The 57671-nt window shown below is 47.2% G+C and carries 59 protein-coding genes (1 of these 59 running past the window's edge); 2 read left to right on the top strand and 57 right to left on the bottom strand.

Going from position 1 to position 57671, the window contains the following annotated elements; translation table 11 throughout:
• The 39 genes from fliF to ACNFN4_RS15545 all read right to left on the bottom strand — a co-directional run.
• Positions 1-747: the start of a flagellar basal-body MS-ring/collar protein FliF gene (fliF, locus tag ACNFN4_RS15735; RefSeq protein WP_012117551.1), read on the bottom strand. The gene continues 864 nt to the left of window position 1, outside the view; only the first 747 of its 1611 coding nucleotides appear in the window; the start codon lies at positions 745-747; its stop codon lies off the left edge, out of view.
• Between the two features lie 42 nt (positions 748-789).
• The gene (gene fliE, locus ACNFN4_RS15730; protein WP_007409777.1) at positions 790-1110 is read right to left on the bottom strand and encodes a flagellar hook-basal body complex protein FliE; all 321 of its coding nucleotides are present in this window, start codon (positions 1108-1110) and stop codon (positions 790-792) included.
• A 10-nt stretch (positions 1111-1120) separates the two neighbouring features.
• Positions 1121-1573 (bottom strand): flagellar basal body rod protein FlgC, encoded by a 453-nt coding sequence (flgC, locus tag ACNFN4_RS15725; protein ID WP_020955818.1) that lies wholly within the window; start codon positions 1571-1573, stop codon positions 1121-1123.
• The gene (gene flgB, locus ACNFN4_RS15720) at positions 1573-1962 is read right to left on the bottom strand and encodes a flagellar basal body rod protein FlgB (RefSeq protein WP_003154260.1); all 390 of its coding nucleotides are present in this window, start codon (positions 1960-1962) and stop codon (positions 1573-1575) included. Before flgB ends, flgC begins: the two co-directional genes overlap by 1 nt.
• Positions 1963-2315: 353 nt before the next feature.
• Positions 2316-3095, bottom strand: a complete 780-nt coding sequence (codY, locus tag ACNFN4_RS15715) for a GTP-sensing pleiotropic transcriptional regulator CodY (protein WP_003154263.1) — start codon at positions 3093-3095, stop codon at positions 2316-2318.
• 37 nt (positions 3096-3132) lie between these two features.
• Positions 3133-4536: an HslU--HslV peptidase ATPase subunit gene (hslU, locus tag ACNFN4_RS15710; RefSeq protein ID WP_007611413.1), complete on the bottom strand. Its 1404-nt coding sequence runs from the start codon at positions 4534-4536 to the stop codon at positions 3133-3135.
• Positions 4537-4552: 16 nt separating this feature from the next.
• Complete coding sequence (gene hslV, locus ACNFN4_RS15705; RefSeq protein ID WP_014417767.1) at positions 4553-5098, bottom strand: ATP-dependent protease subunit HslV; 546 nt, start codon at positions 5096-5098, stop codon at positions 4553-4555.
• Positions 5099-5113: 15 nt separating this feature from the next.
• Positions 5114-6031 carry a tyrosine recombinase XerC gene (gene xerC / locus ACNFN4_RS15700; RefSeq protein ID WP_007409774.1) on the bottom strand — a complete coding sequence of 306 codons (918 nt, stop codon included), beginning with the start codon at positions 6029-6031 and terminating at the stop codon, positions 5114-5116.
• 69 nt (positions 6032-6100) lie between these two features.
• Entirely contained in the window at positions 6101-7408 is a 1308-nt protein-coding gene (gene trmFO, locus ACNFN4_RS15695) for an FADH(2)-oxidizing methylenetetrahydrofolate--tRNA-(uracil(54)-C(5))-methyltransferase TrmFO (protein ID WP_012117550.1), read from the bottom strand.
• A 64-nt stretch (positions 7409-7472) separates the two neighbouring features.
• Positions 7473-9548: a type I DNA topoisomerase gene (gene topA / locus ACNFN4_RS15690; protein WP_014417765.1), complete on the bottom strand. Its 2076-nt coding sequence runs from the start codon at positions 9546-9548 to the stop codon at positions 7473-7475.
• Positions 9549-9729: 181 nt separating this feature from the next.
• The gene (dprA, locus tag ACNFN4_RS15685) at positions 9730-10629 is read right to left on the bottom strand and encodes a DNA-processing protein DprA (RefSeq protein WP_014417764.1); all 900 of its coding nucleotides are present in this window, start codon (positions 10627-10629) and stop codon (positions 9730-9732) included.
• Positions 10630-10693: 64 nt separating this feature from the next.
• Positions 10694-11596: a succinate--CoA ligase subunit alpha gene (gene sucD / locus ACNFN4_RS15680; protein ID WP_014417763.1), complete on the bottom strand. Its 903-nt coding sequence runs from the start codon at positions 11594-11596 to the stop codon at positions 10694-10696.
• Positions 11597-11624: 28 nt separating this feature from the next.
• Positions 11625-12782 (bottom strand): ADP-forming succinate--CoA ligase subunit beta, encoded by a 1158-nt coding sequence (sucC, locus tag ACNFN4_RS15675; protein WP_003154283.1) that lies wholly within the window; start codon positions 12780-12782, stop codon positions 11625-11627.
• 174 nt (positions 12783-12956) lie between these two features.
• Positions 12957-13238: a FlhB-like flagellar biosynthesis protein gene (locus ACNFN4_RS15670; protein ID WP_014417762.1), complete on the bottom strand. Its 282-nt coding sequence runs from the start codon at positions 13236-13238 to the stop codon at positions 12957-12959.
• Positions 13235-14938 (bottom strand): glycosyl transferase, encoded by a 1704-nt coding sequence (locus tag ACNFN4_RS15665; RefSeq protein WP_448200293.1) that lies wholly within the window; start codon positions 14936-14938, stop codon positions 13235-13237. The genes ACNFN4_RS15670 and ACNFN4_RS15665 overlap by 4 nt, the downstream gene beginning before the upstream one ends.
• A 16-nt stretch (positions 14939-14954) precedes the next feature.
• On the bottom strand, positions 14955-15722 hold the full coding sequence (locus ACNFN4_RS15660) for a ribonuclease HII (RefSeq protein WP_007611398.1): 768 nt from the start codon (positions 15720-15722) through the stop codon (positions 14955-14957).
• Positions 15723-15794: 72 nt separating this feature from the next.
• Complete coding sequence (gene ylqF, locus ACNFN4_RS15655) at positions 15795-16643, bottom strand: ribosome biogenesis GTPase YlqF (protein ID WP_007611396.1); 849 nt, start codon at positions 16641-16643, stop codon at positions 15795-15797.
• A 142-nt stretch (positions 16644-16785) separates the two neighbouring features.
• Positions 16786-17133, bottom strand: coding sequence for a 50S ribosomal protein L19 (rplS, locus tag ACNFN4_RS15650; protein WP_003154288.1), 348 nt, complete (start codon positions 17131-17133; stop codon positions 16786-16788).
• A gap of 140 nt (positions 17134-17273) precedes the next feature.
• Positions 17274-18005 carry a tRNA (guanosine(37)-N1)-methyltransferase TrmD gene (gene trmD, locus ACNFN4_RS15645; protein WP_022553353.1) on the bottom strand — a complete coding sequence of 244 codons (732 nt, stop codon included), beginning with the start codon at positions 18003-18005 and terminating at the stop codon, positions 17274-17276.
• Entirely contained in the window at positions 18002-18526 is a 525-nt protein-coding gene (rimM, locus tag ACNFN4_RS15640; protein WP_003154290.1) for a ribosome maturation factor RimM, read from the bottom strand. Before rimM ends, trmD begins: the two co-directional genes overlap by 4 nt.
• A gap of 4 nt (positions 18527-18530) precedes the next feature.
• Entirely contained in the window at positions 18531-18917 is a 387-nt protein-coding gene (locus ACNFN4_RS15635) for a YlqD family protein (RefSeq protein WP_003154291.1), read from the bottom strand.
• 89 nt (positions 18918-19006) lie between these two features.
• The gene (locus ACNFN4_RS15630; protein ID WP_007611392.1) at positions 19007-19252 is read right to left on the bottom strand and encodes a KH domain-containing protein; all 246 of its coding nucleotides are present in this window, start codon (positions 19250-19252) and stop codon (positions 19007-19009) included.
• Positions 19252-19524 (bottom strand): 30S ribosomal protein S16, encoded by a 273-nt coding sequence (rpsP, locus tag ACNFN4_RS15625; protein ID WP_003154296.1) that lies wholly within the window; start codon positions 19522-19524, stop codon positions 19252-19254. Before rpsP ends, ACNFN4_RS15630 begins: the two co-directional genes overlap by 1 nt.
• Before the next feature lie 105 nt (positions 19525-19629).
• The gene (gene ffh, locus ACNFN4_RS15620) at positions 19630-20970 is read right to left on the bottom strand and encodes a signal recognition particle protein (protein WP_007409763.1); all 1341 of its coding nucleotides are present in this window, start codon (positions 20968-20970) and stop codon (positions 19630-19632) included.
• Between the two features lie 13 nt (positions 20971-20983).
• Entirely contained in the window at positions 20984-21316 is a 333-nt protein-coding gene (locus tag ACNFN4_RS15615) for a putative DNA-binding protein (RefSeq protein ID WP_003154299.1), read from the bottom strand.
• A 121-nt stretch (positions 21317-21437) separates the two neighbouring features.
• Positions 21438-22208, bottom strand: coding sequence for a phosphotransferase family protein (locus tag ACNFN4_RS15610; protein ID WP_072176998.1), 771 nt, complete (start codon positions 22206-22208; stop codon positions 21438-21440).
• An 83-nt stretch (positions 22209-22291) separates the two neighbouring features.
• Positions 22292-23281, bottom strand: a complete 990-nt coding sequence (ftsY, locus tag ACNFN4_RS15605; protein ID WP_003154301.1) for a signal recognition particle-docking protein FtsY — start codon at positions 23279-23281, stop codon at positions 22292-22294.
• Between the two features lie 19 nt (positions 23282-23300).
• Positions 23301-26861, bottom strand: coding sequence for a chromosome segregation protein SMC (gene smc, locus ACNFN4_RS15600; RefSeq protein ID WP_448200292.1), 3561 nt, complete (start codon positions 26859-26861; stop codon positions 23301-23303).
• Positions 26862-26962: 101 nt separating this feature from the next.
• Positions 26963-27712 carry a ribonuclease III gene (rncS, locus tag ACNFN4_RS15595; RefSeq protein WP_014417754.1) on the bottom strand — a complete coding sequence of 250 codons (750 nt, stop codon included), beginning with the start codon at positions 27710-27712 and terminating at the stop codon, positions 26963-26965.
• 138 nt (positions 27713-27850) lie between these two features.
• On the bottom strand, positions 27851-28084 hold the full coding sequence (acpP, locus tag ACNFN4_RS15590; RefSeq protein WP_003154310.1) for an acyl carrier protein: 234 nt from the start codon (positions 28082-28084) through the stop codon (positions 27851-27853).
• Between the two features lie 84 nt (positions 28085-28168).
• Positions 28169-28909, bottom strand: coding sequence for a 3-oxoacyl-[acyl-carrier-protein] reductase (gene fabG / locus ACNFN4_RS15585; RefSeq protein WP_003154312.1), 741 nt, complete (start codon positions 28907-28909; stop codon positions 28169-28171).
• Complete coding sequence (gene fabD / locus ACNFN4_RS15580) at positions 28902-29855, bottom strand: ACP S-malonyltransferase (protein WP_007409759.1); 954 nt, start codon at positions 29853-29855, stop codon at positions 28902-28904. Before fabD ends, fabG begins: the two co-directional genes overlap by 8 nt.
• Positions 29856-29873: 18 nt before the next feature.
• Positions 29874-30872 (bottom strand): phosphate acyltransferase PlsX, encoded by a 999-nt coding sequence (gene plsX / locus ACNFN4_RS15575; RefSeq protein WP_007409758.1) that lies wholly within the window; start codon positions 30870-30872, stop codon positions 29874-29876.
• Between the two features lie 13 nt (positions 30873-30885).
• On the bottom strand, positions 30886-31452 hold the full coding sequence (gene fapR / locus ACNFN4_RS15570) for a transcription factor FapR (RefSeq protein WP_003154320.1): 567 nt from the start codon (positions 31450-31452) through the stop codon (positions 30886-30888).
• Between the two features lie 106 nt (positions 31453-31558).
• On the bottom strand, positions 31559-33607 hold the full coding sequence (gene recG, locus ACNFN4_RS15565; RefSeq protein WP_014417753.1) for an ATP-dependent DNA helicase RecG: 2049 nt from the start codon (positions 33605-33607) through the stop codon (positions 31559-31561).
• Positions 33585-34487, bottom strand: a complete 903-nt coding sequence (gene sdaAA / locus ACNFN4_RS15560; protein ID WP_003154324.1) for an L-serine ammonia-lyase, iron-sulfur-dependent, subunit alpha — start codon at positions 34485-34487, stop codon at positions 33585-33587. The genes recG and sdaAA overlap by 23 nt, the downstream gene beginning before the upstream one ends.
• Positions 34488-34507: 20 nt before the next feature.
• Positions 34508-35170, bottom strand: coding sequence for an L-serine ammonia-lyase, iron-sulfur-dependent subunit beta (gene sdaAB / locus ACNFN4_RS15555; protein ID WP_014417752.1), 663 nt, complete (start codon positions 35168-35170; stop codon positions 34508-34510).
• Between the two features lie 142 nt (positions 35171-35312).
• Positions 35313-36980 carry a DAK2 domain-containing protein gene (locus ACNFN4_RS15550; RefSeq protein ID WP_014417751.1) on the bottom strand — a complete coding sequence of 556 codons (1668 nt, stop codon included), beginning with the start codon at positions 36978-36980 and terminating at the stop codon, positions 35313-35315.
• Between the two features lie 15 nt (positions 36981-36995).
• Positions 36996-37358, bottom strand: a complete 363-nt coding sequence (locus tag ACNFN4_RS15545) for an Asp23/Gls24 family envelope stress response protein (RefSeq protein ID WP_003154327.1) — start codon at positions 37356-37358, stop codon at positions 36996-36998.
• A gap of 258 nt (positions 37359-37616) precedes the next feature.
• Between ACNFN4_RS15545 and rpmB the strand changes: the two genes are divergently transcribed.
• Entirely contained in the window at positions 37617-37805 is a 189-nt protein-coding gene (gene rpmB, locus ACNFN4_RS15540) for a 50S ribosomal protein L28 (protein ID WP_003154328.1), read from the top strand.
• A gap of 77 nt (positions 37806-37882) precedes the next feature.
• On the opposite strand, the gene spoVM is transcribed toward rpmB, so the two are convergent.
• The 17 genes from spoVM to ACNFN4_RS15455 form a co-directional block, all read right to left on the bottom strand.
• Positions 37883-37963: a stage V sporulation protein SpoVM gene (gene spoVM / locus ACNFN4_RS15535; RefSeq protein WP_003154329.1), complete on the bottom strand. Its 81-nt coding sequence runs from the start codon at positions 37961-37963 to the stop codon at positions 37883-37885.
• A gap of 85 nt (positions 37964-38048) precedes the next feature.
• Positions 38049-38693, bottom strand: coding sequence for a thiamine diphosphokinase (locus ACNFN4_RS15530; RefSeq protein ID WP_014417750.1), 645 nt, complete (start codon positions 38691-38693; stop codon positions 38049-38051).
• A gap of 68 nt (positions 38694-38761) precedes the next feature.
• Complete coding sequence (gene rpe, locus ACNFN4_RS15525) at positions 38762-39412, bottom strand: ribulose-phosphate 3-epimerase (RefSeq protein ID WP_014417749.1); 651 nt, start codon at positions 39410-39412, stop codon at positions 38762-38764.
• A gap of 1 nt (position 39413) precedes the next feature.
• Positions 39414-40304 (bottom strand): ribosome small subunit-dependent GTPase A, encoded by an 891-nt coding sequence (gene rsgA, locus ACNFN4_RS15520; protein ID WP_014417748.1) that lies wholly within the window; start codon positions 40302-40304, stop codon positions 39414-39416.
• 14 nt (positions 40305-40318) lie between these two features.
• On the bottom strand, positions 40319-42262 hold the full coding sequence (gene pknB / locus ACNFN4_RS15515; protein ID WP_038461444.1) for a Stk1 family PASTA domain-containing Ser/Thr kinase: 1944 nt from the start codon (positions 42260-42262) through the stop codon (positions 40319-40321).
• Entirely contained in the window at positions 42256-43017 is a 762-nt protein-coding gene (locus ACNFN4_RS15510) for a Stp1/IreP family PP2C-type Ser/Thr phosphatase (RefSeq protein WP_448200291.1), read from the bottom strand. Before ACNFN4_RS15510 ends, pknB begins: the two co-directional genes overlap by 7 nt.
• A 5-nt stretch (positions 43018-43022) precedes the next feature.
• Positions 43023-44114 (bottom strand): 23S rRNA (adenine(2503)-C(2))-methyltransferase RlmN, encoded by a 1092-nt coding sequence (rlmN, locus tag ACNFN4_RS15505; protein WP_053573429.1) that lies wholly within the window; start codon positions 44112-44114, stop codon positions 43023-43025.
• Between the two features lie 3 nt (positions 44115-44117).
• Positions 44118-45461, bottom strand: coding sequence for a 16S rRNA (cytosine(967)-C(5))-methyltransferase RsmB (rsmB, locus tag ACNFN4_RS15500; RefSeq protein WP_448200290.1), 1344 nt, complete (start codon positions 45459-45461; stop codon positions 44118-44120).
• Positions 45448-46401, bottom strand: coding sequence for a methionyl-tRNA formyltransferase (gene fmt / locus ACNFN4_RS15495; RefSeq protein ID WP_182072704.1), 954 nt, complete (start codon positions 46399-46401; stop codon positions 45448-45450). Before fmt ends, rsmB begins: the two co-directional genes overlap by 14 nt.
• A gap of 4 nt (positions 46402-46405) precedes the next feature.
• Complete coding sequence (gene def / locus ACNFN4_RS15490; protein WP_029325903.1) at positions 46406-46888, bottom strand: peptide deformylase; 483 nt, start codon at positions 46886-46888, stop codon at positions 46406-46408.
• Between the two features lie 24 nt (positions 46889-46912).
• On the bottom strand, positions 46913-49324 hold the full coding sequence (priA, locus tag ACNFN4_RS15485) for a primosomal protein N' (protein ID WP_039063083.1): 2412 nt from the start codon (positions 49322-49324) through the stop codon (positions 46913-46915).
• A complete protein-coding gene (coaBC, locus tag ACNFN4_RS15480) occupies positions 49321-50541 on the bottom strand; it encodes a bifunctional phosphopantothenoylcysteine decarboxylase/phosphopantothenate--cysteine ligase CoaBC (protein WP_021493703.1) in 1221 nt (406 codons plus the stop codon). Before coaBC ends, priA begins: the two co-directional genes overlap by 4 nt.
• Positions 50542-50631: 90 nt before the next feature.
• On the bottom strand, positions 50632-50835 hold the full coding sequence (rpoZ, locus tag ACNFN4_RS15475; protein ID WP_003154346.1) for a DNA-directed RNA polymerase subunit omega: 204 nt from the start codon (positions 50833-50835) through the stop codon (positions 50632-50634).
• A 3-nt stretch (positions 50836-50838) separates the two neighbouring features.
• Positions 50839-51453 (bottom strand): guanylate kinase, encoded by a 615-nt coding sequence (gene gmk / locus ACNFN4_RS15470; RefSeq protein WP_003154347.1) that lies wholly within the window; start codon positions 51451-51453, stop codon positions 50839-50841.
• 7 nt (positions 51454-51460) lie between these two features.
• The gene (remA, locus tag ACNFN4_RS15465) at positions 51461-51730 is read right to left on the bottom strand and encodes an extracellular matrix/biofilm regulator RemA (RefSeq protein WP_003154355.1); all 270 of its coding nucleotides are present in this window, start codon (positions 51728-51730) and stop codon (positions 51461-51463) included.
• Between the two features lie 76 nt (positions 51731-51806).
• Entirely contained in the window at positions 51807-52682 is an 876-nt protein-coding gene (locus ACNFN4_RS15460) for a YicC/YloC family endoribonuclease (RefSeq protein ID WP_014417740.1), read from the bottom strand.
• An 81-nt stretch (positions 52683-52763) separates the two neighbouring features.
• Positions 52764-55436 (bottom strand): calcium-translocating P-type ATPase, SERCA-type, encoded by a 2673-nt coding sequence (locus ACNFN4_RS15455; RefSeq protein ID WP_022553363.1) that lies wholly within the window; start codon positions 55434-55436, stop codon positions 52764-52766.
• A 119-nt stretch (positions 55437-55555) separates the two neighbouring features.
• On the opposite strand from ACNFN4_RS15455, the gene ACNFN4_RS15450 reads away from it, so the two are divergent.
• Positions 55556-57262, top strand: a complete 1707-nt coding sequence (locus ACNFN4_RS15450; RefSeq protein ID WP_014417738.1) for an Rqc2 family fibronectin-binding protein — start codon at positions 55556-55558, stop codon at positions 57260-57262.
• An 81-nt stretch (positions 57263-57343) separates the two neighbouring features.
• Here the strand turns inward: ACNFN4_RS15450 and ACNFN4_RS15445 are convergent, their stop codons facing one another.
• Positions 57344-57592, bottom strand: coding sequence for a hypothetical protein (locus ACNFN4_RS15445; protein ID WP_014417737.1), 249 nt, complete (start codon positions 57590-57592; stop codon positions 57344-57346).
• Positions 57593-57671: the final 79 nt, after the last annotated feature.

The raw sequence follows: 57671 nt of genomic DNA, 5'->3' as shown, positions 1-57671 counted from the left end.
AATGTCCTTTTCGACCTGCGACTTAATACCTTGCTGAGAAGCATAACTGTCAGAAACGGACCCTGCACCGCTGTCACTTTTGTCATAATATGTAGAATTTTGATCCATTATGACGATATTATCTTCTTTTAAGTTCGGAACACTTTTAGAAACGAGATGGTACAGCCCGTTTATCTGGTTTTGATCAAGCGAGTAGCCCGGTTTCATCTGCAAAACGATTGAAGCGGACGCTGCCGGCTGATCTTCACCGACGAACACGGCTTCTTTCGGCATGTTGATCATGACCTTCGAGCTTTTAATACCGTCCATTTCATTTATCAGGTTTGACAATTCGGTCTGAGTCGCCTCAACCTTTAAAACGTCAAACTCATTATCTGTCAGGCCGAAGCCCGCATTTTGTCCGAAAAACGAATAATCAATTGATCCCGTTTTCGGCAGGCCTTCCGCGGCAAGCTGGACTTTAAGCGAATCCACTTGGCTCTCAGGAACCTTAATGACCGTGCCGCCGTCAGCAAGTTCAGAAGACACCTTTTTCGTATCGAGCTCTTCTTTAATCTTCCCCGCTTCTTCCGCGGACAAATCTTTATAAAGAGGCACCATCTTTTCAGACGAAGTAAAAATAATAACGACGATGAGTAAAATAATGAATGCGGCCAAGCCGCTTACCATGAGTATCTTCTGTGTTTTTGATCTGTTGTTCCAAAACGCTGCCGTTTTGGTTTTCATTTGCATTAGAGTACGATTCATGTTAACCCCCGGTCATTCCAGTCATTCTCTTCAATCTGACCACTACATCTGCATTCTCATGATTTCCTGATAGGCTTCCACGGCTTTATTGCGGAATTCGGTAGCGGCCGTCAGAGAAATATTTGCTTTTTGGGCAGCGATCATGACCTCGTCAAGGTTTACATCCTTTCCTGCAGCCAGTTCGTTCGTTATTTGGTCAGATTTCACTTGTGACTCATTTAACGAATCAATAGAGTTTTTTAAAAGCTCCGAAAAGCTTGTTTGGTTTGAAGAATCAGTTTTTTGAGTTTGGTTTAATTGATTCGTTACGTTTTGAGTGTTTTGGGTTTGTTGAAGCTGAAAAGGAGTAATAGCGTTAACCACTTACATCACCTTACTTTCCGATTTCTAACGCCTTCAAAAGCATGCCTTTGGAGGCGTTTAATGCAGTTACGTTTGCTTCATATGATCTCGAGCTGCTGACAAGATCCACCATTTCCTTTAATGGATCTACATTTGGTTTTTGTACATATCCGTCTTTATTCGCATCAGGATTCTCCGGATCATAAACGAGATTAAAAGCGGACGGGTCTTCCGTAACACCAGATACCTTTACGCCACTTCCCGCGCTTCCTGTTCCGTTCATCTTGGAATGTAAAAGGGACGAAAATGATTCGCCTCCGGATTGGAGAGATACCAGCTTTCTTCTGTAAGGCATCCATTCGCCATTTACCTGCTTCGCTCTCGTTGTATCCATATTGGCCAGGTTGGACGATACGACGTCCATCCGGACACGCTGTGCAGTTAAAGCGGAACCCGAAATATTTAAGCTTTGAAAGCCACTCATTATTTTCCTCCTGTCAAGACGGTTTTCAGAGAATTGAATTTGCCGCTCATTCTTTCAACCAAAGCCTGATAATTAATTTGGTTTTCGGCTAAATCTGTCATTTCTTTGTCGATATCGACATTGTTTCCGTTTTGCTGGTACGATGTATCACTGCTGGACACGATAGAATAATCGTCCCCCGAACCCGTAAAGTCAACGTGCCGATAGTCGGTTTTTACAGCCTCAAGATTGGATGTTTCCTGATCTAACAAATTTCGGAAAGAGACTTTTTTTGCCTTATAGTTCGGTGTATCTATATTGGCGATATTATTAGTTAAGACTTTTTGCTTAATGTCCGCTCTCCCCAAGGCATTCTCAAGATTTTGTATAGTTCCAGAAAATAAGTCCAAATCCACTTACCTCCATTTCAGATATTTTTCTCCTAAAAATCCTTGTCGAGAATTGTAAAACCATATGCTTATTGTAAGAAATAACAGGCTTAAAGTCTATGAAGTTAGGCTAAAAAAAAGTGCTCAATTATATCTATTTTGCATGTAGGTATTAAGTCCTAGAATATTTGTACTACAAGGATTTGTTTAATATAAGACTGAAAATAGCAGAATTTCTGTTTCTTCCTCCTTTTTTCACACAGCAAGATGGATTATCTCAGATCAGATTCCAATAAGCAACTTTAAACTGCAACTTTTCACCTATTGTCCATAAAAAAAGCAGAACCCCCATTTTTAGGGATCCTGCTTTTGTCTTAATGAGATTTAAGGTTTTCCAATTCAATAAGGAATTTGTTGTTCAGAACTTTAATGTACGTCCCCTTCATTCCCAGTGATCTGGATTCAATGACGCCTGCGCTTTCCAGCTTTCTCAGCGCGTTAACGATTACTGAACGCGTAATGCCGACACGGTCCGCAATCTTACTTGCCACAAGCAAGCCTTCGTTTCCGTCAAGCTCTTCAAAGATATGCTCAATCGCTTCAAGTTCACTGTAAGACAGAGAACTGATCGCCATTTGAACAACCGCTTTGCTTCGCGCCTCTTCTTCGATTTCTTCCGCTTTTTCTCTTAAAATCTCCATTCCTACAACGGTTGCTCCGTATTCAGCAAGAATGAGATCATCATCTTCAAATTGATCCTGCAGACGGGACAGAATGAGCGTGCCCAGTCTCTCTCCTCCGCCGATGATCGGCACGATCGTTGTTAAGCCCGCTTGGAACAGGTCTCTGTTTTCTACAGGAAACGCCGTGTATTCGCTGTTGATATCAAGGTTTGAAGACGTCTCCGGAACATTGAACAGATTTCTCGTGTACTCTTCCGGGAACTGGCGGTCTTCAAGCATTTTTTTCATGCGGTCATTTTCAATCTGCTGATTAATAGAGTAGCCCAAAAGCTTTCCTCTGCGGCTGACGACGAAAATATTAGAATCAATGACGTCACGAAGCGTTTCAGCCATTTCTTTAAAGTTTACGGGTTTGCCTGCGGCAGCCTGCAGCATGCTGTTAATAATTCGTGTTTTTTGTAGTAAAGCCATGATAAATAATCCTCCTAGAATTCCTCTTATTAAATTTTCACAATATAAATTGACTTAGATCTTTGTTGTTTGCAATCGTTCCGAGCTTTTCTTCAACGTATTGCGGCGTGATGGCTACTTTTTCCATCGTCACGTCCGGCGCTTCAAACGACAGGTCTTCCAAGAGACGTTCCAATATCGTGTGAAGCCTTCTCGCTCCGATGTTGTCCGTATCCTGATTCACATGATAAGCCACTTCGGCGATCTTACGAATAGCTTCGTCAGAAAATTCAAGAGATATACCTTCTGTCTGCAATAAAGCCTGATATTGTTTTAACAGCGCGTTATCGGGTTCGACGAGAATCTTCACAAAATCATCTACCGTCAGCTTGCTCAATTCTACACGAATCGGAAAGCGGCCCTGCAGCTCCGGAATCAGATCAGACGGTTTGGCCATATGGAATGCCCCGGCTGCGATAAACAGCACGTGATCTGTTTTGACGGAGCCGTATTTCGTGACGACGGTAGATCCTTCGACAATCGGAAGGATATCTCTTTGAACGCCTTCTCTCGATACATCTGCTGAGGAAGAAGCCCCTCCGTTTTTTGCGATTTTATCTATTTCGTCAATAAAGATAATGCCGCCCTCTTCAGCTCTTAACACGGCCTCTTGGCCGACTTCATCCATATCGATTAATTTGCCTGCCTCTTCATTGGTCAGAACCTTCCTTGCTTCTCTGACCGTCATTTTGCGGCGTTTTTTCTTTTTTGGCACCAGATTGCTCAGCGCATCCTGCATATTCATGCCCATCTGCTCCATCCCGGAGCCTTGCAGCATGTCAAACATCGACGGCTGCTGCTCTTCCACCTCTACGGAGACGTAATGGTCTTCGAGCTCTCCCAATGCGAGCTGATGCGCCATGCGTTTTCTTTTTTCTTCAAGGCTTGCTTCTTCCTGCTGGTCGGCTTCATCATCATTTGCCGCCTGGCTTCCTCCGAAAAGCATTTCAAACGGATTTTTCACACCCGCTTGTTTTTTCTTTCCCGGAACGAGAAGCCGCACTATACGTTTGTTTGCATTTTCTTCAGCCTGTTCTTTCACTTCGCTGATTTTTTCTTCTTTAATGAGCCGCACGGATGTCTCAACGAGGTCTCTGACCATTGATTCGACATCTCTGCCTACATAGCCGACTTCTGTAAATTTTGTCGCTTCAATTTTTATAAATGGCGCACCGGTAAGCTTGGCGATCCGTCTGGCGATCTCTGTTTTCCCCACCCCGGTCGGGCCCATCATCAGGATGTTTTTGGGAACGATCTCGTCTCTCAGTTTTTCATCAAGAAGACTTCTGCGATAGCGGTTTCTTAATGCCACGGCGACAGCTTTTTTCGCATCCTGCTGTCCTACAATGTATTGATCCAACCGGTCTACGATTTGTCTCGGTGTTAACGGTTTGTTTTCCATGCGCCTCAAGTCCTTTCTATTCAAGTTCTTCCAAAATGATCTGATCGTTTGTGTACACACAAATCTCGCCCGCGATTTTCAAAGCGGCTTTTGCAATATCTTTGGCGGACAGATTCTCTCCGGCATAGGTTTTCAGCGCTCTTCCTGCTGACAGGGCGTAGTTTCCGCCGGAGCCGATGGCCAAAATGCCGTCATCCGGCTCAATCACTTCACCTGTTCCCGATACGAGAAGCAAGGTATCCTGGTTCATGACAATCAGCATGGCTTCCAGCTTGCGCAGCACTTTATCGCTGCGCCATTCTTTCGCAAGCTCAACCGACGCACGTTTTAAATTGCCGTTGTATTCTTCAAGCTTCGCCTCAAACATTTCAAAAAGTGTGAAAGCGTCTGCAACAGATCCCGCAAATCCGGCCAGAACCTTTCCGTTAAACAGCTTTCTCACTTTTCTCGCGGTATGTTTCATGACTACAGCCTGACCGAATGTGACCTGGCCGTCTCCTGACATAGCGCTTTTCCCGTTATGCCGGACGGCAAAAATCGTTGTCGCATGAAAAGATGACATGAGAAGGGCCTCCTTTTAATTTTCTTTAAAAGCTCTCGGGTGGTGGGACATATATGTGTTTCTCAGCATTTCCTTCGATACATGCGTGTATATCTGCGTAGAAGACAGATTGGAATGGCCCAAAAGCTCCTGGACGCTTCTTAAATCAGCCCCTTCATTCAGCAGATGAGTCGCAAACGTGTGCCGAAGCATATGCGGGTGTATATGTAAAGTGCCGGATGCTTTTTTTACAAGCCCGCTTAAAATATACCGGATTCCTCTGGCGGTCAGCGGGCCGCCTCTTTGATTGACAAACAGCACATCATGAGGCTCTTTTGCTTTTTCAAGCAGGCACTGCCTTCCGCTGTTGATATACAGCTCCAGCGCATCACGGGCATATGAGCCGAACGGGATATAGCGCTGCTTCTTGCCTTTCCCGTGAACGAGCACCGTATCCATGAACAGGTCAAGATCGCCGACAGTAAGCGTACAGCACTCACTGACCCTCATTCCGGTCGCATAAAGAAGCTCAAGCAGGGCCTGATCGCGCATCCCTGACGGCTGACTTCTGTCTGAAACAGCGAATAGTTCCTCAAGTTCTTTTTCATAAAGAAACTTCGGAATCCGTTTCTCTTGTTTCGGCAGATGAACAAGCTGAAACGGATTCTCTTCAACAAGCTTTTCCCTCATTAAAAATTTATAGAAGCTTCTCAAAGCTGAAATTTTCTTGCTGATTGTTTTTCTTGACAGGCCTTTTTCATAAGCCTCTGTCAAAAATATTCTCACATCATGATATGCAGCTTCTTTCATTCCATTTATATTTTGAGCATGCAGAAACATCCCAAATTCTTCAATCGAATTAACATAATTCACAATAGTATATTGTGAATAATTTTTTTCAATTTGTAAATATTCAACGAATAACTTTAAAAAAAAGTTAACATTCTCAGTCATTATGAAGACCTCCCTCTCCGAAGGGCTTTTAAATGGTATCATATAATGCATCGAAGTTGCAATGAAAAGCTATATCGTTTTCGAAATAGTTTGAATAGTCTCAATTGCGCGTTTAGCGTATTCTTCATTTCGTTCTTTTTTGTTTTTAATTTTTACAGGCAATTCTTTTAAGAGGCCGAAGTTTGCATTCATCGGCTGGAAGTTCTTCTGATTTGTCGTCGTAATGTAGTGAGCCATGCTTCCGATCGCCGTCTCCTGCGGGAATGTCACAAGATCCTGACCGAGCACAAGTTTGGCGGCATTGATTCCCGCTACAAGACCTGAAGCGGCAGATTCAACATAACCCTCTACGCCGGTCATTTGGCCCGCGAAAAACAGATCGTTACGCTGTTTAAATTGATATGTCGGGTTCAAAAGGCTCGGCGAGTTGATAAATGTGTTTCTGTGCATGACGCCGTATCTGACGATATCAACATTTTCAAGGCCGGGGATCAGTTTAAGCACTTCTTTTTGGTCTCCCCATTTTAAATGTGTCTGAAAACCTACAATATTATAAAGCGTTCCCGCCGCATCATCCTGTCTGAGCTGAACGACTGCATAAGGGCGCTTGCCAGTTTTCGGATCTTCCAGTCCGACCGGTTTCATCGGTCCGAACAGCATCGTTTTCTTGCCTCTTTTCGCCATGACTTCAATCGGCATGCAGCCTTCAAAGAAGATTTCTTTCTCGAATTCTTTTAAAGGTACCGTCTCAGCCGTCGTCAATGCTTCATAGAAACGGTCGAACTCTTCCTCTGTCATCGGGCAGTTTAAGTACGCCGCTTCTCCCTTGTCATAACGGGATTTTAAGTACACTTTCTCCATATCAAGGCTGTCTTTTTCGACAATCGGCGCCGCCGCGTCATAAAAATACAGATACTCTTCTCCCGTGAGCTCTTTCAGCTGCTGTGAAAGCGATTCTGACGTAAGCGGTCCGGTCGCGATAACCGTCGGGCCTTCCGGAATCTCTGTTACTTCCTCAGTAAGAACCGTTACGTTCGGATGGTTTTTCACGAGATCCGTCACGCTTTGCGCAAATTCATGACGGTCAACGGCAAGCGCTCCCCCTGCCGGAACCGAGCATTTATCAGCAGATTGAATGATTGCCGAGTCAAGCGCCCGCATTTCTTCTTTTAATACGCCTACCGCATTGGCGAGTGTATTTGAACGGAGGGAGTTGCTGCATACCAGTTCGGCGAATTTATCAGTATGATGGGCTGCCGTCTGCCTGACGGGCCGCATTTCATATAGTTTCACTTGAATTCCTCGTTTTGCAAGCTGCCATGCCGCTTCACTTCCGGCAAGGCCTGCTCCGATTACATTAACTGTTTGCTGGTTCATTTCTTTTCATCTCCTGTTGTTTGTCCCTTCCACACAAAGAAGGTGAGCAAGGCTCTGCTCACCGCTACTTCTGTGGTTCTTCCTTATAATCGCATTCGACGCATTGGACTTGTATGCCTTTTTTAAGCTTTTTCTCTACGAGCATATTTTCACATTTCGGGCATTTTCGTTCAATCGGTTTGTCCCAAGATACGAAGTCGCATTCAGGATAACGGTCACAGCCGTAAAAGACGCGTTTCTTTTTTGATTTTCGTTCGACAATGTTTCCTTCATGGCACTTAGGACATTTTACGCCGATTTGTTTGACAATCGGTTTTGTATTCCGGCAGTCAGGGAAGTTGGAGCACGCCATAAATTTGCCGTATCGGCCCATTTTATAAACCATCCGGGAGCCGCATAATTCACAATCTTCATCGGCGTATTCAGGTTCGATTTCCACTTCTTTCATTTCGGCTTCCGCTTTTTTCACGCGTTTTTCGAAGTCGGTGTAGAAGCTGTCAATGATTTGAACCCATTCTGTCTGGCCATCTTCAACATGGTCAAGGTCTCTTTCCATTTTAGCCGTGAATTCAACGTTGATGATTTCCGGGAAAAACTCCATGATAAGATCCAGCACGATCTGCCCAAGCTCAGTCGGCACAAACCGTTTATTGTCTAATCCCACGTAACCGCGGCGCTGGATGGTGTCAAGAGTCGGCGCATATGTCGAAGGACGGCCGATCCCCAGTTCTTCAAGTGTTTTAACCAGGCGCGCCTCTGTATAACGCGGAGGCGGCTGAGTAAAGTGCTGCTCAGGCTCAATATCTTTCGATAAAACCGTGTCTCCCTCTTTAAGGTCCGGAAGCATGCGGTCTTTTTCTTCCAGCTGATCGTCTTTACCCTCTACATAGACTTTCATGAAGCCGGCGAATTTGACTTTACTTCCGTTTGCCCGGAATGTCAATCCGTTATTGCTGAGATCGACGCTCATCGTATCTAGGACTGCAGGCGCCATCTGGCTTGCAACAAAGCGCTCCCAAATCAGCTTGTATAATCTGAGCTGGTCTCTTCCAAGCACCGCTTTTAAGTCGGCAGGTTTTCTGAGCACCGAAGTCGGGCGGATCGCTTCGTGGGCATCTTGAGCATTTTCATTTTTCTTTGCCGGTTTCCGTTTTCCCGCTAAGTACTCTTTTCCGTACGCCTGATCAATAAAAGCTGACGCTTCTTCAACGGCTGTATTGGAAATCCGCGTTGAGTCCGTTCTCATATACGTGATGAGCCCGACTGTCCCTTCTTTGCCGAGATCAATTCCTTCATATAATTGCTGAGCGATCATCATCGTTTTCTTCGCTCTGAAATTCAGCTTCCTGGCAGCCTCCTGCTGCAGAGTGGACGTTGTAAACGGCAGAGCGGGATTTCGTTTGCGCTCTTTTTTCGTAACCTTGTCAACTGTATACTTATTCCCTTTCAGCTGAGCAAGGACGGCTTTTACGTCTTCTTCACTTTTTAAAGGAAGCTTTTTGCCGCTTTTCCCGAAAAATCCGGCTTCAAACGTCTCTTTTCCCTTTAAAAATGAGCCGGTAATCGTCCAGTACTCTTCAGGTTTAAAGTCGTTGATTTCCTTTTCCCGGTCGATGATCAGCCGGAGTGCAACGGATTGCACACGGCCCGCACTGAGGCCTTTTTTTACTTTTTTCCAAAGAATCGGGCTGATTTTGTATCCGACGAGTCTGTCTAGTATGCGGCGCGCCTGCTGCGCATCGACAAGATCCATATTAATCATGCGCGGATGTTTAAATGATTCTTTAATGGCGTCTTTCGTTATTTCATTAAAGACGACCCGGCAGTCCGAGCTGAGATCCAGATCAAGGCTGTGTGCGAGATGCCATGCAATCGCTTCCCCTTCTCTGTCGGGGTCGGCCGCGAGATAGACTTTTTTTGCTTTCTTTGCCGCTGTTTTTAATTCTTTTAAAACAGGGCCTTTTCCGCGGATCGTAATATATTTCGGTTCAAAGTTCTGTTCGATGTCAACTCCCATTTGACTTTTCGGAAGATCCCGGACATGTCCCATTGAAGCTTTGACTTTATATTTCTTCCCTAAATAACGTTCAATCGTTTTCGCCTTTGCCGGCGATTCCACGATGACTAGATAATCAGACATTTTCATCCCCCTCAAGAGGTGTTCTCTCTCTTTTCAAGTATCAATTCATTTTAGAGCTGCCTTTTTATGGCTTTCAACATTTCATTCTTTATGATGAACGTCATTTTATACATGAAAATAATGTGCAACTTTAAATCCTCACTATTATTAAATATTACAATACCGTTTGTCAAACGATATTTCAAAAGGGTTCCGTATACTGAACGCATCGGGCGGTCAGCTCTCCGTCAATATCCTCTGCGCATAATACAGCTTTCGCCCCTTCTTGAATGAGTTTTATAGGTCCTCCGGAATATGGATTAAATATGGAACCCGGAACGGCAAATACCTCTCTGCCTTGATCGAGAGCCTGGTAAGCTGTGATTAATGAACCGCTTTTTTCTTTTCCCTGCACGACCACAATTCCTTCACTTAGTCCGCTGATTATGCGGTTTCTCATCGGAAAGTGCCATTTTTTCGGCTTTGTTTCAGGAGGATGTTCTGAGAGTAGGAGATGGTGTTCAGCCATGTATTCTGCTAACAGGAGATTTTCCCGGGGATAGATATGATGGAATCCGCCGGCTATCACGCCGATCGTAAGCCCTTTTGCCCTGATGCTCGCCTTATGAGACAACCCGTCTATACCGGATGCAAGCCCGCTTACAATGACCCAGCCTTTTTTTGAGAGTTCGGCGGAAAGATGCCCAGCCGCTTTTATTCCGTCTTCCGTCGGTTTCCGCGTTCCTACAATCCCGATTTTTCTGCCTTTTTCAAGAAGCAGCGTGTTCCCTTTTGCATACAAGACAGCCGGCGGATCATAAATCGCTTTAAGCCATGTTGGATAGCGGCTTGATGAAATCGGAATGACAGTAATGCCTTTGCGGCGGTAATCGGACAGAACTTCATCAAGTTCCGGTTCCTTGCGCTCTATTTCCCGAAAAATTGCTTCCGGGGCTGTTTTCCCTTCTGATAAAACAGTTAATGGATGCGGATCCGGTAAAAAAGACAGAGAGTGGTCAGCTTTCCACCATTTTAATAGAAGAGACGGGGAAATGATTTGATTAATACTGCAGACCATTAAACAGCGCGATGCTTGATCCAAATCTGGCAACCTCCTCTTTTTTCAGCAAAAACAGGAACAGCCGTTACGGCTGCCCCTGCTTCGATCAGTGCGTTTTGCACGTTTCAAATAAGCCTTTTTCTTTTAACACCTTAATCAGCGTTTCACCCATTACAGAAGGGGTTTCCGCGACTTCAATTCCGCAGGCGTTCATCGTTTTGACTTTTTCTTCTGCCGTGCCTTTTCCTCCGGAGATGATGGCGCCCGCGTGGCCCATGCGTTTTCCCGGAGGCGCGGTTTTACCGCCGATAAAGCCGACAACAGGCTTCGTCATGTTCGCTTTCACCCACTCAGCCGCTTCTTCTTCAGCTGTGCCGCCGATTTCTCCGATCATGATGACGGCATGTGTTTCAGGATCTTCATTGAACGCTTTTAACACGTCAATAAAGTTCGTGCCGTTGACCGGATCGCCGCCGATCCCTACAGCGGTAGATTGGCCTACGCCGGCTTCTGAAAGCTGATGGACGGCCTCGTATGTCAATGTTCCTGAACGGGATACAACGCCTACATGGCCCCTTTTATGAATGTATCCCGGCATAATGCCGATCTTGCATTCTTCAGGTGTAATAACACCCGGGCAGTTCGGCCCTATTAATCTCGTTTTCTTGCCTTCCATAAAGCGCTTCACCTTCACCATGTCCAAAACCGGAATGTGCTCAGTGATACAAATGACAAGATCAATTTCCGCGTCAACCGCTTCCATAATTGCGTCCGCCGCAAACGGAGCCGGCACGTAAATAACTGACGCATCAGCGCCCGTTGTATGAACCGCTTCTGCGACCGTATTGAATACCGGTACGCCTTCCGCTTCCGTTCCGCCTTTTCCAGGTGTTACACCGCCAACGATATTCGTGCCGTATTCCAGCATCTGCTTTGTATGAAATAAAGCGGTAGAACCTGTAATCCCCTGTACAATAACTCTTGTATCTTTATTGATAAAAACACTCATTATCTGGTCCCCTGCCTTTCATTCTTTCCTAAACTAAGGATACGATTTTCTGTGCGCCGTCTGCCATTGATTCCGCAGATGTGATGTTTAAGCCTGATTCATTCAGGATTTTCTTTCCTAAATCTACGTTTGTCCCTTCAAGGCGCACGACCAGCGGCAATGTCAATCCGACTTGTCTCGTCGCTTCAACAACGCCCTCGGCGATGACATCACACTTCATGATGCCTCCGAAAATATTAACGAAAATTCCTTTTACGTTTTGATCGGAAAGAATGATTTTAAAAGCTTCCGTAACTTTTTCTGCGGTTGCGCCGCCCCCGACATCAAGGAAGTTTGCAGGTTCTCCGCCGTAGTGTTTAATGATATCCATTGTAGACATTGCAAGACCCGCGCCGTTTACCATACAGCCGATATTTCCATCAAGGGAAATGTAGCTTAAATCGTATTTTGACGCTTCGATTTCTTTCGGATCTTCTTCATCTAAATCTCTGTATTCCATAATGTCTTTTTGTCTGTATAACGCATTGCTGTCGAAGTTCAGCTTAGCATCCAGCGCCATGACGTTTCCGTCCCCCGTAACGACGAGAGGGTTGATCTCGGCGATGGAGCAGTCCTTCTCAACAAATGCTTTGTATAAACCGAGCATAAATTTAGCGGCTTTGCCGACAAGCTCTTTCGGGATGTTAATTGCGAATGCAATTTCCCTTGCCTGATAGCCCTGAAGGCCGACAGCCGGATCAATTACCGCTTTTTTAATTTTTTCAGGTGTTTTTTCCGCTACTTCTTCAATCTCCGTTCCGCCTTCTTCAGACGCCATTAAAACGATTCTTGAAGTAGCGCGGTCAAGTACAAGCCCGACATAGTATTCCTTTTTAATATCGCAGCCTTCTTCAATAAGTAAGCGTTTTATTACTTGTCCGTCCGGACCCGTTTGATGTGTGACGAGCGTCTTGCCTAACAGTTCTTCGGCATACTCTTTCACTTCATCTTTTGTTTTTGCAATCTTTACCCCACCAGCTTTGCCGCGGCCGCCAGCATGGATTTGCGCCTTTACGACATAAACCGAGCTTGACAGGCTCTCTGCTTTTTCAACTGCTTCCTCTGCTGTAAAAGCCACTTTACCTTCAGGAACAGACACCCCGTATTTTCTGAGGACTTCTTTTCCCTGGTACTCATGGATATTCATTTCCCATCCTCCTAACTTATGTAGCAAAACTAAAAATAGACTGCGCTTTCATTCTATATAATACTGGAAGAATTGTCTAGGGTTCAAAACAAAATCTTTATATCCTTCCAAACATTCTAACTTTTATTTTATTGAAAATATAAATTTAAACGGAGTCCGGGAAATGAATGGTCCTTATTTTTCGTTTTTCAGGGTTTCGTCCAGTCTGTAAACAAATGAAAAAATTTCGGCAACGGTTTCATAAAGCGCCTCCGGTATCTGATCGTCAACCGTCAAATGGCGCATTAATTCGACAAGGGTTCTGTCTTCCTGAATGGGGACCCCAGCCTTCTCAGCTTCTTTTATAATATTTTCCGCCACGTGCCCTCTGCCTGTTGCGACAACCTTTGGAACTTGGTCTTTCTGCCGGTCGTAATGCAGGGCGACAGCTCTTCTTAACGGCGTTTGCTCTTTCATATTTTCACATCCACTTTTCTTCCCCCGTCTTTTTCTATAAACTCTTCCACAAGAGCGCTCTGGTCTTTCGGGCGCCGTTTTTTAGCCGTGACGCCTGACAGGCTGAAGCCCGTTTCTTTTACGGCTTCTTTTAAAGCCGGTACGAGAGGGTCGATGGCCGCCTGAAGCTCAAAATCAGTCTCAACCGTAATGGTCATTACATTTTGCTGAATCATGCAGTCCACAACGGTTTCTTGCAGTGTTTCAAGATGCAGCAAAAACAGGAGCCTGCAATGTGACGGATCGAGTTTTCCGTCCGGCTTCTTCCGTCCTTTAAAAAGAACTGTGATGTCATTCTCATACGCGGACGCACCCAGCGGAAATGACAGCACCATCTGCGTAAAAGAAGGGTTATGCTGCTCAATAAACAGCTGGCCGTTTAATTTATGAATAAGCGGTTCCGCCTCTTGTTTAACGGATTGGGGCGCTTCTTGAAGCGTCCGGACGGCTTGGAGGGCTGTTTTCAGCGCTTGTTTCTCCGGCTGCGGAGACAAGCCTTTTTCAAGCGCTGTAATGAATGATAATTCATCACGCGTGCCCAGTCCTTTTTTGATTTTCTGCAAAAGGCTTAATACATCATGTTTTTCCGCATATTTCAATTCGGTGAGCTGAACGGCTTTTTCGAAAACAGCCGCCTCCTGTTCTGTCAGATGTGCGTTTTGAAGAACAGGTGCTGTTTTAAATGTTTTTTCTTGAGAAATGAAAGCCTTAATGATCTCCGCCGTTACTTTTACGGGACGGTTTTCAGTTTTTTCTGCCGATGTCATTAGTTTCTCTATAATCTGTTTTGCCGTTTTTTCAGGAAGTTCCGGATCTGTCCGTGCACTCGGAGGAGAAGGTTGGCTTGAGACTGCCTTTCCGTTTTCACGAGTCTCTCGGACAAATGGTGACTGTTTTGATTCCGTCCGTTCTCCTTCATCCATCAGCCCGGTTTCTGAGGTCGGCATGCGTGCAGCCTCGGCAAGCTTCTTCAAGAGACGTTCTGCATGAAGATCCGTTTCCGCGTTTAACACGTCAGAAACCGCCTCTTTGAGCACAGACAGCTCTTTTGCCGATTGCGGAGCCTGATTGATTGCCTGAAGCAGTCCTGAGAGGAGGCGCCGGGTCGGAACCGGATATTTAACGGCATGAATGGCTGACAAGACTTCCGGATGTGCGGGCAGTTCCCGTTTCAGCGCAAATACGATTGTTTCCGCCGCTTTTTTCAATTCGGCGGCCGGAAGCGATTCAGCCCAGCGGATGCAAGCTTTGAGGCTGTTTTCCGTCATCGGCAGCTTCTGCTGCATAAATGTTTCGGCAATCTGCAGAGACACAGGGCCCGGTTTGACAGAAAGAGCGTTTAACAGTCTTCCCGCCGCTTCCTGAACGGTTTTCGGGCTTCCTTCGAATTGGTCAATGACATGAAGCCGGCCCGTTTTTTCCGCCGGCTGTTTGTCATAAGAAAACCAGTAATACCCCTGCGGACGAAGGGCGGTTTCAAGTTTTCCCTTCATCGTCCGGCCGCCGATTTGGATAAGGGCGCTTTGATCGTCCAGCAAACGGAGAACCTTCCCTAACAGCAGCCTTTGAGCGCCGCTGTCTTTACCGCCGTCTTGCCGGTCCGGAGGGATTTCCGCCGTCAGCTGTCTGAAAGCCGCTTGGATTTCGCCGCTTATGTTCATGTCTTAAGCCTCTTTTCTAACAATAAGATTGAACGGGAGCGAACGTTTTTCGGTGAATAGTTGTCGGTCCGTATGCCTGAAGAGCTTCAAGATGTTCTTTCGTTCCGTAGCCTTTATTTTTTTCAAAGCCGTACATGGGGTAGGTTTTGGCGTACTCAGCCATGAGCCGATCCCGCGTTACTTTTGCTATGCAGGCTCCGGCGGCAATTGACACGCTTTTGGCATCCCCTTTTATAACTGATGACTGCGGAATGTCAAGCGGAAGGGTCATGGCATCAACAAGCAGATAATCAGGTGTTTCCGTTAAAGCGTTGACGGCTTTTACCATCGCCAGTCTCGCGGCCTCATAAATGTTGATCCGGTCAATGACGTCCGCATGGACAATGCCGACTCCTACAGCCGCCGCTTCTTCCGTGATCCGGCTGTAATACTCCTCGAGCTTCTTTTCCGACAATTTCTTCGAGTCCGTGAGTCCGAGAATCTCGCATTCTGCCGGCAAAATGACGGCGCCGGCGACAACCGGTCCGGCTAGCGGCCCTCTTCCGGCTTCGTCAACACCTGCAATCAGGCGGAAGCCCTTTTTGGATGACAGTCTTTCGTATGCCGTCATGTTCAGCCATTGCTCTTTAAGAGCTTTTTCCTTCGCGTGCTTTTTCAGCCATTGCTCTAAAAGCGTCTGTACGCTTTTTCTCGGGTCTTTCTCACATTGGGCAAGGAAGGGGTCGCTTTCGTCCCTGACCTCTTGCAGGCGTTCTTTTACGCTTTTTACGGTTAATGTATTCACGTTCTCTTCTCCCTTACATTATGTATATCGGTATTCTGCGGAAAAAATAAAGACCCGCATCGCTGCGCGTCTTTATTCTGATGGTGTTTCAAATGAAAGCCTGCCGAATTTTTCCGTCCGGATGTCCCGAATGATGACTTCCGTTGTTTTATCATAGTCAACCATTCCGCCGCCCATCAAACAGCCGCGTTTTTCACCGATCGCGTCGAAAAGAGCGGCGATATCCTCAGGGATTTCCTGAAGTCCGTAGCGCTCCTTCAAGCGGTCGGGATAATGCTCTTCCAGAAAGCGCAGCCCGAAGACGGCCACATCCTGCAGGTTGATAATCGTATCTTTAATCGCCCCGGTGATCGCCAGGCGCAAGCCGACAAGCTCATCTTCAAATTTAGGCCATAAAATTCCCGGTGTATCGAGCAGCTCTAATTCCTTGCCTACCTTTACCCACTGCTGTGAAGTGGTAATGCCGGGCCTGTCTCCCGTCTTGGCAATGTTTTTCTTGGCCAGCCGGTTAATGAGCGTAGATTTGCCGACATTCGGAATGCCGATGATTAATGCGCGGATTGCTCTTGGCCTAATGCCTTTTGCTTTCATTTTATCGAACTTATCTTTCAGCAGCTCTTTCGAGGACGGCACGATTTGATGCAGTCCCTGCCCGTTAACGGAGTTTATTGAAAGAGAGGGAATGCCCTGTTCCTGAAAGTGGTCCTTCCACTGGGCAGTCACAGCCGCATCCGCCTTATCGGCTTTATTTAAAAGCATAATGCGCGGCTTATTTTTTAAAATCTCCTCAATCATCGGATTTCTCGATGACATCGGGATTCTCGCATCCACCAATTCATATACGATATCAATTAATTTCAGTTTTTCTGTTACTTCCCGTCTCGCTTTAGCCATATGGCCCGGGAACCATTGAATGGTCATGTGACTTCGACACCTGCCTTATTTACCGGAACCGGATGTTCCGATGATCTCTTATGTATTTTACGTTGCTTGTTCTGCTTTTACAAATTTCATATAAAAAAAGAGCCTGTTACGGGTAACAAGCTCTTTTCGTTCGTTATCATTATCGTCTGATTTCTTTAATACGAGCCGCTTTTCCGCGAAGTTCACGCAAGTAGTAAAGCTTAGCGCGACGTACTTTACCGTAACGTACAACTTCGATTTTCGCGATTTTTGGTGTGTGTACAGGGAATGTACGTTCAACGCCAACACCGTAAGAAATCTTACGAACTGTGAACGTTTCGCTGATTCCACCACCACGACGCTTGATCACAACACCTTCGAAGATCTGGATACGCTCACGGTTACCCTCAACAACTTTTACGTGTACACGTAAAGTGTCACCAGGACGGAACGCAGGAAGATCAGTGCGAAGCTGTTCTTTTGTGATATCTTGAATTAGTTTTTGCATCGTTTTCAACTCCTTCCAACAGATGCTCTTGGCCACAACTGCAAGGCACAGCGGAACATCGTTTTCAAGCTTCTGAAGGATAAGCCTCCTTAAGCCACAAGTAGTATCTTATCATATCTTCATCGCCTGCGCAATAGAATCTATTCGTTTTCCCACTCGGAAATCCATTTTCTTTGCTCATCAGTGAGAGGATAGTTTTCAAGAAGATCCGGACGTCTTAAAAAGGTTCTTCTGATTGATTCTTTATTGCGCCATTCTTGTATTTTGGCATGGTTGCCGGACAGAAGGGTCTCAGGCACTTTTAAGCCTCTATAATCTGCAGGCCTCGTATAGTGCGGATGCTCTAAAAGCCCCGTGCTGAAGGAATCCTCCACGTGGGATGCTTCTTTTCCGAGGACGCCCGGCAAAAGCCTGACAACGCTGTCGGCGATCATCATGGCAGGGAGCTCTCCCCCGGTCAGCACAAAATCCCCGATGGAGATTTCATCAGTGACAAGATGTTCCCGGATCCGTTCATCATACCCTTCATAATGTCCGCAAATAAACATAAGATGTTCCTCTTCCGCCAGCTCCTCGGCTTTCTTCTGCGTATAACGCTCACCTTGCGGGCAGACGAGAATAATGCGCGGCTTGGCGTCCGTACCGGCTGTCAGCTTTTCAACCGCATCAAATACGGGCTGCGGCTTTAACACCATCCCGGCTCCCCCGCCGTACGGGTAATCATCAACCGTTTGGTGTTTATTATCCGAAAAAGCCCGGAAATTGATGACGTCAAAACGGACAGCCTCTTTTTCCTGTGCTTTTTGCAGAATGGATGAGCCGAGCACCCCTTGAAACATTTCGGGAAACAGTGTTAAAAAGTCGATTTTCATTCGTCTATTAACCCTTCCATTACATGAATCTTAATTTTCTTCTCATTTATATTAATATCCTTTACCACAGAAGCAATATACGGAATGAGCGCATCTTTTTTGCCTTTTCTTGCAACCACCCATACGTCATTAGCCCCGGGCGTCAGGATTTCCTTCACTGTGCCGATCAGTTCCCCGTCTTCTGACACAACCTCGCAGCCGATGATTTCATGAAAATAAAATTCATCTTCTTCAAGCTCTCCCAAGTCTTCTTCAGGGACTTTGATCACCATGTTTCTTAGGTGCTCGACTTCATTGAGACTCGGCATTTCTTTGAATTGCAGCAGGTGAAACTGCTTGTGAAGCCTGTGGGCGCTGACCGTTACTTTGATTGGTTCCGCAGCCCCTTCCGCAAACAAATAAAGCGTATTGCCGGGCTTGTACCGTTCTTCGGCAAAGTCCGTTTTAGAAATGACCCGCACTTCGCCTTTAATGCCGTGGGTATTTACAATTTTGCCTACATTAAACCATCTGTTTGTCATATTATCACCTCGGGCGGATTTCAATTACTACCCCGTCTTTTATGACGATGGTATTTGCCGCTGTTTTTTCATGCCAGTTATCACCGACGTTGATTGAAAGCAGCGCATCGATCTCCTTTTCCTTCACTTCGCTTCCAAGCGGGAGCGACTCTGTCTGGCTTATTTGGAAATCGATCATTTTGATTTTGTCTTGTCTTTTTTCAATGGCTTTTTTAAAAGATTCCGCTACATCGGGATTCTGCTGATCTTTTTCATGTTTTCTAAGCTGAAAATAGAGCTGGCTGCATTCTCGTTCAAGCGTTTGCTTTTTTTCTGCAAAAGAGGCCAAAAGCTTTTCCTTGCTTTGCTCGGTCAGAACCTGCATAACGGTTACCCTGTGAATAATCTGCATAGGACCAGACTCCCCACTCTTCCAACATATTTCTGTTCATTTGCCTTTTTTACGTGTAAAAAAGGGGAGGTGCCGGCCCTCTCCCTTTTTCAGTCAAATATTTCAAATTGAACTTTCTTAGAAGACTGTGCGCCAGCTGCAAAAACGACGGTTCGAATCGCTCTTGCAGTCCGGCCTTGCTTTCCGATAATTTTACCGGTATCTGACTTATTGACAGATAAGCGCAGCGCAATCTTTTGATCAGTCTCTTCCTTTGTGACCGTTATGTCTTCCGGATGGTCGACAAGCGGAGCCACAATGCTGACAATCAAATCTTCCAAGTTCTGATCAGTCATTACTTGCCTTGTTTAGCGTTGTGGAATTTTTCCATAATTCCTTGGCTTGAGAACAAGTTGCGGACTGTATCAGAAGGTTTAGCTCCTGTTTGAAGCCATTTAAGAGCAAGCTCTTCGTTGATTTTCACTTCAGCCGGCTTTGCAACCGGGTTGTATGTGCCGACTGTTTCGATGAAACGGCCGTCACGCGGTGAACGAGAATCTGCTACAACAATACGATAGAAAGGAGATTTTTTTGCTCCCATACGTTTTAAACGAATTTTTACTGCCATTTTACTAGCACCTCCGAAAATATTTCAACAAGATAGTATATTAACAATGATAAAAGTGTTTGTAAAGTGTTTTTTCTTAACAACGGTTTTATCATGTATAACCGATTACATAAAAGGTAATTTAAAGCCTTTTTTCTTCCCTTTTGTCATGTTGGTCATCTGCTTCATCATTTTTTTCATTTCCTCAAACTGCTTTAAAAGACGGTTGACTTCCTGAACGGATGTTCCGCTTCCTTTGGCAATCCGCTTCCGCCGGCTGGCGTTAATGATATCCGGCTGTTCTTTTTCAAGAACAGTCATTGATTTAATGATCGCTTCCACATGATTCAGCTGTTTTTCATCGACTTGGATGTTTTTTAAGCCTTTCATTTTGCCTGCGCCGGGCATCATTTGCAGCAGTTCGTCAAGAGGCCCCATGTTTCGGACCTGGCCGAGCTGCTCCAGAAAATCATCCAATGTGAAGCTCATCGTTCTCATTTTCTGCTCAAGCTCTTTGGCTTTGTCTTCATCAACGGTCGCCTGAGCTTTTTCAATCAGCGTCAGCACGTCACCCATTCCGAGAATCCGGGATGCCATCCGTTCAGGATGGAACGCTTCAAGAGCATCGAGCTTTTCTCCCATTCCGGCGAATTTAATCGGCGTTTCGGTGACCGCGCGGATAGAAAGCGCCGCACCTCCGCGGGTATCCCCGTCAAGCTTTGTTAAAATGACACCCGTTAAACCGAGCTGGTCATTAAAGCTTTTGGCGACGTTTACCGCATCCTGACCGGTCATTGAGTCGACGACAAGGAAAATTTCCTCAGGATTTGCGACTTCCTTTACGCCGGAGAGCTCATCCATCAGTTCATGATCGATGTGCAGCCGTCCGGCGGTATCTAAAATCACATAATCATGATGCTCTTCCTTCGCTTTTTCAATCGCCTGTCTGGCAATTTCCACCGGGCTGACCTGATCGCCAAGCGAAAAGACCGGCATATCAAGCTGTTTCCCCAGGGTTTCCAGCTGTTTAATCGCGGCGGGGCGGTAAATATCCGCAGCCACGAGCAGCGGTTTGCGATTATGTTTTTTGCGCAGCAGGTTGGCAAGCTTCCCCGTGGTTGTCGTTTTACCGGCACCTTGGAGCCCGACCATCATAATAACGGTCGGCGGGCGTTTGGCGACGGCAATTTTGCTTTCTTCGCCGCCCATCAGCTCGGTAAGCTCTTCTTTTACGACTTTAATAACCTGCTGACCGGGTGTCAGACTCTGCATAACGTCCTGTCCGACAGCCCGTTCACTTACTTTTTTCACAAAATCCTTTACGACTTTAAAGTTAACGTCAGCCTCAAGAAGCGCAAGACGAACTTCACGCATCATCTCTTTTACGTCTTGTTCGCTGACTTTTCCTTTTCCGCGGATTTTTGAAATCGTCTTTTGCAGTCGGTCGGCTAATCCTTCAAATGCCATTGTTTGCCGCCTCCTAATCTAATTTCTCAAGCGCTTCAATCAGAGCCGTCATTTTTTCCTCTTCCTGCAACCCGGAAGCAAGCTCTTTCAGCTTTGTAAACATTTCTTTACGCTCCTGAAACTTTTTAAAAAGGAGCAGTTTTTCTTCATATTGTTCAAGCATCGCTTCAGTCCGTTTGATGTTATCGTAAACGGCTTGCCTTGAAACGTCATACTCTTCGGCTATTTCACCAAGGGAGAAATCGTCCAGATAATAAAGCGACATATAGCTCTTTTGTTTTGACGTCAGCAACGACTGATAGAAGTCAAATAAATAGTTCATTCTCGTCGTTTTTTCGAGCGACATTTGAGCTCTCCCCTTTGTTAAGTCAAATCCCTTTACAAAAACTTAGTTTACATGGTTTCAGAGCGTGTGTCAAGTTTTTATCTTGTCAAAGCATGATGCTCTTTTTACATCATAAGTTTTTTCAAAAAAATTCATATAGACCGTCGTTAAAATACTCGAATTCTTGTTTTGATACACGGTAGCGGCAATAGCCTTCGTAAAAAGCATTGAGGCATGCTTCATTTGTGACAAAATGACTGATCGCTAATGATTCATCATATCGCGGATCTCCCGCCGATATTCCCGCAGCATCGATAAACAGATAGACCTCTCCGTCTTTCACCAGCACATTATCAGTCGTGCAGTCACCGTGAATCATTGTCTGCTGAACAGGAACAGGCCTGTACCTGTCCAATTCCTTCAAAAGCTCTGCACTTCCTTCAGCCTGTCCTTTTTTGACATATTCCCCGGCTCGTTTGATTTGCAGATCGAGCCAGTCTGTTTCCGGCTGTAAACCAGAGACCATGTCGGTTTCATGCAGCCGTTGCAGAAACCGGCCGAAACTTTTGATCAGCTTTTTCTTTTCAGTATCCCCTTTTGCTTTTCTTAAAGCCGAAGTCAGGGTGATTCCATCCTCAAATGACATGATGATATGGCTGGCATGCTGTTCCTGTATCATCCCATAATAAACAGGAACAGGCAGACGACGAGTTTCCGTCAGTTTTTGTAAAACGAAGGCTTCTCTCATTAACCATTCCCGATACTTCTGTTGAAAAGAACTTTTCAGCAGAAATGCGTCTTGACCGGTCACTATTTTTCGAACGGTTGAAGTGCCTCCCTGTTCATCCAACAGCGACATATGGTTTATCGCGCCGATCTTACTTTCCAATTCAGCTTTCAGCCATTTGTCCAACAATTGCCCCCTCCATTCCGATCTATCAATGCGTATAAAAAAACGAGTATAAAACCGTCCATTTTATACTCGTTTATTATTCATTAATCCTCGGCTTTTTCAACTAAATCAGAAAAGAGACCGTATACGTAAGATTCTGCATCAAACCGCTGGAGGTCGTCAACCTTTTCTCCAAGGCCGACCAGTTTCACGGGGATGTGAAGCTCATTGCGGATTGCCAGGACGATACCGCCTTTTGCGGTGCCGTCAAGCTTCGTTAACGCGATACCCGTCACATTCGTCGCTTTGGAGAATTCTTTCGCCTGCGCCATCGCATTCTGGCCTGTCGTCGCGTCAAGCGCAAGGAGAACCTCATGCGGAGCCTCAGGCACTTCGCGTTCGATGACGCGTTTGACTTTTTCAAGCTCTTTCATTAAGTTTACTTTATTCTGAAGGCGGCCTGCCGTATCACAAATCAGCACATCCGCTCCTCTTGCTTTAGCCGCGTGTACGGCATCATAAATAACCGCCGCAGGGTCGCTTCCGGCAGCCTGCTTAATGACAGGCACGCCTGTACGCTCCCCCCACACTTCAAGCTGTTCAATCGCCCCGGCTCTGAAGGTGTCTCCGGCAGCGAGCACAACGGATTTGCCTTCATTCTTCAGCTTATGGGCAAGTTTTCCGATCGTTGTCGTTTTTCCGACGCCGTTTACCCCGACAAGCAGAATAACGTTCAGGCGCCCGTCCTGAATATTTAATTCAGAAATCTGTTCGTCGCCGCTGTTATAAATGTCGACAAGCTTTTCAGAAATGACGGACTGCACTTCCTGAGGATCCTGGATGTTTTTCAGCTTCACTTCTTTTTTGAGCTCATCAATCAGCTCCATGACGGTTGTAAAACCGACGTCAGCGCCAATCAGCACTTCCTCAAGCTCCTCGAAGAAATCCTCGTCGACTTTCCGGTAGCGGGAGACGAGTTCGTTCACTTTATTCGAGAAGGAATTTCTTGTTTTTTCAAGACCATCTTTAAATTTTTCAGAGACGGAGTCTGTCTGTTTCGTGATTTTCTCTTTTAATTTTTTAAAAAAGCTCATCTTTCAACCTCTTTCCTCGTTACTGAACGAATTCTTTTGTTTCTTCCAGTTTGACCGAAACCATTCGGGAAACGCCGGATTCCTGCATCGTAACACCGTAGAGGACATCCGCTTCTTCCATGGTGCCTTTTCTGTGGGTGATGACGATAAACTGGCTGTCGCTGCTGTATTTTTTTAAATATTGCGCAAACCTGAATACATTGGCTTCATCAAGCGCAGCTTCCACTTCATCAAGGACGCAGAACGGCACGGGCCTTACTTTCAGAATGGAGAATAAAAGGGCAATGGCAGTCAGCGCCCGTTCTCCCCCTGACAAAAGATTTAAGTTTTGCAGTTTTTTGCCCGGAGGCTGCGCGATAATGTCCACCCCGGAGTTAAGAAGATCATTCGGATCAGTCAGCTTCAGTTCAGCCCGCCCTCCTCCGAATAAAGAACGGAACACGTCGTTGAATTGAGAACGGATCTGGATAAACGTTTCATGGAATCGCTTCGTCATTTCAGAATCCATTTCTTCAATGACTTGAAACAGTGTGTTTTTCGCTTCCGTCAGGTCATTTTTCTGCTCTGTTAAAAACTGATACCGTTCGTTTACTCTTTCAAATTCATCGATGCTGCCGAGATTGACCGTTCCGAGCTCTTCAATTGAGAGCTTGATCAGTTTGACCCGTTTTCTCGCCTCTTCAGGCTCGATTTCAAGCTGATATTGTTCTTTAGCCCCTTCAAAGGATAAGCTGTATTCCTCGCGTAAATATTGCAAGAGATTATCAAGCTCGACTTCCATCCGGCCGAGTTTTACCTCTTCATCTTTCAGAATTTCTGTTTTTTGCTTGTAGAGACGCTTCATCTCTTTCAGCTCAAGTTCGTTCGTATCAAGCGCCCGCTGGAGCTTCACACGCTGGTCGCGCCTGCTGGCGATCAATTCAATCGTTCTCGTTTTATCGTGAAGCTTGTGATGGGCTGCTTCTTCAAGCTGCTCCTCACCGCTTGTGCTGGACGTCATCTCTGAGGTCAGGAGGCTTAAATCTTCCCGTGTTTCTTTCAGAGCGAGCTGCGTTTCCTCAAGCTCTTTTTTCAGCCTTTTGAGGTTGTCTTCTTCACTCGAGCACGCCTGTTCTTTTTTCGCAGCGGCCACTTTACATTCCGTCAGTTCATGAGAGAGCGTTTCTTTTGTTGAGGATAGGGTCTGCTTTTGTTTTGTCAGCCTTTCCATCTCTTCCTCAAGCTCTTTCAGCTGGCCGGATGCCTCACTTAGCTGTTCTTCCAGAGCTGATTTGCGCGTCTCTTTTTCCCGGCTGCTTTCCGTCAGTGATGCTTTCTCCTGATCGTAAAGCTCCAGATGGGTATTGATGTTCTTTTCAGCGACTTCGAGTTCATACAGCCTGCCTTTTACATCCTGCTGCTTTGTTCTGAAAGCTTCACCGTCTTCACGGAGACCGCTCAGCGTATGTTCAAGCTCTTGAATGGCCTGCTTCAGCGTTTTGACCTCTTTTTCGAGCAGAGCTGTTTTTCCTTCCATTTCGGCAAGCCGCGCAGTCACCGTCTCAAGCTCACGGCTTCTGCCGAGCAGAGAATTGTTTTTCTTTTTGACCGCGCCGCCTGTCATTGATCCGCCTGGATTGACGACATCGCCCTCAAGCGTCACGATGCGGTAGCGGTGCCCGAGAAGCTTGGCCAGTTCATTCGCGCCTTTTAAATCTTCAGTGATCAGCACGGTGCCGAGAAGGTTTTGAATAACATTCCGATATGCCGCATCATATGTGACAAGCCCGCTCGCTGTGCCGAGGAAAGACGGATGCTTCTGAGCCGTCTGTTCATCACGGGTTTGGAGCTGGCGCGGTTTCATAACCGTAAGCGGCAGGAACGTCGCGCGGCCGAAGGAATTCTGTTTTAAATATTGAATCGCTTTCCGCGCCGCCTGCTCATCGTCTGTGACAACGTGCTGCGCCGCTGCGCCGAGTGCAATCTCGATCGCCGTTTCATATTTTTGTTCGGTGGCAATCAGTTCGAGAACGGCGCCGCGGATGCCGCCAAGCTGCTCTTTCTGTTTCAGCACTTCTTTTACGCCTTGGTAAAATCCTGAAAAATCGCCTTGCATCGTTTCAAGCATATCTTTTTTGGATCTGGCCTGCTGGACGAATTGATATGCCTGATACAGCGCAGATTCTTTCTTTTCATATTGGCGTTTTTTCTGTTCATATGCTGTCTGGACTTCACGAAAGCGGACGACCTGATTGTGAATATCCTCTTCAACGGCGGCCAATTCTTCTTCGCACGCCGCTTTGCGGACTGCAATATCGTTACGTTCTTCAAGGTATTTTTCATTGTTTGCTGTCAGTCTCGCCTGCTGGACCGCAGATTGGGACATCTGGTCATCTAAAAGCTGCAGCTCGTTGCGAATCGACGCCTGACTGTTTAACAATTCAAAGTAATCGCTTTTTAATTGTTCGATTTTGTCTTCTACATTTTCATTATGCAGACTGAGAGCCTGCTGCTTTTCTTTCACCTGGGCGTTTAACCGCTTCACTTCCGCACGAAGTTTATCATAGACGGCAGACTGTTTTTCAATGTCCGCTTTCAGTTCGGCTTCTTTGTTCGTGTAATGTGTAACGGATTCCTCAAGCTGTTCCCGGTTTTGCGCGGCGTTTTTTTTGCGCTCTTTCAGCACTTCTTTCCGGCCTTCCAGCTTTTCCAGCTCTTCACTTGTCACGAGCAGAACCTGCTGCAGTTCGTTGACGGATTCATCAAGCGCGTGGATTTTATCTCTCGTCTCTTCTATCATCGCTTCTTTTGCGGACAGAGCCGATGATTCCGCCAATTCTTCTTCTTTAGCCGCCTGCACCTTGTCTTTTAAACCCGACCATCTGCCATGCAGTTGTTCGATGTCAAAGGCGGTAAGGGCGATTTCGACATGTTCAAGCTCTTTCTTTTTTTCTAAGTAGTCTTTGGCGATTGATGCCTGGATTTTCAGCGGTTCGACCTGATCTTCAAGCTCGTGGAGAATATCTTCCACCCTGTTTAAGTTATCCTGCGTCTCAAACAGTTTGTTTTCCGCTTTTTTCTTTCTTGTTTTATATTTCAGCACGCCGGCCGCTTCTTCAAAAATACTGCGGCGGTCTTCCGCTTTGCTGCTGAGAATCTCTTCGACTTTCCCCTGGCTGATAATAGAGAATGCTTCTTTCCCGAGCCCGGAGTCCATAAATAAGTCAATGATATCTTTCAGGCGGCACTGCTGATTGTTGATGAGAAATTCACTTTCTCCGGAACGGTACACCCGTCTCGTCACGCTGACTTCGTGGTAATCGATCGGGAGAAAATGATCTTCATTATCAAGCGTTAACGTGACTTCGGCAAGGTTCAGCCGCTTGCGCGAATCACTTCCCGCAAAAATGATATCTTCCATTTTTCCGCCCCGAAGCGAGCGGGCTGATTGTTCGCCGAGCACCCAGCGGATGGCTTCGGTAATGTTGCTCTTTCCGCTGCCGTTCGGACCGACAACGGCCGTGACGCCTTTTACAAAGTCAACGGATATCCGTTCTGCAAATGATTTAAATCCTATAACGTCTAAACGTTTGAGGAACATCCCAGATCCTCCTTATCGTATAAGTATCTCAATATTATCATAATCACCCGCTTATATCAGGCGCAGACATACTGAAATCCCCCTAGGGAAACAGGGGGATTTTATTGTTTCGTATGATGTTTTTGCATTTTTGCAAGAGCTTCCTGTGCCGCATGCTGCTCGGCTTCTTTTTTGGAACGTCCGTTCCCGATACCGAGCGCCTCACCTTTAAGAGAGACAAGCGCCTCGAATTCCCGGTTGTGGGCAGGCCCTTTTTCATTGAGAATTTTGTACTCAAGCGATCCTTTTCCGTCCCGCTGTACAAATTCTTGAAGCTGGCTTTTGAAATCCATCACATGAGAAAAAGCACCATCGTTTATTTTAGGGAACACGTACACTTTCAGGAATTGCTGAACCGGCTCAAGGCCCTGATCCAGATACAGTGCGCCGATAAACGCTTCAAACACATCCGCTAAAAGCGCAGGACGCTTTCTGCCGCCCGTCATTTCTTCTCCTTTTCCCAAGAGAACAAGATCGCCGAATGACAATTCATGGGCAAGTGAGACGAGTGACGGCTCGCATACGATAGCGGCTCTCAGCTTCGTCAAATCTCCTTCACTCATGGCCGGATATTTGGCAAATAAGAATTGGGAGATCGTCAGTTCCAAAACAGCGTCACCTAAAAATTCAAGCCTTTCATTGTCTTCATACGGCTTTTTCCGATGCTCATTCACATAAGATGAATGTGTAAATGCTTGATACAAAAGTTTCTCGTTTTGAAAATGAACCGAAATCCGTTCTTGGAACTCTTTAAATTGCTCTATTTTTTTATAGAACTTTTTTTTATCTTTAAAATGTGAGTGTTTTGACATAGTAACCTCCATAGGCACATCAGGTTCACCGCGCTCCCCGCCGTAAACGGAATCGGCAGCGCGTACAGCGTCAGACGCCGGTAACCGAACGATTAAAGGGCTAAAGCCCCGCTGTCAGGCGGGACTTTTAGCATCAGCTTATTGCTGGTTTTGTATGTAGTTCACAGCGTCGCCGACTGTTGCAATCTTTTCAGCATCTTCGTCAGAAATCTCCATATCAAACTCGTCTTCAAGTTCCATAACAAGCTCAACTACATCTAGGGAATCAGCACCTAAGTCTTCCTTGAAAGAAGCTTCAAGTTTGACGTCAGCTTCATCAACGCCAAGGCGGTCTACGATGATTTTCGTTACACGCTCTAATGTATCTGCCATAGCAATTCACCTCCCCTCAAGTATTATAGTGGATTCGTTTTTAAAAAACTAGAGAAACTAGGATGAAATTTTAAAAACAAATCTTTACATCACCATTCCGCCGTCAATATGAAGGGTTTGGCCCGTCATATAACGCGATCCTTCAGAAGCAAGGAACGTAACAACGCTGCTGATATCGGAAGGATCACCGAAACGCGCGAGCGGAATCTGCTTCAGCATTTCATCTTGGACTTCTTTAGAAAGCTTGTCCGTCATATCCGTGGAAATAAAGCCCGGAGCAATGGCATTAACCGTAATATTGCGGCTCGCAAGCTCTTTGGCTGATGACTTCGTTAAGCCGATTACACCGGCTTTTGCCGCCACGTAGTTCGCCTGGCCGGGGTTTCCGCTGACGCCGACGATTGATGATACGTTGATAATCCGGCCGGAGCGCTGTTTCATCATCTGTCTTGTAACGGCTTTCGTGCAGTTGAATACACCTTTTAGGTTAATGTTAATGACATCATCCCATTCATTTTCTTTCATTCTCATCAGAAGATTGTCTTTTGTGATCCCCGCATTGTTCACGAGAATGTCGATTGAAGAAAATGCAGCGACAGCCTCTTTCATCATGTTTTGTACTTCTTCGGAATTTGATACATCGGCTTTTACCGCGATCGCGTTTCGGCCCAAAGATTTGATTTCATCTACGACTTCGTTCGCTTTCGCTTCATTCCCGGAGTAGTTGACTACTACGTTACAGCCGTTTTTCGCAAGATCAAGCGCGATCGCCCGCCCGATTCCGCGGGACGCTCCCGTTACCACTGCTGTTTTTTCATTAAGCATCCTGATTCTCCTCCTTCAGCGTTTGAATCGCCAGTTCGATGGTTTCATGGTCAGAAACCGCGATTGTTTTAAGGCGGCGGTTCACTTTTTTCACAAGGCCTGAAAGCACTTTTCCGGGCCCGATTTCAACAAACGTCGTGACACCTTCGTCAATCAGTTTGTTAATGGTTTCTTCAAAGCGAACAGGTGAATACAGCTGTTCGATCAGTTTTTTCTTGATATCGTCTTTTTCTGTCATAACGTCAGCCGAAACGTTTGAAATCACGGGAACAGCCGCATTTTTCAACTCACAGGCGCTGAGCACCTCCTCGAGTTTTTGCGCTGCCGGCTTCATTAATTCAGAATGGAACGGTCCGCTTACTTCTAATGGGATTGCCCGTTTTGCTCCGTTGTTTTTCGCTTCTTCTGAAGCCAGCTCCACGCCTTTTGCCGTTCCGGAAATTACGATCTGGCCGGGGCAGTTCAGGTTTGCAAGCTGTACGAGATGACCGTTTTCCGTCACTTGATCCGTTACCTTTTTCAAGGACTCTGCATCCATTCCGAGAATAGCTGCCATGGCGCCTTCTCCGGCCGGCACGGCTTCATTCATGAATTCTCCCCGTTTTCTTACCGTGTAAACGGCATCTTTAAATGTCATCGCTCCCGCCGCAACAAGCGCCGAATATTCTCCGAGGCTGTGGCCGGCGGTGAAATCAGGGGTGATGCCGGATTCTTTAAACTTTTCCAATACGGCGATGCTCGTTGTCAACAGCGCAGGCTGCGCATTGTATGTAAGGGTCAATTCTTCGGCGTCACCTTCAAAAATGAGCGAGCTCAGCTTTGTTTCAAGCGTTTCATCCGCTTCATCAAAAATACGTTTTGACGCTTCTTCGCGTTCGTACAGGTCTTTTCCCATACCGATATATTGTGATCCCTGTCCGGGAAATAAAAATGCAATCTTACTCATGATGCGGTAACCTCCAGACTACTCATCTGTTTTTTCTTCTTTTACTTCTTCTTCTATAAATGCGGCCACGTTTTGGCTAACCATTTCTCTCGCCTGGCGCAGCGCATGGTAAACAGCGCGTGCGTCAGAAGAGCCGTGCGCTTTAACGACGGGCGCTTTCAAACCGAAAAGACTCGCCCCGCCGTACTCAGAATAGTCCATTTTCAGTTTCATTTCCATCAGCTTCGGCTTCAGCACTCCCGCTGCGAGCTTAGAAACAAAACTTGAAGTCAGTGTATCTTTCAGCATTTTGAAAATCGATAACGCTGAACCTTCCAATGTTTTCAACGTGACGTTGCCCGTAAAGCCGTCTGTGACGATGACGTCAGCAGCGCCTTCGAGCAAGTCTCTCGCCTCAACGTTTCCGACAAAATTCACGTTTGTTTCTTTTAATAATTCAAACGTCTTTTTTGTCAGGTCGTTTCCTTTCTTTTCTTCCGTGCCGACATTTAACAATCCGACGCGGGGCGAGCTGATTCCGAGAACCTGCCGGGCATATACAGATCCCATAATTCCGTACTGGACGAGATGCTCCGGTTTGGCATCGACATTGGCTCCCACGTCCAAAAGAAGGAAACCGTCGCCTGAAACGGTCGGAAGCGTCGGCGCAAGCGCAGGCCGGTCGATTCCTTTAATTCTGCCGACGATAAACAGTCCCGCTGTCATGAGTGCGCCTGTATTCCCCGCTGAGATGCAGGCGTCCGCTCTGTTTTCAGCCACTTCCTGCGCCATCAGCACCATAGAAGAGTTTTTCTTTCTGCGTACGGCGCGGACCGGTTCATCCGTCGGTTCAATCACTTCATCGGCGTGCAACACAGTGATGCGGTCTGATGTTGTTGGCAAGTGTGATTCTATCGTTGTCTTGTCACCGACCAGCGTAATATGAAGATCGTCAAATGCCTCAATACTCTTCATTACTCCGTCAATAACAGCTTTGGGTGCGTTGTCGCCTCCCATTGCATCTACAGCTATTCTCATGCATGCTCCACCTTTATGATTGTTTTGAACGGTACATGTCAAAGCTGCCGGAGAACACGACTTCTTCTCCCACATAGCTGTTGACTTCAACTACCGTTCTGCCTTTTTCTTTTTCGACTGCCGTCACTTTGGCTTTCGCAACGACGCGCTCGCCTTCTTTCACCTGTCTTGTAAAGCGGATATTTGCGCTTGCGGTCAGCGCCAGCTCATCATCAATGACGGCTACGGCGAGTGAGTTCGCCTGCGCAAACAAATGATGCCCCCGCGCAATTTGATTGCGGCTGAAGACATGTTCGCGTCTTACTTCTAATATGGAAATGGCCTGGCCGTCAAGCTCCAGATCAATAATTTCACCGATCACTTCGTCTAAAGACAGTGATTTCACTTCATCATCAAGCGTTTGTTCTGCCACGTTTTTAATTCTTTCCCTCAGCTCCGGTATTGAGAGCTCTAAGCGGTCTAAACGGATCGTCTGAATGCTGACGCCGAATTTCCCCGCTAATTCTTCATCTGTGATGAAGGGTGTCGATTTGATCGTCTGCTGCAATAATTTTTGGCGTTCTTTCTTGCTTCTTCTCATCTGTAAACACCATCCGGACAATTAAGACTAGGTACTAATAGTAGTATATAATCTCATAGATTGGAATGCAATGATTGTTTTTTGAAAGCCGCCGAATTTTACAGAATCAGCTTAATTTCTCCCCTTCTAGGACGCCGCTTGAAAGTAATTGGCCGCGCAGCATACGGTATTCGTCATCTTTCCAAAAAGCCTCTGAAGACACCAGATTGGCCGCATCCTGGCGGGCCGTTTCCAAAGCTCTGTAGTCATGAACCATATCCGCCACCTTGAACTCGGGCATACCGCTCTGTTTTTTCCCGAAGAAATCACCGGGGCCGCGCAGTTCAAGGTCCTTTTCAGACAGTTCAAAGCCGTCGTTTGTCTCCGACATGATTCTCATCCGTTCCTTCCCGGTTTCGGATTTCGGATCGGCCATCAGGATGCAGAAAGATTGGTGGTCTCCCCGCCCGACCCGGCCGCGGAGCTGATGGAGCTGAGATAATCCGAAACGGTCGGCGTCATAGATGACCATAATCGTCGCATTGGGCACGTTCACCCCGACTTCTACGACGGTTGTTGACACAAGTACCTGACATTGATTGGCGCTGAATTCTCTCATCACCTGATCTTTTTCATCAGAATGGAGCTTCCCGTGCATCAGGCCGACATTCCATTTACCGCGGTAAACGTCAGACAGCATGTTATATACGTCAATCGCATTCTGCACATCCAGTTTATCCGACTCTTCAATGAGCGGGCAGATAATATAGGCTTGCCTTCCCTGTTTCAGCTCTTTTTCTATAAAAGCCAAAATCCGCTCCAGCATGTCGTGTTTCACCCAATACGTTTCGATTTGTTTTCGCCCCGCGGGCATTTCATCTATCACGGAAACATCCATTTCTCCGAAGACGGTAATGGCCAACGTTCTCGGAATCGGAGTGGCTGTCATAAACAGCACATCCGGATCCTGACCTTTATTCTTGAGTTTTTTGCGCTGTTCGACTCCGAACCTGTGCTGCTCGTCCGTAATGACAAGGCTCAGCGCTTTAAATTCCACTTCGTCCTGGATTAAAGCATGGGTCCCTACTAAAATATCAATCTCTCCGAGAGCAAGCCGCTCCAAAAGCTCCCTGCGCCGCTTTCCTTTTACAGAACTCGTCAAAAGCGCGATATTTACATCTTCATTTGCAAACAACGATACGAGAGAATCTGCATGCTGTTCGGCCAGAATTTCAGTCGGCACCATTAATGCCCCCTGATACCCCGACAGAATCGCAGCGTACAAAGCGATGGCGGCGACGGCCGTTTTCCCTGAACCGACATCACCTTGCAGCAGACGGTTCATTCGGTAAGGGGATGTCATATCAGCGGTAATTTCCCGAAGCACGCGCGTCTGTGCGGTTGTGAGCGAAAACGGCAGGCTGTCTGTGAAAGCAGCGAGCTTTTCAGCAGGAAACACATGGCTGATGCCTTTTGACTGTTCCCTTTCCGCTTTACGGAACGCCTGCATTTTCAGCTGAAATAATAAGAATTCCTCGTAAACAAACCGGCGCCTGGCCTGCTGTAACGATTCCCTCGTTTCAGGCTGATGCATCGTCTGCAGGGCATGTTTGTAATCAGGCAGCTTGTAGCGGATTCTCAATTTTTCAGGAAGCGGATCGGCCGCACTGTCCAAATGATGCTGCAGCGCTTCCTTAATAAACCGTCTCATCATTTTTACGGTGACGTTTTCTTTAACGGAATAAACAGGCTCAATGCTTTTATCTTCTTGATGAGGACCGTTTTTTAATTCCTGCACGGAAACGGTCTGTCTGTGTTTATCCCATTTCCCGGATATCGTGACGACTGAACCTAACGTCAGTTTCTTTTTTAAGTAGGGACGGTTAAAGCAGACCGCGGTAATTAAATAATTGCCGACAAGCACCCTGAATGTCAGCCTGTTTCGTTTTTTGCCGTAATAGGTAAGAGAAGGTTCTGAATGAACCTTCCCTTCTACCGTCACTCTTTCTTCATGTTTTACTTCTTCTAAATCCCTCAGCTCATAGTCGTCATAACGGTAAGGGAAATAATTCAGAAGATCAGAAATGTCATAGATACCTAGTTCGTGCAATGTTTTTTCTGTTTCCGGCCCAATGCCCTTAATTTCCGCTATACTAGTTTGCTGATGGTGTGTCACTTGATTTCAGCGCTCCTCCGAAAATTTTTTTCTCTAATTCTCTTCCCGTCGGTGTCGCGGCTAAACCGCCTTGTCCCGTTTCACGCAGTGCTGTCGGCATTGTCTGGCCGATTTTGTACATCGCGTCAATCACCTCATCGCAAGGAATGCGGCTTGTAATCCCGGCCAGCGCCATATCCGCCGCGATCATTGCGTTGGATGCTCCCATTGCGTTTCGTTTGACACACGGCACTTCTACCAATCCGGCGACCGGGTCACATACGAGACCGAGCATATTTTTCAGTGTAATCGCCATTGCTTCCGCTGATTGCTGAGGCGTTCCGCCCGCCATTTCCACAATCGCAGCCGCTGCCATGCCTGATGCTGACCCGACTTCCGCCTGACAGCCTCCTGCCGCTCCTGAAATACTCGCATTGTTTGCTACGACAAAACCGAACGCGCCGGCTGTAAACAGAAAACGGATCATTTGTTCTGTCGTAGGGTTCAGCTTATGCTTTACGGCGAATAACGTTCCCGGCACAACCCCGGCAGAGCCGGCGGTCGGTGTAGCGCAGATCGTTCCCATCGCCGCATTGACTTCATTTGTCGCCACAGCTTTAGAAACGGCGTCTAAAATCAGATTGCCCGACAGGCTTCTTCCCGATTGGATGTATGCCTGAAGTTTCACGGCATCTCCGCCTGTTAAACCGGTCTGACTCGTGACGCCCTTCAGCCCTTTTTCAACAGCTGCTTCCATGACGGAGAGATTGCGCTCCATTCCTTGAAAGATTTCTTCCCGCGTTTTTTGCGTCACTTCCATCTCTTGCGTGATCATCACTTCCGAAATCGGAATTTGTTTTTCTTGAGTGATTTCTATTAATTCTTTTACATTACGAAACATGTCATTTTCCTCCTGACTTTTTAGTCAGCTATCTTAGTAACCTGTATAATATTAGGAAGTGTTGAAAGCTCGTCAAGCACTTCTTCTTCAATATTCTGATCGACCTCAATCGTCATCAGCGCAAGCTGGCCGACGTCCTTACGCGCCACTTCCATATGTCCGACGTTGATGGAGAATTTCGCCAGCACATTGGCAACGCCTGCAATCGTGCCGAATTTATCATTGTGAACGACTAAAATAGCCGGATGGTTTCCGGAAAGACGCAGCTCAAAGCCGTTGAGCTCCGTGATTTCTATTTTTCCGCCGCCGATGGAAATACCGGTAAGGGCAAGCTCTCCCTCATCATCAGAAATGACGAGACGCGCCGTATTCGGATGAACGGGCACGGCATCCTCTGTACGGAACTCTACATATATGCCCTTCTCTTCCGCAATTTGAATCGCTGTTTTAATCCGTTCATCAAATGTATCAAAATCAAGCAGGCCGCCGATAATCGCGACATCAGTGCCGTGACCCTTATACGTCTCCGCAAATGATCCGTAAAAAGACACAATGATCCGGCGGGGCTCCCGCCTGAATAGGCTTCTGGCCACTCTGCCGATCCGGGCGGCGCCTGCGGTATGTGAACTGGACGGACCGATCATTACCGGGCCGATAATATCAAAAACGCTTCTATACTTCATGCTGGTTTGTTCCTCCTTAACATCACTTCATTCAGCGCTTTTCTTTAGACTAATTGAACATTTCTCAATTGGCAAGCAGGCACACTGCCGCACTGCCGCAGGTAAATAAAGACATAAGAATAGAAGGGCCTGATAAGCCCTTCTATTCTGCCGCAAATATATATGGATACAGAGGCTGTCTGCCGTTATGGATTTCAACCTCGATATCTTCACAGACGCTAGCAATATACTCAGCGAGTTTCTCAGCTTCTTCTTCCGGAGCGTCCTCTCCGTACAAGATGGTGACAATTTCATCTTCTTCCCCGATCATTTCATCCAGCAGCAATTTTGCCGCACTCATCCGATCTTCGGCGCTGCCGATAATTGAACTGTTTAAAATGCCGATAAAATCACCTTTTTTAATATCTTTGCCGTCAATATGGGTGTCTCTGACTGAATATGTCACCTGTCCGCTTTTCACATTCCGGATGGCCTCAAGCATATTGGCTTCATTTACGTCAGCCGGCTGGTCAGGGTTAAACGCAAGCAGGGCGGTCATGCCTTGAGGGACCGTTTTTGCCGGAATGACAATGACATTTTCTTCAGCCACGCTCGCCGCCTGATTGGCAGCCATCACAATATTGGAATTGTTCGGAAGAATGAAAACCGTCTCCGCATTGACAGACTGAACGGCTTCAACAATATCTTCCGTGCTCGGATTCATTGTCTGGCCGCCTTCGATTACGTGTGAAGCGCCGATGCTCGTAAACAATTCAGAAATGCCCTCTCCCATTGCCACAGTCACGATGCCAAAAGGCTTGCGGGCTTCTTTCATAACGCCGGCCGGCTTTTTTTCATCATGTTCTTGGCTGATGATTGAAGTATGCTGTTCCCTCATGTTTTCAATTTTAATTTTAATCAAATCGCCGTAACGCTGTGCGAGATTGAGTACGTTCCCTGGTTCTTCGGCATGAATATGGACTTTCGCCAGCGTATCATCAGCCACGACCAGCAATGAATCGCCGAAACGGCTCAGTTCGTTTCTGAACGTCTCTTCCTTGAACGTCCGTTTATCTTGATCCAGCCTCACCATCACTTCCGTACAAAATCCGAATTCAATGTCTTCTGTACTCAGCATGCTTTGCGCGCTTTTATGATGCTCGGCATTCACCATATCATCGAGTGCCGGAAGAACCGCTTTTTTCGGTACGGCCTCTCCTTTTAAAGCAGCCAAAAAGCCTTCATATACACAAAGCAGACCTTTTCCGCCGCTGTCAACGACACCGACGTCCTTTAAAACAGGAAGCAGATCCGGCGTGCGGTTCAGCGACGCTTCCGCTTCTTCAATAACGGCCTCCATGACCGAAATAATATCGGTTTCTTCTTTGGCCGAGGCGACCGCTTTTTTAGCCGCATCCTTAGCCACGGTTAAAATCGTTCCTTCAACCGGTTTCATGACCGCCTTATATGCCATATCCACTCCCGCTTGGAGTGCTGCGGCAAATTCTTGGGCGTCTATTTGGTTTTTGTTTTCAATGCTCTTTGTGAAACCTCTGAACAATTGGGACAAGATCACCCCTGAGTTTCCTCTCGCTCCCATAAGCAGGCCTTTTGACAGGGCGATGCCGACTTTGCCGATGTCGGGTGAGTCAATGTGCTCTACCTCTCTTGCACCGGATGACATCGATAAATTCATATTTGTTCCGGTATCGCCGTCAGGCACGGGAAACACGTTCAGCGCATCCACCGCGGATGCGTTTTGAGACAATGTCTCAGCCCCCGCCAGAATCATTGCCGCAAAAGCTCTCCCATCTAAGTTTCGTCTAGACAATACTCATCCTCCTCACTACGGGTTCGTTACTCGTACGCCTTGGACATAAATATTTACAGAATCAACTGCAAGTCCGATTGTTTGATTTACTGTGTATTTTACCTTCGTCTGAACATTGTGGGCTACTTCGGATATTTTAGTGCCGTAGCTGACAATAATGTACATGTCGATATGTATTTGTTCGGCTTCCTGACGGACATGTACGCCTTTTGCGAAGTTCTCTCTCCGGAGGATTTCAGACAAACCGTCTTTAATCTGGTTTTTTGAGGCCATCCCCACTATTCCGTAACAGTCAATGGCAGCGCCTCCGGCAACCATTGCGATGACTTCGTTGGATATATCAATCTGTCCGTATTTTGTCTTCATTTCAATGGACACACAGGTTCCTCCTTCAGGTGCATAGAGTTATCATTATTCTACTATATGTATCCCATTATGAAAAGAAAAGATACAGACAGCGGCCTTCAGCGCGGAAATGTGATTGGTTTTACATGTCAAGTGATTTTTCTTGAAAGTAAGGGAAACAATAGTTGCAAACGGTTTTTAGCTGTGGTAAATTATTTAAAGTATTGTATAACGAAAGCATCTGAGAAACTATGTTTGAAAAGATGTTTCGCGCAGTTAGGAGGGAAACAAATGGCACGTAAATGTTTTATTACAGGTAAAAAAACAAAAGCCGGAAACAACCGTTCTCACGCAATGAACGCTTCTAAGCGTACTTGGGGCGCCAACCTTCAAAAGGTCCGCATCCTCGTTGACGGCAAACCTAAAAAAGTGTATGTATCTGCCCGGGCTTTAAAATCCGGTAAAGTTGAGCGTGTATAAGCAAAAATGAACGCCTGCCCTTTTATGCGGCAGGCGTTTTTTATGCGTTCAAAGAGGGCAATTTCAGCTTCTTGGGCTTACTCTTTTCTAAATGAGCCCAGCATCGCCCGGACAATTCCTCCTAAAAACTTCGGCAATTTAATGGTATAAAATTTCATTTTGTCCCCTCCTATAAGTCCCGTATCCGCTGCGTTCATCACTTTAGGATTCATGGTTTTTTCCGCATATGGCAGAAGCCGCTTTTTAATCCGCGCTCCTTACCATTATTAATATGCCTTTTGCAAACGAAAAAGTACCTCGTGAATGAATGAGTTCGTTACTAATACATAGTGTGGAACCCAGAGGAATATGACAATTATCAAGGGGATATTTAAAACCGTCGAGTGTCAGGCCGTCTGCCGCTTCCGTAAATGGAATGAAAGAAATATAGCGTCTGCGCGCTTTTTCTTCAATTGTATAACGGCCGGGCCCGAACATCTGAATGTCATTCTGCCGGTCGATCAGCTCGACATCGGTATTCTTATGTAAGGCTTTATACAGCAGCTGGATGTTCCCTAAAAAGTGATCGGCTCTTCCGCCCGTCACACCGAACATCCGAATGGTTTCCGGTTCTTTTTGTAAAGCCCAGTCAAGGGCGAGTTCAAGATCGGTATAATCTTTTTCCGCCTGATACACATGGAGGGCCGGCGCCGCTTTTTGAATCTGCATGAGCTCCTCTTCCGTAATGCTGTCAAAATCACCGAAAGCTTCCTGCGGAATGATTCCGGCTTCCAAAAGAGAAACCGTCCCTTTATCGACTCCGACCCACGTCGTATCTCCGTCTGTGTATTCGGATAGATCGGGAATAAGTTCCCGCGGGCCGCCCGCAACGATATTGATTGTCTTCATATGTTTTCCTCTCTCTTAGACGCGAAAAGAGCCGGCGGCTTTCACCGGGCTCTTTTTCAGCATGTTTATTACGCGTTTCGGATGTCAGCGATGGCTTTTTTCCGATCCGGCTGATTATATACGGCAGACCCGGCAACAAGCAGATTGGCGCCCGCTTCAGCGCATAAAGGGGCTGTTTCTTTATTAACGCCTCCGTCCACCTCGATTAAAAGCTCAGACAGGCCTTTCTCCTCAGCCAGCTGTTTGACCTGACGGATTTTCGGCAGAACCGAATGAATGAAGCGCTGGCCGCCAAAACCGGGGTTAACCGTCATTAACAGCACAAGGTCAAGTTCCTCGATCACATGTTCAATCATTTGGACGGGCGTATGCGGATTGAGCACAACTCCCGCTTTTACCCCCTGCTCTTTTATCAATTGAATGGTCCGGTGAAGATGCGGACACGCTTCAGCATGAACGGAAAGGATGTCCGCGCCGGCTTTTGCGAATGCCGGTATGTAGCGGTCCGGGTTTTCAATCATAAGATGGACATCCAGCGGCAGATCAGTCACCGGACGGACGGCTTCAACGATAAGCGGCCCGATTGTAATGTTAGGGACGAAATGGCCATCCATGACATCAATATGGATATAGTCCGCCCCTCCTTTTTCCACGTCTTTAATTTCCTCGCCCAGTGAAGCAAAATCGGCGGAAAGAATTGATGGCGCAACCTTAATCATATTAATACCTCGGCTTTCTCTCTTTTATTTCCTGCATAAATTCTTTGTAATGCTCATAGCGGTACGGCTGAATCTCTCCTTCTTCCACCGCTTGCTTTACCGCGCATTTCGGCTCCTTAAGATGCAGACAGCCTCTGAATTTGCAAGAGGCGCTTATTTCTCTGATCTCAGGGAACGTGCTGCCCAGCTCATCTTCCTCAATGCCGGTAAATTCAAGCGAACTGAACCCCGGAGTATCCGCCACCAGACCGCCTGATGTATGAATGAGCTCCACATGGCGCGTCGTATGTTTTCCGCGTCCCAAATGCGCGGAAATCTCGTTTGTTTTCAGCTCAAGCTCCGGGCTGATCGCATTTAAAAGCGAAGATTTTCCGACTCCGGACTGACCGGCAAACACCGTCGTTTTGTTCTCGAAGTGTTTCACAATGCCTGTTAAACCGCTGTTTTCTTTTGATGACGTCACATATACGTCATAACCGATCCCCTGATAGTCTTTCACGTAAGAAAGTATCGCCTCTTTCGATTCCCCGTCTGCAGCTAAATCCATTTTGGTTATGCAGATGATCGGGTGAATGCCGTTGGCTTCCACAAGGACGAGAAAACGGTCCAATAAAGACGTGCTGAACGCAGGCTGAACGGCAGAAAAGACGAGAACGGCCTGATCGACATTTGAAATCGGCGGCCTGATCAGCTCGTTTGTTCGTTCTTTGATTTCCAGCAGGTAGCCTTCTTTATCATTTTCAGCCTGATAAACGGCATAATCGCCGACCAGGGGCGTTATTTTATTTTTTCTGAAAATGCCCCGGCCCCTGCATTGAATGATCTTGTCCTGTGATTCATCCAAGACATAATAGAATCCGCTTAACGCTTTTATAATTTTGCCCTCAGGCATAGGGTCCCTCCTTGTCAGTCATTATCTTTCGGGTATTCAATCGTTTTGTAGCTGACGACTTTATGATCGACCATCACTTGGTAATACCCCTTCTGTCCCTGATCAATCTTCAGTTCAATTGTTTTTTCAGTCGGCTCTTTTATTTTAAATGAGTCATACGTATCAGAGATGCTGTGGTCCTTATCATCGATGGCGATTTGCACTTCAAGCTCGTCCCCTTCATGTTCGGGTTCGTAAGGAATGCTGATTTTTTCTTTTACCGTTTTCGCCGGTTTTTCTTCAGGTCCGAGCGAGAACGTCACTTCAACATTACTTCCCGGCTTAACCGCAGTGCCGGCTGCCGGCTCTTGCTTCATGACTTGTCCTTTTGGCACGTCATCTGAATGGGCTTGTTTTTCAACAAGCTGCAGGCCGTTATCTTCAAGATACCCTGAAGCCGCTTCCTTGCTGTAAGTCTTTAAGTCCCTCAGCGTAACGTCCGCCGGGCCGAGGCTGACCGTTAGATTGACTTCATCGTCGCTTGCGACCATGTCGGTGCCGGCTGACGGGTCCTGATCAATTACGGTGCCGGCCTCGCTGTCATCGTTCTCTTCTTTGACATTGACATGTTTGAAGCCTTTTTCCTTCAGCGCTTTTTTTGCGTCGCCGATCTGCCGCCCTTTCACGTCGATCAGCTGGGTTTTCGGTTTTCCGATGCTTTTGTACAGTTTTACAGAAGAGCCTTCTTTAACGGTAGACCCCGCTTTTGGGTCCGTTTTGACCATTAATTCCTCTTCTATTTTGTCATCTTCAATGTCCGTTATATCAGGATCCGCCCGGAGCCCGTTCTTTTCAAGCAGTGCTTCCGCTTTTTCGTACTTCATGCCCCGTACGTCGGGGACGCTTACATCTTTAGGCATAAACAAAGACGGGAACACGGTGACCGCAAGAACAGCCGCCATAATGAAAATGAAACAGACGGACAGCAAAACCCACGGCCATTTCCGTTTTTTCTTTTTGGCGGGCTGCTGTTCCTTATCGTCCGTCTCCCCCGGCGTTTCCGCCTGAGGCGCGGCTTTTGCGCCGTCAGTAATAACGGGAATGGCTTTTGTCATTTCCTCATCATCCTGAACGGAAAATTTTTGTTCATTCAGCCTGCCGGCGTCAAAAGCCGTTCTGATGTCCGCTTCCATGTCCTCGGCGCTTTCATAGCGGTGAAACGGGTCTTTGGCGGTTGCCTTTAAAATAATGTTTTCGACGCTCTGCGGAATGGAAGGGTTCCACTTTCTGGCGGAAGGCGTTTCTGTTTGCAGATGCTTTAGCGCTATGCTGACGGCTGATTCTCCGTCAAAAGGAATTTTACCTGTTAAAAGCTCAAACAGCACGATGCCGAGCGCGTAAATATCTGATTTTTTCGTTGCAAGACCGCCTCTCGCCTGCTCCGGAGACAAATAATGAACCGAGCCCAGCACAGAATTCGTATGTGTGATTGTCGTAGACGTAAGCGCTGTGGCGATGCCGAAATCCGTCACCTTGATATGCCCTAAATGATCTATCAATATATTGTGCGGTTTAATATCCCGGTGCACGATATGGTTTTGATGGGCATGGGCGATGGCCGAGACGATCTGCTCCATAACGGACAGCGCTTCTTTCGGATGAAGCGGCCCGTGTGCGGTTATGTATTCCTTTAATGTCATGCCTTCCACATATTCCATGACAATGTAATAAATATCGCCTTCCTCCCCGATATCGTAAATACTGACGATATTCGGATGATCGAGGCTTGATGCCGACTGTGCTTCTCTTCTGAAACGCCTGATAAAATCAATGTCATTCACAAAGTCAAACCGCAGAATTTTAATTGCGACTTCACGTTCGAGAATGATGTCCTCAGCTAAAAAAACGTTTGCCATTCCGCCGCCGCCAATGGGCCGGAGGATATGATAACGCCCGCTGATCCGCTTGCCGGTTAGCACTTGTCTTCACCCTCTTTTGCATCTGCGGAAAACTCAATCAACACAGCCGTGATGTTATCTTCGCCGCCGTTTTGATTCGCTTTGCTGATGAGAAGGTCTACTTTTTCCTGAGGATCAGATTCGGCTTGAAGCATGTGTTTGATCTCGTGATCTTCTATTTTATTTGACAGTCCGTCAGAGCATAAAAGCAGCTGATCGCCGTCAGACAGTTCAAAAGAACGGGCGTCGGGACTGATGGTTTCATCTGTCCCCAGCGCTCTCGTCAATACATTTTTCCGCGGATGGTGCTCGGCGTCCTCTTTCGAAATTTCCCCCGTCTTGACCAGCTCATTCACAAGCGAATGGTCCTCAGTCAGCTGAGTGAATTCCCCCTCTTGAAGCAGGTAGCACCGGCTGTCACCGATATGAGCCACAGTGACAAACTTCCCGGTGAATAAGGCGCAAACAACGGTGGTGCCCATTCCCCGGCATTCTTCATTCGCTTTAGCGTGGTCATGTACTTTGACATTCGCCTCATGAATCCGGTCTTTCAGCCAATCCTCGCAAGCAGACGGCAGAGAAGGAACCGTTTCGGTCCGGTTCCACTGCTCTTCCATCGCCGCAACCGCCATCCTGCTCGCTACATCTCCGGCAAGATGACCGCCCATGCCGTCGGCGACAACCGCAAGCACCGCGTCTTCTTTTGTGAAAATGCCCGCCGCATCTTCATTATGCCGGCGGACTTTACCTGTATCTGTTTTCAAGGCTGTAATCAACCTCTTCACCTCGTCTCGTCTTGACGCTCCTTCGCGCGAAGCTGACCGCAGGCCGCGTCAATGTCATGGCCTTGCTCTCTTCTGATCGTGACATTTACACCGCGGGATTTTAACGTTTTTTCGAATGCGAAAATCTGATCTCTCGGTGTGCGGACGTAATCCCGTTCAGGCACATAGTTTACCGGAATTAAATTGACATGGCATTTCACGTCTTTTAACAGTTCTGCAAGCTCTTCTGCATGTTCGACCTGATCATTTACGCCGCCGAACAGCCCGTATTCAAAGCTGATCCGTCTGCCTGTTTTCTCGATGTAATATTTGACGGCCTCCATAAGGTCAGGAAGCTTATAGGCTTTGTTAATCGGCATCAGACGGCTTCTGATTTCCGTATTCGGAGCATGCAGAGAAATCGCGAAATTGATCTGCATTTTTTGATCGGCGAAATCGTAAATCTTCGGAATGATTCCGCTGGTGGAAACTGTGATATGACGCGCTCCGATGTTCAGCCCTTTATCGTGGTTAATGATTTTCAAGAAAGCGAGCATTTCGTTAAAGTTATCAAAAGGTTCACCGATTCCCATGATCACGACTGAGCTGACGCGTTCATCCGTTTCATCAAGCGCCTTTTGCACTTTCACGACTTGAGCGACGATTTCTCCCGCTTCAAGATTCCGTTTCAGACCGCCGAGCGTTGACGCGCAAAATGTGCAGCCGATCCGGCAGCCGACCTGTGTCGTTACACATACAGAATTACCATACTCGTGTCTCATTAAAACCGTTTCGATCGTATAACCGTCATGAAGCTCAAATAAAAATTTCATCGTGCCGTCTTGAGATGTCTGTTTTACAGCCGTTTTCAGCGTTGTCAGCACAAAATGGCTCTCGAGTTTTTCACGCAGGCTTTTTGAGAGGTTTGTCATTTCATCAAATGAAGAAACCCGCTTTTCATAGAGCCATTCAAAAATCTGTGCCGCGCGGAACGGCTTTTCGCCATTGTCGGTCAGCCATTGTTTGATTTCATCTAATTCAAAAGAGTAAATGGACGGCTGCTCAGTCCGCAGCTCTTTCCGTACGCTTGTCTTTTTTAATTGTGTCATTTTTTATCCCTTCTTTCTCATGCTGCTAATAAAGAAACCGTCTGTTCCGAAATAATGCGGAAGAATTTGAAGGCTTCCATCCTGAACAAAGGGTCTCGCCTTTTCAGGCAGCCGCTTTTCAAGAGACAAATCGGGTTCAAACTCAGGGTGTTCTTGTATAAACGCATGCATAACTTCTTCATTTTCTGTCCGGTCCATTGTACACGTACTGTATACGAGTGTGCCACCTTTTTTTACTAATGGGGCGATTTCCCTTAAAATGCCGAGCTGGATTTCTGACAGCCGTCTGCTGTCCTCCGGCGTCTTCGTATATTTCATATCGGGTTTTCTTCTGATGACGCCGAAACCTGAGCAAGGGGCATCAACGAGAATACGGTCAAACCGTTCTGCGCCAAAGGCCTCTCCCGCTTTCCGCGCATCCATCGTTTGTGCGTCGATGATCGTAAGTCCGAGCCGTTCTGCGCCCTCTTTAATCAGCTTCACTTTATGGCGGTGAAGATCAAGCGATGTGAGGCTCCCCTCGTTCTCCATCAGTTCCGCAATGTGAGCCGACTTTCCGCCCGGTGCGGCGCATGCGTCTAAAACGGTTTCGCCCGGCTTCGGGTCCAGCGCCCGCGCGACAAGCATTGAGCTTTCATCCTGTATGGATACCCGGCCGTTTTGGAAAAATGCCGTGTTCGCGATGCTTCCTTTTAAAAGCTTAATCGCATCAGGAGAAAGGTCTCCGGCTTCCGCTTCCAGACCGGCATTCTCCATCTCATTCAGCACCGTTTCCCTGTCGCTCTTTATGTGATTGACACGGAGCGTCTGCTTCGGCGGAATGAGATGAATCCGGCAGATCTTTTCAGCCGCCTCAAAGCCGTACGCCTCGACCCACTCTTTTACGAGCCATTCGGGATGGCTTGTCTCTGTGGAAAGACGGAGAACCGGGTCTTCAATTTCAGCGAATGACGGCGCCCCCTCACGCTGCAGGGAGCGGAGGATGCCGTTGACAAAGGACGCAATGCCCTTATGCCCGCGTTTTTTGGCGATTTCAACCGCTTCATGGATGGCGGCGCGATCCGGAATTTTTTCTAAATACTCCATTTGATACGCGGACAGACGAAGCAGCTGAATCACCCACGGCTTCACCTTATTCGGCTTGCGGATAAAAGGCTTCAGCATAAAGTCTAAGGCGATTTTATTTTGCAGCGTTCCGTAGACAAGCTCTGTCAGCAGCCCTCTGTCCTGATCGCTGAGCGTGTTCGTTTTGATAACCGATGTAAGAAGCAGGTTGCTGTATGCCTGATTTTGCTCAAGCTTCTCAAGCGCTTCAAGGGCGAGCTCCCGGACATTATTTTTCTTCATTTGCTTCTCCTAACACGTCACCGGGCTGCACATTTTTGCCCCTTACAAAATCTTCGCCCTTCATCCGTTTTTTTCCCGCCGGCTGCAGCTCTGTGATTAAAAGGGCGGTGCTGTTACCTGATGCGACGACAATGCCGTTTTGCTCCGTGCGGATGACTGTTCCGGGCGCAGCTTCAGTTTTTGCCGCAACTTTTTCAGAAGCCCATACTTTAATATTTTGACCGTTCAAAGTTGTATAGGCGACAGGCCAAGGGTTTAAACCTCTGATCTGGTTGTAAATCTCTTCTCCGGGCTTTGCCCAATCAATCCGCTCCTGCTCACGCTTAATGTTAGGCGCGTAAGTCGCTTTTGATTCGTCCTGTTTGATCGGTTTAATATTTCCGGATATGACGTTCGGAACGGTCTCTGACAAAAGCTTTGCCCCCGCTATGCTTAATTTGTCGTGAAGCGTGCCGACGTTATCCGCTTCATCAATTTCCACTTCGATTTTAGAAATCATATCGCCCGCATCAAGCTTTTCAACCATATACATGATCGTTACGCCCGTTTTCTTCTTGCCTTGGAGAATCGAATAATGTATCGGCGCTCCGCCTCTTAATTCAGGCAATAGTGACGCGTGTACGTTGATACAGCCGTATTTCGGGCCGTCCAGCAGCTGCTTGGGCAGGATCTGTCCGAATGCCGCCGTAACAATCAGGTCCGGCTTCAGGCTGAGCACTTTTTCTATTTCTTCTTCGAGCCTTACTTTTTCGGGCTGAAGCACGGGAATGCCGTGACGTTCAGCTTCAGCCTTTACAGGAGGGGGCGTCATGATTTTTTTTCTGCCTTTCGGGCGGTCAGGCTGCGTAACGACACCAATCACTTCATACCCGTCTTCAATAAGCGTGCGCAGGACGGGAACTGAAAAGTCGGGCGTTCCCATAAAAACGATCCTTGTCATCCAATCATCCTTCCATTTCTGCCAGTTCTTCTTCAGTGTAGTAAGCCGTAATTTTTGATGTGAATAAAATGCCGTCTAAATGATCCATTTCATGCTGAACGGCTCTGGCCAAAAAACCCTCCGCTTCTAAAATAAACGGTTTTCCTTTACGGTCGTGGGCTTTTACCTTTACGTAATCCGGGCGGGTGACATCGCCGTAAACCCCGGGAAAGCTTAAGCAGCCCTCGACTCCGGTCTGTTCACCGCTCTTTTCAAGAATAACCGGATTTACAAGGTCGATCCGGCCGCTTTCTTCACCGATGTCCACGACGGCCGCTCTTTTTAAAATGCCGATTTGCGGCGCGGCGAGGCCGACGCCATCCATTTCGAGCATCGTATCGTACATATCGTCAAGCAGTTTTTTTAATTTTTTATCAAATACTGTCACTTCATCGGCAGGTGTTTCCAGAACCTCCGCCGGGTGTGTGACGATTTTTTTCACAGCCAAAATTTTGCCCTCCAAAAACTAATGTTACATCAGCATGTACGGATTCATATCGATTGAAATCATTACATGCTTTTGCGCAATGTCGCGTTTATAGTGCTCCAGTATCTTTTTCAACTGAATCTGCAACTCGTTTTCCTGTCTGTATTTTATCACGCATTGATAGCGATATCTATCTTTGATCCTGGCGATCGGGGAAGCCGCCGGCCCGAGAATTTTCGTATCAGGCCCGCATCCCGCTCTTAAATAGTTTGTAATCTTTTCTGCGGTGACCGCGGCTTTTGCCGCTTCTTCATGAGAAACGGTCACCAGCGCCACGTAATAATAAGGCGGGTATGACTGGGCCCGTCTGTGCGCCATTTCCTGCTGAAAAAAAGTTTCATAGTCGTGCGTTTTCGTCAGCTGAATGCTGTAATGAGACGGTGTATACGTTTGAATGACCACCGTTCCCGGCTTTTCATGCCGCCCGGCCCGTCCGCTTACCTGCGTCAGCAGCTGGAATGTCTTCTCCGCGGCCCTGAAATCAGGGATGTGAAGCGTCGTATCTGCGCTTAATACTCCGACGAGCGTCACGTTCGGAAAATCAAGCCCTTTTGCGATCATTTGCGTACCGAGCAGGATATCCGCCTTCCCTTCACCGAACGCTGACAACAGTTTTTCATGGGCGCCTTTTCTTGAAGTGGTGTCCACATCCATCCTGATCACGCGCGCCTGAGGCAGCACTTTGGTAAGCTCCTCCTCCACACGCTGCGTGCCCGTGCCGAAAAAGCGGATATGTTCGCTGCCGCATTCCGGGCATGTTCCCGGGACAGGTTCCTCATGGCCGCAGTAATGGCATTTCAGCCTTTGTCCGTAGCGGTGATAAGTCATTGAAATGTCGCAATGCGGACATTGCGGCACATAACCGCAGTCCCGGCACATCACAAACGAGGAATACCCCCGTTTATTCAGGAAAAGGACAGCCTGCTCTTTTTTTGCAAGCTTCTCTTCCAGCTGTTCCATCAGCTCTCTTGAAAACATTGATCTGTTGCCGTTTCTCAGTTCTTCTCTCATATCAACGAGAGAAACGTCAGGCATGAGCTGGCGATTTACGCGATGTTTTAACGGTAGCAGCTCATAAACGCCTTTTTTCGCCCGCGCAAATGATTCCAATGTCGGGGTGGCGCTCCCGAGGACGACCGGACAGCTGTGATGCTCGGCCCGGCGGATGGCTACGTCCTTTGCATGATACCGCGGCATTTCCTCCTGCTTATAGGAAGATTCGTGCTCTTCATCAATAATGATCATGCCGAGATTTTCAAACGGGGCAAAGATGGCCGATCTGGCTCCGACGACAAGCCGGACTTCCTTGCGCTGAATCTTCCGCCATTCATCGTATTTTTCACCTGTGGATAACCCGCTGTGCATGACCGCAACCTGTGAGCCGAAGCGGCCTTTAAAACGGTTGACCATTTGCGGTGTCAACGAGATTTCCGGAACGAGCACGATGGCTTCTTGTCCTTTTGCCAGCACTTTTTCAATGGATTGCAGGTAAATTTCCGTCTTGCCGCTTCCCGTGACGCCGTGAAGCAGAAAAACGTGATGGACATGGTCGGCTACGGCTTGTTTAATCGGCTCAAAAGCGGCCTGCTGCTCTTCTGTAAGAGAGAGCGGCTCTGTTTTTTTGAACATTCTGTCCTGATAAGGATCGCGGTAAACCTCCTCAAAGCTTTCCGTAAGAAGCCCCTTTTTAAGAAGCGTTTTCAGCGTCGCGGAACTGGAATCGGTCTTTTTGCAAAGCTCGGCCGCGGAAATCTTTGCTCCCCCGCCGATAAAATAAGTAAGCACGGCGAGCTGTTTAGAAGCCTGCTTTGTCAATGAATCTGCGTGCCGGGCGAGTTCTTCTTTGTCTGCCCCCGCTTCGATCATGCGGATCATTTTTTTATTCGTTTTTTGGGCGACTTTATATGTGACATCAATGCTTCCTTTGCGCACGAATTTCTGAAGTGACGAAAGAATGCTTTCATCGGTAATATCCGAGTACAGAAGACTTTTTTGATTCCTGAAAAGCTGTTTGATGTCCGGTGTCAGCGCTTCTTCGTCAACGACTTTCAGCTCTTTCTCGTACTTCGCCTTCAGTGCGGCGGGCAGCATTGCCTGAAGCGCCGTGATTTTAAACGACAGCGTTTTGTCAGAAAGCCATGAAGACAGCTGCATCAGTTCCTCAGTCAGAACGGGCGTCAAATCAAGAAGCTTCTCGACTTCCTTCATTGAGCCGCCGTTTAATTCAGACGAATCTTTCAAACCGGTCACAAATCCTTGAAGCTTGCGCGGGCCAAACGGGACAATCACCCGCATGCCGACTTCGATCATCCCTTTTAAATGATCGGGAATTTTGTAATCAAAGGGTCTGTCAATGTTTTTGGAGCTGACATCGACAATGACTTCTGCTACATTCATACCGGTTTTCGGTCCTCGGCTTTCAAAGCGGTCATTTCCTTCAGCATTTCAAAGGAAACGTCAAGTTTAGACATAAGCGCAAGCTCCCGTTTTCTTCCGTCCCGGAAATAGAAGGTGACGACATTCGTATCCGTGCCAAATCCGGCCCCTTCCGCTTTCACATCATTCGCAACGATCATATCAAGGTTTTTCTGTTCGAGTTTTCTGCGCGCATAGCGTTCGACGTCTTGCGTTTCAGCCGCAAATCCGACCAGCAGCTGGTGTGTTTTCCGTTCGCCGAGTTCTTTCAGTATGTCTGCCGTACGGTTGAATTCGATCACGAGCGAACCGTCGTTCTTCTTCATTTTGTGATCAGAAACAGCCGCCGGCGTAAAATCGGCCACGGCCGCCGTCTTAATCACCATGTCGCATGAATCAAACACAGAAAGCACGGCTTCTCTCATATCGGCTGCCGATTGCACAGGAAGAAACTGATACAGTCCGACTGGCGGCTCTATTGACACCGGGCCTGAAATCAGCGTCACCCGCGCCCCGAGACGGACGGCGGCTTCAGCAGCGGCGTAGCCCATTTTGCCGGTGGATTTATTTGTGAAGAAGCGGACAGGGTCCACGGCTTCGCGCGTCGGACCGGCCGTAATGACAATATGTTTTCCTTTCAGCGGCGCATCGTCTTCAGGCTCCTTAAAATGCTCTCTGACACGCTCAACAATAAGCTCCGGCTCCTCCAGCCTTCCTTTGCCGACATATCCGCATGCCAAATAGCCTTCACTCGGCTCGATAAAGCGGACCCCGTCGTGATAAAGCACAGAGATGTTCCGTTTCACCGCCGGATGATCATACATATGGACATTCATCGCAGGCGCCACCCAGACCGGGGCCTCAGCCGCCAGCACCGTCGTTGTGAGCATATCGTCAGCAATTCCGTTGGCAAGCTTGCCGATGATATTTGCCGTAGCGGGCGCGACAATAATTAAATCCGCCCAGTCAGCGGCATCAATATGAGAAATCACCTTCGGATTTTGTTCATTAAATGTATCTGTATACACTTCATTCCGGCTCAGCGCCTGAAATGTCAGCGGAGAAACAAACTCACGCGCGGACTCAGTCATAATCACTTTGACGTTTGCGCCGGCCTGAACCAGCTTGCTCGTGAGTGCGGAAGCTTTATAAACGGCAATTCCTCCGCTTACGCATAGCAGAATGTTTCGGTTTTTCATGAAGTCTTCTCCCCTTTATGAAAGCATTGGACAAATCCCAAACGGAAAAAAATAACAACCTATGTAGAGATAGGTTGCTACGTGTGCTTGTTATTCGCTGTCTTCTCTTTCAAACGAAAGCAGGCCCGCGTCAATTTCTTCTAAAGCTTTGCCTACATATTTGTGAGAAATGGTATGTTCAATCTGCTGGTCTTTTTTGATCTGCATTTCACGCGCGCGTCTTGCAGACACGGTCACCAGCGTATATTTAGAATCTAATTTATTCATTAAAGAGTCAATTGACGGATCTAACATAAGTTATTCTACCTCCAGCATTTTCTTATATCTCGGAGCGACGCGTTCACGTTTTAAGTGCTCGGCGAGAACGATTGCGTTAATCTTATCGCAAGCCGTTTGGATATCGTCGTTTTCAACGACATAATCATACGCGTCCATCATTTCGATTTCAGCTTTTGCGGCATTCATTCTGTTTTCGATTAAATCGTCGGTTTCAGTCCCTCTTGTCACGATTCTGTTTTTCAGTTCAGAAAGACTCGGCGGCGCTAAGAAGATAAACAGGCCTTCCGGAAATGCATTCCGCACTTGGAGCGCGCCCTGCACTTCAATCTCTAAGAAGACGTCTTTTCCTTCTTGAAGCGTCTGTTCGACATAATCAACGGGCGTTCCGTAATAGTTGCCGACATATTCCGCCCACTCAAGCAGTTTGTTGTTTTCAATCATGCGTTCGAATTCATCTCTGGATTTAAAGAAATAATCGACGCCGTCGACCTCGCCCTCTCTCGGGTTTCTCGTCGTGACTGAAATTGAGTATTCAAATTTCGTGTCCTGTTGTGAAAATATTGCTTGCCGAACCGTTCCTTTTCCAACTCCGGAGGGACCTGAGAGAACGATTAATAACCCTCTTTCTTTCATGCGGCAATTACCCCTGCCCTTCATCCATAATTTCTTCTTTCACAGAAAGTCTGTGTGCAACTGTCTCAGGCTGGACGGCAGATAAGATAATGTGATCACTATCCATGACGACAACTGCACGGGTTCTTCGTCCGTATGTAGCGTCTATTAGCATTCCGCGGTCTCTTGCATCCTGGATCATTCGCTTTATTGGCGCAGACTCCGGGCTGACAATCGAAATCATCCGATTGGCGGAGATGATATTGCCAAATCCGATATTAATCAGTTTAATCGTCATCTTCTACGTTCCCCCTGTAAAATAGACGTCTCTAGTGTAACCTGAAGAGACCGTCTGTAAACAATACGCACAGTCGCTATTCTATATTTTGCACTTGTTCCTTCAATTTTTCAATAGAACTTTTCATTTCAACGACAAGCTTTGTGATTTGATGATCATTGGCTTTTGAGCCGATCGTGTTCGCTTCCCGGTTAAGCTCCTGAACAAGGAAATCAAGTTTGCGGCCGACTGCCCCGCCTTCTTTTAATATATCACGGAATTGAACAAAATGGCTCTTCAATCTGGTAATTTCTTCCGTAATATCAGAACGGTCGGCGAAAATGGCGCATTCCGTGATCAGCCTGCTTTCGTCGAGTGCGTCCTCCGTCCATTCCTTCATTCGGGCGTAAAGACGCTCGCGGTATTGAATAACAACGGCCGAAGCGCGCTCTTTCACCTGTTCGGACAGCGTCTCAAGCCGCTCAATGTGCAGAAAGCAGTCTTCCGCCAAAAGCCGTCCTTCTTTTTCCCTCATGTCACAAAGTTCCTTTACAGCCAGCTCAGCGGCTTCCCTGATGACTTCTTCAAGCTTGTCATCACGCATCTGTTCTTCGTGTATCTGCGCAATATGTTCAAATTTAAAGAAATCCATTGCATCGGGTTCTGCCGCCAGGCTGTAGCGCTCTTTCATGACGCGTGCGGCGCTCACATATTCATCAAGGAGCTCCCAATCGATGTTCAGGCTTCTTTTTATGAGCGCGTCACTGTTTACAGTGAGAAACAGCTCTACTCTTCCGCGCTGTATATGCTGCAATATCGTTTGTTTCAGCTTATCCTCTACATATAGCAAAGGCCGTGGCAGGCGGGCGTTCACTTCTTTGAACCGGTAATTGACGGATTTCAATTCAACGGTTGCCGAGAGATCGCCTTTTGTGCTGCTTGCGCTGCCGAAGCCTGTCATACTCCGTATCATATGAAACACCCAATTCTTTCCCGTTATCAAAATAAAAGGGCAATAGACATGCTATTACCCCTAAGATTATATCATATGGAATTATTTTTTTCTTGTCAAAAGTGAACCCGCCAGCAAAAAAGTAGGTATGCCCGACATACCGATAATCAGCATCCAATCGCCCGGCGTAATCGGCACTGTTTTGAAAATCGGCTGCAGCGGCGGATAATAGATGACGATGACCATCAGGAAGATAGAAGAAATGATGGCGCCGAGCAGATAGATATTTTCAAACGGATTCCGGGAGAAAACAGACGTTTCGCTCCGGCAGTCAAACACGTGTATAAGCTGAGCCAGGACAAGAGTCGCGAATGCAACGGTCTGTGCGTAGGGCAGATTTTCAGGATTGCGGTGATAGACGATGATAAACGCTAAAATGGTTGCGGCTCCGATTAAAAACCCTCTTGATACGACTTTCCAGCCCAGTTTTCGCGCAAACACTCCTTCTTTCGGATGCCGCGGCTTCCGCCTCATCAGATCTCCTTCCGGCTGATCCATACCGAGGGCCATCGCCGGCAGCCCGTCAGTGACTAAGTTCACCCACAATATCTGAATCGGAACGAGCGGCAGCGGCAGAGCGAGAAGCATCGCAAACAGCATCACTAAAATTTCACCGACGTTGGAGGCGAGCAAATACCGGACGAATTTTCTTATATTTTCATAGATATTCCGTCCCTCTTTTATGGCTGATTTAATCGTAGCAAAGTTATCATCTACCAGAATGAGAGAAGAGGCTTCCTTTGCCACATCGGTTCCCGTCACGCCCATGGCAACACCGATATCTGCCTGCTTTATGGCCGGCGCGTCATTAACCCCGTCTCCCGTCATGGCGACGACGTGTCCGTTTTCCTGGAACGCTTTGACGATTTTCAATTTATGTTCAGGCGACACGCGTGCGAAGACGTAGACATCATCGACCGTTTCGATAAGTTCTTTCTCCGTAAGCTCATTCAGCGTCTTGCCGTCCATCACACGCCCCTTTTTCGGAAGAAGACGCAAATCTTTTGCAATGGCCTTTGCCGTTTCGACGTGATCCCCTGTGATCATAACCGTTTTAATGCCGGCTTCACGGCATTCTTTAATCGCCTGTCTGACCTCCGGACGGGGCGGATCAATCATGCCTGACAAGCCGAGCATCGTCAGATTTTTTTCCGCCTGCTCCATTGTCGGCTTTTCTCCGGGCTTAAGCGGTTTATAAGCAATCGCGATCGTACGCAAAGCTTGCGACGCCAGCTCTTTCAGAACCGCTTCCGTTTCTGCTTTCTTTTCTCCTGAAAATGGCGCGCTTCTTGCGTCGTACATCAGATGTGACGAGCGGTCAATCAGCACATCGGGCGCTCCTTTAGTGATGACGAACTGCTTTTTTTCCTTATCCTCTACAATGACGGTCATCATTTTGCGGACGGAGTCAAACGGAAACTCGGCAACCACGCGGTATTGCCCGCTGAGCCAATCGTTTGAATAGCCGCCCTTTCTTGCAGCCGTCAGCAGCGCTCCTTCTGTCGGATCGCCGTCGAGTACATAATGGCCGTCTTTCAGTGCGATTTCGGATGTGTTGCACAACGCGCCGAAAACCAGCATCTGTTCAAGAATCTTCTCATCTTTCGGCTTGATTTCCCGCTCATCTCGGGTGAAAACTCCCTCCGGCTCATAGCCGATGCCTGACACTTTAAATGTTTTTCCCCCTGACCACATATGGGTGACGGTCATTTTGTTTTGTGTCAGCGTGCCGGTTTTATCAGAACAAATGACAGAGGCGCAGCCCAATGTTTCAACCGCCGGGAGCTTTCTGACAATTGATTTTTGTTTGATCATGCGCTGGACACCGATTGATAATGCCACCGTAACAATGGCGGGAAGCCCTTCCGGAATCGCGGCGACGGCCAATGACACCCCGGCCAAAAACATGCTGTAAAGCTCATGTCCCTGTAAGACGCCGACTGCAACGACCAATACCGTTAAAAGGAGCGCGACGATAATTAAAATTTTGCCGAGCTCTTCAAGCCTTCGCTGCAGCGGTGTTGAAAGGCTGCCGGCGGATTCCAGCATATCGGCGATTTTCCCCATTGCCGTATTCATTCCTGTACCGACGACGACGCCGATACCGCTGCCGCGCGTTACGATCGTACCCATAAACGCCATATTGCTGATGTCGCCTAACGAAACATCCGGCTTTCTCAGTTTATCAGCTTGTTTAACCACCGGAATTGATTCCCCGGTCAGCGCCGATTCCTCAATTTCAAGGCTTTTCGCTTCAACGATCCGCACATCCGCGCCAATCCGGTCGCCGCTTGAAAATTTCATGATATCGCCGGGAACGAGCTCCTTGGACTGAATTTTCTTCCAGCTCCCGTCCCGCAACGCTGACACATACGGCGTTGACAGCTCTTTTAATGCGTGTAAAGACTTTTCCGCCCGCCGCTCTTGAAAAAAACCGAGAACCCCATTGACAAATACAATCGCCATAATCGCTACGGCATCTACATATTCGCCTAAAAACCCGGATATTAAGGTTGCCGCCAGCAGCACGAGCACCATAAAATCTTTAAATTGGGCGAAAAACACGGCGATCGCCGGTGTCCTCTTGCCCTCCTGAAGCTCGTTCGGTCCGTGCTTTTCAAGGCGTTTTTTCACCTCTTTTTCGGTCAACCCCTGTTTAATGGACGTATTTGTTGCTTTCAGCAAATCGGTTTGTCCCATTTCATGAAACTTCATTCTTCTCGTCCACTCCCCTGCCTCGCTTTAGAGATGTCACTCTGTAAACAAGCTTATTCTGACTCGTCCCTTTTCATGCTATAATTATCGAATGCAGGAAGAAGGAAAGGGTGTTTTATATGTCTTTTGATGGCATGTTTACATACGGAATGACACATGAATTAAACAGCCGGATTGCCGGAGGCCGGATCACGAGAGTCCATCAGCCTTTTAAGCACGATGTGATATTCCATATCCGCGCTAACGGAAAAAACCATAAATTATTATTATCGGCGCATCCGAGCTATTCACGGGTGCACATGACGAATCAGGCCTATGAAAATCCGAGCGAGCCGCCGATGTTTTGTACGCTGCTCAGAAAGCATATAGAAGGCGGATTTATTGAGAAAATAGAACAGGCCGGATTAGACCGGATTATGATATTCCGCATAAAAAGCAGAAATGAAATCGGCGACGAAACCGTAAGAACGCTGTATGTTGAAATTATGGGGCGGCACAGCAATATTATCCTGACTGACGGAGAAGGAGCCATCATCGACGGGCTGAAACATTTATCTCCGTCGATGAACAGCTACCGGACCGTTCTGCCGGGCTATGATTACAAGCTTCCTCCCGCTCAGGAAAAAATTTCGCCGCTCGCCGCGGACGAAGAAGACGTTTTGCGTTATCTCAGTTTTCAGGAAGGACGGCTTGACCAGCAGATCGTCAGACATTTCTCCGGTGTTTCTCCGCTGTTTGCAAAAGAAGCCGTTCACAGAGCGGGTCTCGCTAACAAAATAACGCTGCCGAAGACGCTGATTGAAATGTTCCATGCCGTGAAAGATTGCAGGTTTACACCAAACATTACAACAGCCGGCGGAAAGGAATACTTTTATCTCCTGTCTCTCACACATGTAAACGGAGAGGAGCGCACCTTTCACTCACTGAGTGAGCTGTTGGACCGGTTTTATTTCGGCAAGGCGGAACGCGACCGCGTCAAACAGCAGGCTCAGGATCTCGAGCGGTTTGTCGCAAATGAACGGAAAAAGAACGCCAATAAGATAAAAAAGCTGGAAAAGACGCTCGACTACTCAGAGAACGCGAAGGAATTCCAGCTATACGGCGAACTGCTGACGGCGAATTTGTATATGCTGAAAAAAGGTGACAAAGAAGCGGAAGTCATCAATTATTATGATGAAGAAAGTAAAACAGTGACCATCCCTTTAAATCCGAATAAAACACCGTCAGAAAACGCGCAGATGTATTTTACAAAGTATCAAAAGGCGAAGAATTCCGTCGAGGTGGTAAAAGAACAGATCCGTCTGGCCGAGGAGGAAATCGCTTATTTCGATCAGCTGATCCAGCAGCTCTCCTCCGCCTCCACAAAGGATATTCACGAAATAAGGGAAGAGCTTGTGGAAGGCAAATATCTGCGACCGAAACAGCAGCGAGGACAGAAAAAGCAGAAGCAGCACGTTCCTGTTTTGGAGCAATATGAATCTTCACGGGGATTGACGATTCTTGTCGGCAAAAACAATAAACAAAATGAATACTTAACGACAAAAGCTGCCGCAAGGGATGATTTATGGTTCCACACGAAAGACATTCCGGGTTCCCACGTTGTGATTAAAAGCAGCGATCCGGATGAACAATCCATACTGGAGGCGGCTGCGATCGCCGCTTATTTTTCCAAGGCGAAAGATTCCGGCTCCGTTCCCGTTGATTATACAAAAATCAGACACGTGAAAAAGCCAAACGGCGCAAAGCCCGGATTTGTCACCTATGACAGCCAGCATACCGTATTTGTCACACCTGATGCCGACCTTGTCATACGGCTGAAAAAATAAACGCACCTCCAAGCTGAAACCCGCACTCAGCTTGGAGGTGTTTTTTATTACTTATAAACGGTGACGAAACTCTCCCAGCCGTCAGAACCGATCTTTACAGTATCTGATCAGTTTCCCGTCATGTCTGCCTGATCCGCCGGGGCCGTCTCTGATTAAAACGGTCACACCTGATTTGGCGGCGGATACTGTCACCTTCCCTCGCCGAACCTGAGCACATCCGGGCGGGTCTCTGACCTTTCCTTTGTATGCGGGCGGAATCCAGGCGGCATCGGGACCAGATACATATTCCGCGTCACTTCGCAATCCTGACCGCTTGTCGGCATATAACATTCAAACTGCCCGCTTTCGTTTTGAATTGTTCACATTCGGGGACTGTCAGGACAGTATAAAAAATACCCTGCCTGATGAC

It is taken from the genome of Bacillus sp. N1(2025) (genome assembly GCF_053470005.1).
This window is presented reverse-complemented; position numbering and strand designations above follow the sequence as displayed.

Coding starts and splice junctions, on each gene's coding strand:
- flgC (WP_020955818.1), bottom strand. CDS start 1,573: ATGAGTGGCTTTCAAAGCTTAAATATTTCGGGTTCCGCTTTAACTGCA.
- codY (WP_003154263.1), bottom strand. CDS start 3,095: ATGGCTTTACTACAAAAAACACGAATTATTAACAGCATGCTGCAGGCT.
- hslU (WP_007611413.1), bottom strand. CDS start 4,536: ATGGAAAACAAACCGTTAACACCGAGACAAATCGTAGACCGGTTGGAT.
- hslV (WP_014417767.1), bottom strand. CDS start 5,098: ATGTCATCTTTTCATGCGACAACGATTTTTGCCGTCCGGCATAACGGG.
- xerC (WP_007409774.1), bottom strand. CDS start 6,031: ATGACTGAGAATGTTAACTTTTTTTTAAAGTTATTCGTTGAATATTTA.
- trmFO (WP_012117550.1), bottom strand. CDS start 7,408: ATGAACCAGCAAACAGTTAATGTAATCGGAGCAGGCCTTGCCGGAAGT.
- topA (WP_014417765.1), bottom strand. CDS start 9,548: ATGTCTGATTATCTAGTCATCGTGGAATCGCCGGCAAAGGCGAAAACG.
- sucD (WP_014417763.1), bottom strand. CDS start 11,596: ATGAGTGTTTTTATCAATAAAGATACAAGAGTTATTGTACAGGGGATT.
- sucC (WP_003154283.1), bottom strand. CDS start 12,782: ATGAATATCCATGAGTACCAGGGAAAAGAAGTCCTCAGAAAATACGGG.
- ACNFN4_RS15670 (WP_014417762.1), bottom strand. CDS start 13,238: ATGAAAGAGCAAACGCCGTTAAGAAGAGCTGTCGCCCTGCATTACGAC.
- ACNFN4_RS15665 (WP_448200293.1), bottom strand. CDS start 14,938: ATGAACATAAGCGGCGAAATCCAAGCGGCTTTCAGACAGCTGACGGCG.
- ylqF (WP_007611396.1), bottom strand. CDS start 16,643: ATGACCATTCAATGGTTCCCGGGCCATATGGCTAAAGCGAGACGGGAA.
- rplS (WP_003154288.1), bottom strand. CDS start 17,133: ATGCAAAAACTAATTCAAGATATCACAAAAGAACAGCTTCGCACTGAT.
- trmD (WP_022553353.1), bottom strand. CDS start 18,005: ATGAAAATCGACTTTTTAACACTGTTTCCCGAAATGTTTCAAGGGGTG.
- rimM (WP_003154290.1), bottom strand. CDS start 18,526: ATGACAAACAGATGGTTTAATGTAGGCAAAATTGTAAATACCCACGGC.
- ACNFN4_RS15635 (WP_003154291.1), bottom strand. CDS start 18,917: ATGCAGATTATTCACAGGGTAACCGTTATGCAGGTTCTGACCGAGCAA.
- ACNFN4_RS15630 (WP_007611392.1), bottom strand. CDS start 19,252: ATGACTGATCAGAACTTGGAAGATTTGATTGTCAGCATTGTGGCTCCG.
- rpsP (WP_003154296.1), bottom strand. CDS start 19,524: ATGGCAGTAAAAATTCGTTTAAAACGTATGGGAGCAAAAAAATCTCCT.
- ffh (WP_007409763.1), bottom strand. CDS start 20,970: ATGGCATTTGAAGGATTAGCCGACCGACTGCAAAAGACGATTTCAAAA.
- ACNFN4_RS15615 (WP_003154299.1), bottom strand. CDS start 21,316: ATGTCGCTCGAAAAAACGACGAGAATGAACTATTTATTTGACTTCTAT.
- ftsY (WP_003154301.1), bottom strand. CDS start 23,281: ATGAGCTTTTTTAAAAAATTAAAAGAGAAAATCACGAAACAGACAGAC.
- smc (WP_448200292.1), bottom strand. CDS start 26,861: ATGTTCCTCAAACGTTTAGACGTTATAGGATTTAAATCATTTGCAGAA.
- rncS (WP_014417754.1), bottom strand. CDS start 27,712: ATGTCAAAACACTCACATTTTAAAGATAAAAAAAAGTTCTATAAAAAA.
- acpP (WP_003154310.1), bottom strand. CDS start 28,084: ATGGCAGATACATTAGAGCGTGTAACGAAAATCATCGTAGACCGCCTT.
- fabG (WP_003154312.1), bottom strand. CDS start 28,909: ATGCTTAATGAAAAAACAGCAGTGGTAACGGGAGCGTCCCGCGGAATC.
- fabD (WP_007409759.1), bottom strand. CDS start 29,855: ATGAGTAAGATTGCATTTTTATTTCCCGGACAGGGATCACAATATATC.
- plsX (WP_007409758.1), bottom strand. CDS start 30,872: ATGAGAATAGCTGTAGATGCAATGGGAGGCGACAACGCACCCAAAGCT.
- fapR (WP_003154320.1), bottom strand. CDS start 31,452: ATGAGAAGAAGCAAGAAAGAACGCCAAAAATTATTGCAGCAGACGATC.
- sdaAA (WP_003154324.1), bottom strand. CDS start 34,487: ATGTTTCGTAATGTAAAAGAATTAATAGAAATCACTCAAGAAAAACAA.
- sdaAB (WP_014417752.1), bottom strand. CDS start 35,170: ATGAAGTATAGAAGCGTTTTTGATATTATCGGCCCGGTAATGATCGGT.
- rpmB (WP_003154328.1), top strand. CDS start 37,617: ATGGCACGTAAATGTTTTATTACAGGTAAAAAAACAAAAGCCGGAAAC.
- spoVM (WP_003154329.1), bottom strand. CDS start 37,963: ATGAAATTTTATACCATTAAATTGCCGAAGTTTTTAGGAGGAATTGTC.
- ACNFN4_RS15530 (WP_014417750.1), bottom strand. CDS start 38,693: ATGAAGACAATCAATATCGTTGCGGGCGGCCCGCGGGAACTTATTCCC.
- rpe (WP_014417749.1), bottom strand. CDS start 39,412: ATGATTAAGGTTGCGCCATCAATTCTTTCCGCCGATTTTGCTTCACTG.
- rsgA (WP_014417748.1), bottom strand. CDS start 40,304: ATGCCTGAGGGCAAAATTATAAAAGCGTTAAGCGGATTCTATTATGTC.
- rlmN (WP_053573429.1), bottom strand. CDS start 44,114: ATGACACAATTAAAAAAGACAAGCGTACGGAAAGAGCTGCGGACTGAG.
- rsmB (WP_448200290.1), bottom strand. CDS start 45,461: ATGAAGAAAAATAATGTCCGGGAGCTCGCCCTTGAAGCGCTTGAGAAG.
- fmt (WP_182072704.1), bottom strand. CDS start 46,401: ATGACAAGGATCGTTTTTATGGGAACGCCCGACTTTTCAGTTCCCGTC.
- priA (WP_039063083.1), bottom strand. CDS start 49,324: ATGAATGTAGCAGAAGTCATTGTCGATGTCAGCTCCAAAAACATTGAC.
- coaBC (WP_021493703.1), bottom strand. CDS start 50,541: ATGAAAAACCGAAACATTCTGCTATGCGTAAGCGGAGGAATTGCCGTT.
- rpoZ (WP_003154346.1), bottom strand. CDS start 50,835: ATGTTAGATCCGTCAATTGACTCTTTAATGAATAAATTAGATTCTAAA.
- gmk (WP_003154347.1), bottom strand. CDS start 51,453: ATGAAAGAAAGAGGGTTATTAATCGTTCTCTCAGGTCCCTCCGGAGTT.
- remA (WP_003154355.1), bottom strand. CDS start 51,730: ATGACGATTAAACTGATTAATATCGGATTTGGCAATATCATCTCCGCC.
- ACNFN4_RS15460 (WP_014417740.1), bottom strand. CDS start 52,682: ATGATACGGAGTATGACAGGCTTCGGCAGCGCAAGCAGCACAAAAGGC.
- ACNFN4_RS15455 (WP_022553363.1), bottom strand. CDS start 55,436: ATGAAGTTTCATGAAATGGGACAAACCGATTTGCTGAAAGCAACAAAT.
- ACNFN4_RS15450 (WP_014417738.1), top strand. CDS start 55,556: ATGTCTTTTGATGGCATGTTTACATACGGAATGACACATGAATTAAAC.
- ACNFN4_RS15445 (WP_014417737.1), bottom strand. CDS start 57,592: ATGTTATATGCCGACAAGCGGTCAGGATTGCGAAGTGACGCGGAATAT.